General features: G+C 48.0%; 57 protein-coding genes (1 of these 57 running past the window's edge). 3 read left to right on the forward strand and 54 right to left on the reverse strand.

The window, feature by feature from the left end:
- From cdaA to EV210_RS04505, 13 genes are all read right to left on the reverse strand, one after another.
- Positions 1-421, reverse strand: partial view of a diadenylate cyclase CdaA gene (cdaA, locus tag EV210_RS04445; protein WP_132076140.1) — the 5' portion only. 398 nt of this gene lie to the left of the window's left edge; only the first 421 of its 819 coding nucleotides appear in the window; it begins with the start codon at positions 419-421; the stop codon falls past the left edge of the window.
- Positions 422-570: 149 nt separating this feature from the next.
- Complete coding sequence (locus EV210_RS04450; RefSeq protein WP_132076142.1) at positions 571-1,641, reverse strand: branched-chain amino acid aminotransferase; 1,071 nt, start codon at positions 1,639-1,641, stop codon at positions 571-573.
- A gap of 39 nt (positions 1,642-1,680) precedes the next feature.
- Entirely contained in the window at positions 1,681-3,093 is a 1,413-nt protein-coding gene (argH, locus tag EV210_RS04455) for an argininosuccinate lyase (protein ID WP_132076145.1), read from the reverse strand.
- Complete coding sequence (locus EV210_RS04460) at positions 3,093-4,307, reverse strand: argininosuccinate synthase (RefSeq protein WP_132076148.1); 1,215 nt, start codon at positions 4,305-4,307, stop codon at positions 3,093-3,095. Before EV210_RS04460 ends, argH begins: the two co-directional genes overlap by 1 nt.
- A gap of 378 nt (positions 4,308-4,685) precedes the next feature.
- Positions 4,686-5,624: an ornithine carbamoyltransferase gene (gene argF / locus EV210_RS04465; protein ID WP_132076151.1), complete on the reverse strand. Its 939-nt coding sequence runs from the start codon at positions 5,622-5,624 to the stop codon at positions 4,686-4,688.
- Between the two features lie 69 nt (positions 5,625-5,693).
- Positions 5,694-6,887 carry an acetylornithine transaminase gene (locus EV210_RS04470; protein ID WP_132076154.1) on the reverse strand — a complete coding sequence of 398 codons (1,194 nt, stop codon included), beginning with the start codon at positions 6,885-6,887 and terminating at the stop codon, positions 5,694-5,696.
- Position 6,888: 1 nt separating this feature from the next.
- Complete coding sequence (gene argB, locus EV210_RS04475) at positions 6,889-7,788, reverse strand: acetylglutamate kinase (protein WP_132076157.1); 900 nt, start codon at positions 7,786-7,788, stop codon at positions 6,889-6,891.
- 707 nt (positions 7,789-8,495) lie between these two features.
- Entirely contained in the window at positions 8,496-9,704 is a 1,209-nt protein-coding gene (gene argJ / locus EV210_RS04480; RefSeq protein ID WP_132076160.1) for a bifunctional glutamate N-acetyltransferase/amino-acid acetyltransferase ArgJ, read from the reverse strand.
- Between the two features lie 18 nt (positions 9,705-9,722).
- Positions 9,723-10,757 carry an N-acetyl-gamma-glutamyl-phosphate reductase gene (gene argC, locus EV210_RS04485; protein WP_132076163.1) on the reverse strand — a complete coding sequence of 345 codons (1,035 nt, stop codon included), beginning with the start codon at positions 10,755-10,757 and terminating at the stop codon, positions 9,723-9,725.
- A gap of 69 nt (positions 10,758-10,826) precedes the next feature.
- Positions 10,827-11,810 carry an AmmeMemoRadiSam system radical SAM enzyme gene (gene amrS / locus EV210_RS04490; protein WP_132076166.1) on the reverse strand — a complete coding sequence of 328 codons (984 nt, stop codon included), beginning with the start codon at positions 11,808-11,810 and terminating at the stop codon, positions 10,827-10,829.
- 5 nt (positions 11,811-11,815) lie between these two features.
- A complete protein-coding gene (gene amrA / locus EV210_RS04495; protein ID WP_132076169.1) occupies positions 11,816-12,316 on the reverse strand; it encodes an AmmeMemoRadiSam system protein A in 501 nt (166 codons plus the stop codon).
- A 30-nt stretch (positions 12,317-12,346) separates the two neighbouring features.
- Positions 12,347-13,180, reverse strand: coding sequence for an AmmeMemoRadiSam system protein B (gene amrB / locus EV210_RS04500; RefSeq protein ID WP_132076171.1), 834 nt, complete (start codon positions 13,178-13,180; stop codon positions 12,347-12,349).
- 32 nt (positions 13,181-13,212) lie between these two features.
- On the reverse strand, positions 13,213-13,929 hold the full coding sequence (locus tag EV210_RS04505; protein ID WP_132076173.1) for an N-acetylmuramoyl-L-alanine amidase: 717 nt from the start codon (positions 13,927-13,929) through the stop codon (positions 13,213-13,215).
- Between the two features lie 317 nt (positions 13,930-14,246).
- Between EV210_RS04505 and EV210_RS04510 the strand changes: the two genes are divergently transcribed.
- Positions 14,247-15,038: a transglycosylase domain-containing protein gene (locus EV210_RS04510; protein ID WP_132076176.1), complete on the forward strand. Its 792-nt coding sequence runs from the start codon at positions 14,247-14,249 to the stop codon at positions 15,036-15,038.
- An 84-nt stretch (positions 15,039-15,122) separates the two neighbouring features.
- On the opposite strand, the gene EV210_RS04515 is transcribed toward EV210_RS04510, so the two are convergent.
- Both EV210_RS04515 and EV210_RS04520 read right to left on the reverse strand, forming a co-directional pair.
- A complete protein-coding gene (locus EV210_RS04515) occupies positions 15,123-15,821 on the reverse strand; it encodes an LrgB family protein (protein WP_165898784.1) in 699 nt (232 codons plus the stop codon).
- Positions 15,818-16,183, reverse strand: a complete 366-nt coding sequence (locus EV210_RS04520; protein WP_132076182.1) for a CidA/LrgA family protein — start codon at positions 16,181-16,183, stop codon at positions 15,818-15,820. Before EV210_RS04520 ends, EV210_RS04515 begins: the two co-directional genes overlap by 4 nt.
- A gap of 249 nt (positions 16,184-16,432) precedes the next feature.
- Here EV210_RS04520 and EV210_RS04525 point away from each other — a divergent pair, with 249 nt between their 5' ends.
- Together EV210_RS04525 and EV210_RS22835 are read left to right on the forward strand one after the other, a co-directional pair.
- Positions 16,433-20,119 carry a beta strand repeat-containing protein gene (locus EV210_RS04525; RefSeq protein WP_165898785.1) on the forward strand — a complete coding sequence of 1,229 codons (3,687 nt, stop codon included), beginning with the start codon at positions 16,433-16,435 and terminating at the stop codon, positions 20,117-20,119.
- A gap of 395 nt (positions 20,120-20,514) precedes the next feature.
- Positions 20,515-21,393 (forward strand): hypothetical protein, encoded by an 879-nt coding sequence (locus EV210_RS22835; protein WP_207900645.1) that lies wholly within the window; start codon positions 20,515-20,517, stop codon positions 21,391-21,393.
- 422 nt (positions 21,394-21,815) lie between these two features.
- Here EV210_RS22835 and rpsI read toward each other — a convergent pair whose 3' ends face one another.
- From rpsI to EV210_RS04720, 39 genes are all read right to left on the reverse strand, one after another.
- Positions 21,816-22,208 carry a 30S ribosomal protein S9 gene (gene rpsI / locus EV210_RS04535; RefSeq protein ID WP_132076185.1) on the reverse strand — a complete coding sequence of 131 codons (393 nt, stop codon included), beginning with the start codon at positions 22,206-22,208 and terminating at the stop codon, positions 21,816-21,818.
- Positions 22,209-22,229: 21 nt separating this feature from the next.
- Positions 22,230-22,670, reverse strand: a complete 441-nt coding sequence (gene rplM, locus EV210_RS04540; protein WP_132076188.1) for a 50S ribosomal protein L13 — start codon at positions 22,668-22,670, stop codon at positions 22,230-22,232.
- 183 nt (positions 22,671-22,853) lie between these two features.
- Positions 22,854-23,636 (reverse strand): tRNA pseudouridine(38-40) synthase TruA, encoded by a 783-nt coding sequence (truA, locus tag EV210_RS04545; RefSeq protein WP_132076191.1) that lies wholly within the window; start codon positions 23,634-23,636, stop codon positions 22,854-22,856.
- Entirely contained in the window at positions 23,621-24,424 is an 804-nt protein-coding gene (locus EV210_RS04550) for an energy-coupling factor transporter transmembrane component T family protein (protein WP_132076194.1), read from the reverse strand. The genes truA and EV210_RS04550 overlap by 16 nt, the downstream gene beginning before the upstream one ends.
- The gene (locus tag EV210_RS04555) at positions 24,418-25,284 is read right to left on the reverse strand and encodes an energy-coupling factor transporter ATPase (RefSeq protein ID WP_132076197.1); all 867 of its coding nucleotides are present in this window, start codon (positions 25,282-25,284) and stop codon (positions 24,418-24,420) included. Before EV210_RS04555 ends, EV210_RS04550 begins: the two co-directional genes overlap by 7 nt.
- A complete protein-coding gene (locus EV210_RS04560; protein ID WP_132076200.1) occupies positions 25,275-26,108 on the reverse strand; it encodes an energy-coupling factor transporter ATPase in 834 nt (277 codons plus the stop codon). The genes EV210_RS04555 and EV210_RS04560 overlap by 10 nt, the downstream gene beginning before the upstream one ends.
- Positions 26,109-26,191: 83 nt before the next feature.
- Complete coding sequence (gene rplQ, locus EV210_RS04565) at positions 26,192-26,533, reverse strand: 50S ribosomal protein L17 (protein WP_132076203.1); 342 nt, start codon at positions 26,531-26,533, stop codon at positions 26,192-26,194.
- 13 nt (positions 26,534-26,546) lie between these two features.
- Complete coding sequence (locus EV210_RS04570) at positions 26,547-27,506, reverse strand: DNA-directed RNA polymerase subunit alpha (protein WP_132076205.1); 960 nt, start codon at positions 27,504-27,506, stop codon at positions 26,547-26,549.
- Between the two features lie 63 nt (positions 27,507-27,569).
- Positions 27,570-28,196 (reverse strand): 30S ribosomal protein S4, encoded by a 627-nt coding sequence (gene rpsD / locus EV210_RS04575; protein ID WP_132076208.1) that lies wholly within the window; start codon positions 28,194-28,196, stop codon positions 27,570-27,572.
- A gap of 23 nt (positions 28,197-28,219) precedes the next feature.
- Entirely contained in the window at positions 28,220-28,612 is a 393-nt protein-coding gene (gene rpsK / locus EV210_RS04580) for a 30S ribosomal protein S11 (RefSeq protein WP_132076211.1), read from the reverse strand.
- Positions 28,613-28,626: 14 nt separating this feature from the next.
- Complete coding sequence (rpsM, locus tag EV210_RS04585) at positions 28,627-28,998, reverse strand: 30S ribosomal protein S13 (protein WP_132076214.1); 372 nt, start codon at positions 28,996-28,998, stop codon at positions 28,627-28,629.
- Between the two features lie 21 nt (positions 28,999-29,019).
- Positions 29,020-29,133 carry a 50S ribosomal protein L36 gene (gene rpmJ / locus EV210_RS04590; protein ID WP_003373491.1) on the reverse strand — a complete coding sequence of 38 codons (114 nt, stop codon included), beginning with the start codon at positions 29,131-29,133 and terminating at the stop codon, positions 29,020-29,022.
- 35 nt (positions 29,134-29,168) lie between these two features.
- The gene (infA, locus tag EV210_RS04595; RefSeq protein ID WP_132076217.1) at positions 29,169-29,387 is read right to left on the reverse strand and encodes a translation initiation factor IF-1; all 219 of its coding nucleotides are present in this window, start codon (positions 29,385-29,387) and stop codon (positions 29,169-29,171) included.
- An 88-nt stretch (positions 29,388-29,475) separates the two neighbouring features.
- Positions 29,476-29,652: a hypothetical protein gene (locus tag EV210_RS22495; RefSeq protein WP_165898786.1), complete on the reverse strand. Its 177-nt coding sequence runs from the start codon at positions 29,650-29,652 to the stop codon at positions 29,476-29,478.
- An 11-nt stretch (positions 29,653-29,663) separates the two neighbouring features.
- Complete coding sequence (gene map, locus EV210_RS04600; protein ID WP_132076220.1) at positions 29,664-30,410, reverse strand: type I methionyl aminopeptidase; 747 nt, start codon at positions 30,408-30,410, stop codon at positions 29,664-29,666.
- A complete protein-coding gene (locus EV210_RS04605; protein ID WP_132076223.1) occupies positions 30,407-31,060 on the reverse strand; it encodes an adenylate kinase in 654 nt (217 codons plus the stop codon). Before EV210_RS04605 ends, map begins: the two co-directional genes overlap by 4 nt.
- A gap of 11 nt (positions 31,061-31,071) precedes the next feature.
- Positions 31,072-32,334 (reverse strand): preprotein translocase subunit SecY, encoded by a 1,263-nt coding sequence (gene secY, locus EV210_RS04610; RefSeq protein WP_132076226.1) that lies wholly within the window; start codon positions 32,332-32,334, stop codon positions 31,072-31,074.
- Positions 32,335-32,775: a 50S ribosomal protein L15 gene (rplO, locus tag EV210_RS04615; RefSeq protein WP_132076229.1), complete on the reverse strand. Its 441-nt coding sequence runs from the start codon at positions 32,773-32,775 to the stop codon at positions 32,335-32,337.
- Between the two features lie 17 nt (positions 32,776-32,792).
- Positions 32,793-32,978 (reverse strand): 50S ribosomal protein L30, encoded by a 186-nt coding sequence (rpmD, locus tag EV210_RS04620; RefSeq protein ID WP_132076232.1) that lies wholly within the window; start codon positions 32,976-32,978, stop codon positions 32,793-32,795.
- A gap of 14 nt (positions 32,979-32,992) precedes the next feature.
- Positions 32,993-33,493, reverse strand: a complete 501-nt coding sequence (rpsE, locus tag EV210_RS04625) for a 30S ribosomal protein S5 (RefSeq protein WP_132076235.1) — start codon at positions 33,491-33,493, stop codon at positions 32,993-32,995.
- Positions 33,494-33,511: 18 nt separating this feature from the next.
- The gene (rplR, locus tag EV210_RS04630; RefSeq protein ID WP_132076238.1) at positions 33,512-33,874 is read right to left on the reverse strand and encodes a 50S ribosomal protein L18; all 363 of its coding nucleotides are present in this window, start codon (positions 33,872-33,874) and stop codon (positions 33,512-33,514) included.
- A gap of 26 nt (positions 33,875-33,900) precedes the next feature.
- The gene (gene rplF / locus EV210_RS04635) at positions 33,901-34,452 is read right to left on the reverse strand and encodes a 50S ribosomal protein L6 (RefSeq protein WP_132076241.1); all 552 of its coding nucleotides are present in this window, start codon (positions 34,450-34,452) and stop codon (positions 33,901-33,903) included.
- 24 nt (positions 34,453-34,476) lie between these two features.
- A complete protein-coding gene (gene rpsH / locus EV210_RS04640; RefSeq protein ID WP_132076244.1) occupies positions 34,477-34,875 on the reverse strand; it encodes a 30S ribosomal protein S8 in 399 nt (132 codons plus the stop codon).
- 32 nt (positions 34,876-34,907) lie between these two features.
- Positions 34,908-35,093 (reverse strand): type Z 30S ribosomal protein S14, encoded by a 186-nt coding sequence (locus EV210_RS04645; protein ID WP_132076247.1) that lies wholly within the window; start codon positions 35,091-35,093, stop codon positions 34,908-34,910.
- A gap of 13 nt (positions 35,094-35,106) precedes the next feature.
- Positions 35,107-35,646 carry a 50S ribosomal protein L5 gene (rplE, locus tag EV210_RS04650; protein ID WP_132076250.1) on the reverse strand — a complete coding sequence of 180 codons (540 nt, stop codon included), beginning with the start codon at positions 35,644-35,646 and terminating at the stop codon, positions 35,107-35,109.
- Between the two features lie 24 nt (positions 35,647-35,670).
- Positions 35,671-36,009, reverse strand: coding sequence for a 50S ribosomal protein L24 (rplX, locus tag EV210_RS04655; RefSeq protein ID WP_132076253.1), 339 nt, complete (start codon positions 36,007-36,009; stop codon positions 35,671-35,673).
- 18 nt (positions 36,010-36,027) lie between these two features.
- Complete coding sequence (gene rplN, locus EV210_RS04660; RefSeq protein WP_132076256.1) at positions 36,028-36,396, reverse strand: 50S ribosomal protein L14; 369 nt, start codon at positions 36,394-36,396, stop codon at positions 36,028-36,030.
- A 39-nt stretch (positions 36,397-36,435) separates the two neighbouring features.
- Positions 36,436-36,696: a 30S ribosomal protein S17 gene (gene rpsQ / locus EV210_RS04665; RefSeq protein ID WP_132076259.1), complete on the reverse strand. Its 261-nt coding sequence runs from the start codon at positions 36,694-36,696 to the stop codon at positions 36,436-36,438.
- Positions 36,697-36,730: 34 nt separating this feature from the next.
- Positions 36,731-36,934, reverse strand: a complete 204-nt coding sequence (gene rpmC, locus EV210_RS04670; protein WP_132076262.1) for a 50S ribosomal protein L29 — start codon at positions 36,932-36,934, stop codon at positions 36,731-36,733.
- Entirely contained in the window at positions 36,924-37,382 is a 459-nt protein-coding gene (gene rplP, locus EV210_RS04675; protein WP_132076265.1) for a 50S ribosomal protein L16, read from the reverse strand. Before rplP ends, rpmC begins: the two co-directional genes overlap by 11 nt.
- Positions 37,382-38,050, reverse strand: a complete 669-nt coding sequence (gene rpsC / locus EV210_RS04680; RefSeq protein WP_132076269.1) for a 30S ribosomal protein S3 — start codon at positions 38,048-38,050, stop codon at positions 37,382-37,384. The genes rplP and rpsC overlap by 1 nt, the downstream gene beginning before the upstream one ends.
- A 21-nt stretch (positions 38,051-38,071) precedes the next feature.
- Positions 38,072-38,404 carry a 50S ribosomal protein L22 gene (gene rplV, locus EV210_RS04685; protein ID WP_132076272.1) on the reverse strand — a complete coding sequence of 111 codons (333 nt, stop codon included), beginning with the start codon at positions 38,402-38,404 and terminating at the stop codon, positions 38,072-38,074.
- Positions 38,405-38,424: 20 nt separating this feature from the next.
- Positions 38,425-38,706 carry a 30S ribosomal protein S19 gene (gene rpsS / locus EV210_RS04690; RefSeq protein WP_132076275.1) on the reverse strand — a complete coding sequence of 94 codons (282 nt, stop codon included), beginning with the start codon at positions 38,704-38,706 and terminating at the stop codon, positions 38,425-38,427.
- A gap of 26 nt (positions 38,707-38,732) precedes the next feature.
- Entirely contained in the window at positions 38,733-39,563 is an 831-nt protein-coding gene (gene rplB, locus EV210_RS04695; RefSeq protein WP_132076278.1) for a 50S ribosomal protein L2, read from the reverse strand.
- A 31-nt stretch (positions 39,564-39,594) separates the two neighbouring features.
- A complete protein-coding gene (gene rplW / locus EV210_RS04700; RefSeq protein WP_132076281.1) occupies positions 39,595-39,879 on the reverse strand; it encodes a 50S ribosomal protein L23 in 285 nt (94 codons plus the stop codon).
- The gene (rplD, locus tag EV210_RS04705) at positions 39,879-40,502 is read right to left on the reverse strand and encodes a 50S ribosomal protein L4 (protein WP_132076284.1); all 624 of its coding nucleotides are present in this window, start codon (positions 40,500-40,502) and stop codon (positions 39,879-39,881) included. The genes rplW and rplD overlap by 1 nt, the downstream gene beginning before the upstream one ends.
- Before the next feature lie 51 nt (positions 40,503-40,553).
- Positions 40,554-41,195, reverse strand: a complete 642-nt coding sequence (gene rplC, locus EV210_RS04710) for a 50S ribosomal protein L3 (protein ID WP_132076287.1) — start codon at positions 41,193-41,195, stop codon at positions 40,554-40,556.
- Between the two features lie 15 nt (positions 41,196-41,210).
- Entirely contained in the window at positions 41,211-41,522 is a 312-nt protein-coding gene (gene rpsJ, locus EV210_RS04715) for a 30S ribosomal protein S10 (RefSeq protein ID WP_132076290.1), read from the reverse strand.
- A 156-nt stretch (positions 41,523-41,678) separates the two neighbouring features.
- Positions 41,679-41,990, reverse strand: a 312-nt coding sequence (locus EV210_RS04720) for an EF-Tu C-terminal domain-related protein (protein WP_481157912.1), incomplete at its 5' end; no start/stop codon positions are given.

The raw sequence follows: 41,990 nt of genomic DNA on the forward strand, positions 1-41,990 counted from the left end.
CAATGGCCCGTTCAAAAACCAGCAGGGCCCCAATTTTATTTTTAGAAAGCGAAGTTACCGCCCGCGTTACTTCCGCCAGCAGGGACTCAGCTTCCTCTTCATTCATAAAACCTGTTTTACTAAATATCTTGCCCCGCCCTAATTGTTCTAATGCTCTTCTCAGTTCCGGCTGAAAAACTACCGGTAAAGCAACCAAAACAACCGTCATGCTTTTCTGAAGCAGCCAGTTCACTACGTTCAATCCCAGCCACTTGCTTACCAGCGTAGCAAACAATAGCACAACCAAGCCTTTCAGCAGTGCTACCGCCCGGGTATCTTTAATCAAAGCGTATGACTTATATAAGACAAAAGCTACCAAAACAACATCCAGAATATCCAGCAAAGTAACGGTAGATAAAATTCCTCTAATTTGCAATAACATGAACGGTGCACCTCATAGTCGGATTCTTCATGTTATTCTACCCATAAACAGGAAAAACCTTTAGTTTCATCGGCAGGTTGTAAAAAATAAATAAAAAAGTAAAAGCCACGGTACTTTTGCACCGTGGCTTGATAGTTACAGTCCGCCCGCTATATCGCTACGACCGGATCTATCCAATTATGCTTATCAGGTACATGCCCATACTGAATACCTGTAACCTGATCAAATAACTTTTGCGCAAATGGGCCGGTTTGATTTCCGTTGATGATAATTTTTTCGCCTTTCCAGGACAATTCGCCTACAGGCGAAATTACTGCTGCTGTGCCGGAGCCAAAAGCTTCTTCCAGCTGACCCTTTGCATTGGCAGCAAAAACTTCATCAATACTGATTTCCCGCTCGCTGACTGGTACGCCCCAATCCTTTGCCAGCTCGATAACGGTACGGCGGGTAATACCGCCTAGAATACTGCCGTTCAAGGCAGGCGTAATGAGTTCACCATTAATTTTAAAGAAAATATTCATGGTGCCTACTTCTTCTATGTACTTGCGCTCGGTAGCATCAAGCCATAACACTTGTGCGTAGCCTTCTTTTTTCGCTTCTTCCTGTGCACGCAGCGATGCAGCATAGTTGGCTGGTGTTTTAGCTTCGCCAACCCCGCCTTTAATTGCACGGACATATTTATCTTCCACCCGGATACTAACTGGATTAAATCCGGCGGCATAGTAAGCACCGACAGGAGATAGGATAATGAAAAGTTTGTAATGGTCTGAACTCTTCACCCCAACGTAAGGATCGTTGGCAACAATAAAAGGACGGATATATAAACTAGTGCCCTTTTTGGCCGGAACCCAAGCCTGGTCGATTTCCAGCAGTGTTTTCAGTCCCTTAGTGACTACAGCAACATCGATCCGCGGAATACAGAGAATGTCTGCCGAACGGTTAAAGCGATTTAAGTAGTCTTCAGTTCTAAACAACACGATTTGGCTATCCTGACGAAAAGCTTTCATTCCCTCAAAAATGGCCTGTCCATAGTGAAGCACCATTGCAGACGGTTCTAGTCCGAACTGTCCATATGGTTCAATGCGGGGGCTGTGCCAGCCTTTGCCTGTTTCGTAATCCATTACAAACATGTGGTCAGTAAAATGCCTACCAAAGCCTAATTGACTTTCGTCAGGGAGCGTACCCGGCTTAGCTACTTTGGTGATTGCTAGTTCGCTCATTCTTGTGCGGCCTCCTTTATCGGTGTAGGATTAGAAAAATTATAGTCCTACTTTCCTGTATGTGTCAAGTACACCTTGCTGCTTCGTCAGTAAGGCTTTCGCATTAGTGACTTGCCGTGCCACTTGTACAGGCGATGTGCCGCCATGGGAATTGCGGTTTTGTACGCAGGTTTCAATCTGAATGGCTTGCAGGATATCTGCCTCAAACAGGGGAGAAAACTGCCGGAACTCCTCCAGGCTTAATTCAGCCAGCCATTTGCGCTCTTCTATGCAATACCGAACCGATCGGCCCACAACTTCATGGGCCTGACGGAATGGCAGCCCTTTTTTCACTAAATAGTCAGCCATGTCGGTTGCATTGGAAAAATCCCGCTGCAGCGAATCCAGTGTCCGTTCTCCATTAACTTTCATTGCTTTAAGCATGGAAGCATACACGGATAAGCTGAATTTTATGGTGTCGATAGTGTCAAACAAACCTTCCTTGTCTTCCTGCAAATCCTTGTTATAAGCCAGCGGCAATCCTTTTGCCACGGTCAGCATCGCCATCAGGTGACCAAATACACGTCCCGTTTTGCCGCGTACCAGTTCGGAAACATCAGGATTTTTCTTTTGCGGCATAATGCTGGAGCCGGTACAATGGGCATCATCCAGTTCAATGAACCGGAATTCCGCACTGGACCAGAGGATAATTTCTTCACTAAGGCGGCTGAGATGCATCATCAGAATTGATGCGAAAGACAGAAACTCCAATATATAATCCCGGTCGCTGACAGCATCGATACTATTTTCATAAAGAGCACCAAAATTCAGCTGCTCGGCCACATAATGCGGATCAATGGGAAAAGTTGTACCAGCTAATGCGCCTGCTCCCAGCGGCATTACATCCGTTCTTTCCCACACACCCTGCAGCCGGCCAAAGTCACGGGCCAGCATCGAGAAATATGTCATTATGTGATGGGAAAATAGAATTGGCTGGGCCCGCTGCAAATGAGTATAGCCAGGCATGATTACATCACCATGTTTTTCGGCAGTCTCAACAATTGCCGCCTGCAGTTCGGTTACCAGCGCGGCAATCGCTGCTATTTCGCGGCGCAGGTACATGTGCGTATCCAGCGCCACTTGATCATTGCGGCTGCGGGCGGTATGCAGTCGTCCGCCAATAGGACCAATACGGTCGATCAGCCGTTTTTCAATGTTCATATGAATATCTTCTAAAGAAACCTCAAAAGAGAAATTACCTGCTTCAATATCAGCGAGAATCCCTTCCAGGCCGGCAACGATTTGTTCGGCATCGGAGCCGGGAATGATACCGCACTTGGCCAGCATACGGGCATGGGCAATGCTGCCCGCGATATCTTCTTTGTACATACGGCAGTCAAAAGAAATGGAGGAGGTAAACTCCTCCACTCCTTTGTCGGTGCCCTTAGTAAAACGGCCACCCCAAAGCTTCATTATTTTTTCGCCTCTTTCTGCATCAGAGCGCGAATTTTTAATGGCAGACCAAAGAGATTGATAAATCCTTCGGCATCCTTCTGATTATATACTTCATCCCGTCCGAAAGTAACAAAACCTTCATGGAACAAGGAGTATGGCGATTTCGCACCGGCGCTCATAATATTTCCTTTGTATAATTTAAGCCGTACCGTGCCCGTAACGGTCTGCTGAGTAGCATCAACAAAAGCGTCCAGAGCTTCCTTAAGAGGTGCAAACCACATTCCATCATACACTAGCTCGCCATAGCGAACAGCGATCTGTTCTTTGTAATGCATGGTCGCTCTATCCAGAGTCAAATACTCCAATTCGCGGTGTGCATAAAAGAGAATGGTGCCGCCGGGAGTTTCATAAACACCACGCGATTTCATACCAACCAACCGGTTTTCCACAATATCGGTAATCCCTACGCCGTTTTCAGCGCCCAGTTCATTCAGTTTAGTTAAAAGTTCAACTGCGCCCAGCTTCTCACCATTAATGGCAACAGGAATACCTTTTTCAAAACCGATTTCTACATACGCAGCAACATCAGGAGCTTGCTCCGGTGTTTTTGTTACCATGTATACGTCAGCTTTAGGCTCATTCCAGGGATCTTCGAGGTCTGATCCTTCATGGCTTAAATGCCAGATATTGCGGTCCATGCTGTAAGGACGTTTTTTGGTGACAGGCACAGGTACATTGTGTTTTTCTGCATAATCAATGGCATCTTCACGGGAACGGATGTCCCATAACCGCCAAGGAGCAATAACCTTAAGATGAGGGGCCAGAGCCTTGACAGTCAGTTCAAAACGAACCTGATCATTGCCTTTACCGGTAGCACCATGGGCAATTGCATCAGCGCCTTCTTTTTCAGCAATCTCCACCAGTTTTTTGGCGATTATCGGCCGGGCAAAAGAAGTACCCAGTAAGTATTTTCCTTCATAAACCGAACCGGCTTTCAACACTGGCCAAATGTAATCTTCCACAAACTCTTTGGTAACATCTTCGATATATACTTTGCTGGCGCCAGACTTAAGAGCTTTCTCACGAACGGGCTCCACTTCATCCCCTTGTCCGAGATCAGCGCACATAGCAATAACTTCACAATTACTGTAATTCTCTTTCAGCCACGGAATAATAACGGAAGTATCCAGTCCGCCCGAATAGGCAAGGACTACTTTTTTTACATCGCTCATAATCTAAACCCTCCAATAATGAATACGTCTTAACTCTATAGAAGTTCTGTAATTATCCACAGAAATGAAAAGCATGAGATTGCCACGTCGCTGCGCTCCTCGCAATGACAGGTGGTCTGTTCCTTTGTGCACCCTGAAAGGGAGCCCTGCACCGCCAGCCGCCGCCAAAAAGGGGACAGTCCCCTTTTCGTAGTTGTGCCCCCCGCAGGGGAGCTAACCTCACCAACTGCCACAGACCCGTTCCCCATCCCTCACTGCCTCTCAGCCTAGGCCGTCGAGAAGGCTCCAGCTGCTAGGCGGAGGGGGAGGTGCAACCGGAGGCGTACATGGGCGTACGGTGAGGATTGCGCCTCCCCCGACAACAACGCAGATGGTGCCTTATCGGCGGCCGCCCATCAATAAAGCCATGATGGCTTTTTGGACGTGCAGTCGATTCTCCGCCTCATCGAAAACTACCGACTGCGGCCCTTCAATCACGTCATTGGTAATTTCCTCGCCCCGGTGGGCAGGCAGACAGTGCAGCACAATCGCGCCTTTATTAGCTATAGCTAAAGTCTGGCTGTTGATCTGGAAGTCGGCAAAGACACGCCGTCTAGCCATCTGCTCCGCTTCCTGCCCCATACTGGCCCATACGTCCGTATACAGTACGTCAGCGCCTTCAGCTGCCGCCAGCGGCTGATTGGTTATGGTAATGCGACTGCCGGACTGGCCAGCGTCGGCCTGAGCCTGAGCAACCATGCGTTTATCAGGTTCGTATCCGGCCGGCGTAGCAACAGTAATATCCATACCAACCTTGGCACAGATATGCAGCAAGGCATTCGCCATATTATTGCCGTCACCGATATACGCCATTTTTAATCCTTTTAAATTGCCTTTATGTTCAACCACTGTAAATATATCAGCCAGTGCCTGGCATGGATGCAGTAAGTCTGTTAAACCGTTAATGATGGGAATACTGGCGTAATGCGCCAGTTCTTCTACTTCGGCATGTGAAAAGGTACGGATCATAACGCCGTCTACGTAACGTGACAGTACACGGGCAGTGTCGCGAACCGGCTCACCACGGCCAATTTGCAGATCATTAGCACTTAAGAAAAGAGCCATCCCGCCTAATTGCCACATGCCTACTTCAAAAGAAACACGTGTACGGGTAGACGACTTTTGAAAAATCATGCCAAGAGTTTTTCCCTTGAGTACATGATGCTCTATTCCTTGCTGCTGTTTTTGTTTTAATTCCCGCGAAAGCTCTAGAATTTCATAGACCTCGCTTGTCGAAAGGTCATGAATAGATAGTAAATCTTTACATGTTAGGCTCATACCGATCCCCCTTTGTACTTTTAGTATAAAGGGTTTTGCATAAAATTTCAATGATTATTTATATTTATACTAATTAAATTCGGCTAACACCTTTTCCAGGCTAATCATCAGTTCATCAATGTGCTTTTTATTAATCGTTAACGGCGGTACAAAGCGCAGAACATCACCGGCTGTACAATTAATAATAACCCCGTCTTCCAGGCAGCGATTGACGATTTCCCGCCCCGGCCTGCTCAGTTGGGCACCGATCATCAGGCCCTTACCACGGACATTGAGAATAAGTTGAGAATATTTATTCTGCAGCTTGCATAATTCACTCATCAAATAATTACCCATGTTAGCAGCATTAGTTCCTAGATCTTCTTCAGCGATCACTGCCAATACAGCATTGCCAGCCGCGCAAGCCAGCGGATTTCCGCCAAAGGTACTGCCATGGTCACCGGCATGAAAAGCACCGGCTACTTTAGCAGAAGTAAGAAAGGCACCAATGGGTACACCGCCGCCAAGTCCCTTGGCCACTGTTACAATATCCGGGCGTACGCCAAAGGTTTGATAAGCAAATAATTGACCTGTACGTCCCATGCCGGTCTGAATTTCATCAAAAATAAGCAGTGCGCCATATTCATCGCAAAGATCGCGTACAGCCTGCAGATAACCGTCATCAGGAATGTTCACGCCGCCTTCACCTTGAATAGGCTCCAGCATAACGGCGCAGGTTTTTTCGGAAACCATGCTTTTCAGAGCAGCCAAGTCATTGAAAGGCACACAGCGAAAGCCGCCCGGCAAAGGTTCATAACCCTGTTGATACTTTGGCTGCCCGGTAGCGGTCATCGTCGCGTAGGTCCGCCCATGAAATGAATTCTCAGCCGTAATAATTTCCACCCGGTCTGCCTGTAAGGTTTTACCGTATTTACGGGCGAGCTTGATAGCGCCTTCATTAGCTTCTGCTCCGCTGTTGGCAAAGAAGACTTTATCCATACCGGCCAATTCCGTCAGCGTTGCCGCCAGTTTTACCTGCTCCTCCGTATAATACAAATTAGAGCAATGAATCATTTTACCGGCTTGCTCGGCAACAGCCGCTACCAGTTTAGGGTGAGCATGGCCAAGCACATTAACGGCAATGCCACCTAAGAAGTCGAGGTATTTTTTCCCTTCCGTATCATAGACATAGGGTCCTTCCCCATGGGAAAGCACAATGGGATAGCGGGCAAATACCGGAACATAATGCTGTTCATCAAGCCCCATAATTTGTTGTTTATTCACGTTAACCCCTCCCGCTTTCTTTCACAACTTCCGTACCAATACCGGTTGCCGTGAACACTTCCAGCATGAGTGAGTGAGCCTGGCGACCGTCAATAATATGTGTTTTTTCTACCCCTCCGGCCAGTGCCCGGATGCAGGCTTCCACTTTCGGAATCATGCCGCCGTCAATACTGCCTTTTTTCACCATTTCCTGGGCTTCCGAATAGGGAAGAGTGGAAACAAATGTACTCTTATCATGATAATCCCGGTAAATGCCCTCTACGTCGGTAAGCAGGACAAGCTTGGCGGCACCGACGGCGGCGGCAATTTCACCGGCGACATAATCAGCATTAATATTATAAGTTTCCCCTTTTAAGCCGACCCCGGTAGGAGCAATAACGGGGATATAATTATGACTGAGCAGAATGCGGATAATATCGGCATTTATTTTGGTTACATCACCAACAAAGCCGATATCTACTTCTTTGGGCAGTCCGTTTTCATAAATGGTAGCCATTGTCTGTTTAGCCACAATGAGGTCTGAATCCTTGCCATTTAAGCCTACAGCCCGGCCGCCATACTGATTAATGAGACTGACAATTTCCGTATTAATTTTACCGGCAAGTACCATTTCGGCAATAGTAGCTGTTTCAGCATCTGTAACACGCAGCCCCGCAACAAAGTGACTTTGCTTGCCCACCTGCTTGAGCATACCGGTAATTTCAGGCCCGCCGCCATGGACGACGATCGGATTAATCCCAATGCACTTCATTAGCACAATATCTTGAATAACATTTTTCTTCAATTCATCATTAAGCATTGCATTGCCGCCGTATTTAATAACAAACGTCTTACCGGCAAACTTCTGCATGTACGGCAATGCTTCTGCTAATACCGCTGTTTTCTGGTCAATACTGATCATATCAATCCTCTCCTTACCCTTTACTACCTGAATAACACTTCTTTACATATACGAATTCCCCTGCTTGCTCAAAGAGCCAACAGGAGATTGTCTCGTCACAATATGAATAGATGAGATTGCCACGTCGCTGCGCTCCTCGCAATGACAGGGAAGCTGATCGCCCACCGCCTTACTCAGCCGTGCACCCCCGCAGGGGAGCTTTATCACGACCGATCACCACCAAGCCCGTTCTCTTGGCCTCCCCACTGAGAAGACGCCAGGAGGCTAAAGTGAGATTACCACGTCGCTGCGCTCCTCGCAATGACAGGGAAGCTGATCGCCCACCGCCTTACTCAGCCGTGCACCCCGCAGGGGAGCTTTATCACAACAAACTGCCGTTAAGCCCGTTCTTGGCCTCCCCACTGAGAAGACCACAGACGCCAGGAGGCTAAAGATGAGATTGCCACGTCGCTGCGCTTCCTCGCAATGACAGGGAAGCTGATCGTCCATCGTCCTTACTCAGCCGTGCACCCCCGCAGGGGAGCTTTATCACACCAACTGCCGCTAGGCTCGTTCCCCGTCTTCCCCTGCCGCCAAACTCAGGCCGTCGAGAAGGCTCCAGCTGCTAGGCGGAGGGGGAGGCGCAACCGGAGGCGTACATGTCGTACGGTGAGGATTGCGCCTCCCCCGACAACAACGCAGATGGGGCCTTATCGGCGGCCGCCTCTTTAAGTGTGGTATTCGCCGTTTATTTTTACATATTCATACGAAAAATCGCACGTCCATACTGTTGCCTCTTCTTGGCCCAGCCCCAAATCAACGACTACCGTAATATCTTTTTCGCTCATCACTTTTCTCAGCAGAGCTTCGTCGTATCGTGCTCCAAGCCCGGCTTCAACAATGGTGACTCCGCCGATGGCCAGCGACGTACGGGCAGGCTGAACATTCGATCCCGAATAGCCTACGGCACATAAAATTCGTCCCCAGTTAGGATCTTGACCGAAAAAAGCGGTTTTAACCAAGGGAGATTTTGCAATGCTCATTGCTGCCTTTTTCCCCTGCTCGAAGCTTAAAGCTCCCTTAACGGTGATTTCGAGAAATTTTGTTGCCCCTTCACCATCACGCACGACTTGCTGCGCAAGATAGCGGCAAACGGACTGCAGCGCTTCAGCAAACAGCAGATAATCAGGATCAGCAGCATCGTCTATCAGTGCATTGCCTGCCTGGCCATTAGCCAGTACACATACTGTATCATTCGTACTGGTATCACCATCAACAGTAATCATATTAAAAGTCAGACTGACAGCTTTATCCAATGCCTGCTTTAACAGCGGACTGCTAATATTGGCATCGGTTGTCATATATCCCAGCATGGTTGCCATATTAGGATGAATCATTCCCGCTCCTTTGGCAATGCCGGCAATCCGCACAGGCATCCCTCCGAGCTTGAATTCATAGGCAATTGTTTTGGCAAATGTGTCGGTTGTCATTATGGCCTGCATCGCGTTGTCATAGCCTTCTACCGACAACTTGCTTACTGCCTGCTGAATACCTGCGGAAACCTTCGCCATCGGCAAGGTAACGCCAATAATGCCTGTAGAGGAAACTAGTATGGTCTGAGGTGAGATACTCAGCAGTTCTGCGGTTTGCTTTACCATTTCCTGAGCATCGGCCATCCCCTGCTCACCGGTGCAGGCATTGGCGCAGCCGGAATTGACAACAATAGCCGATAGCACACCGCCTTTAATATGTTCCCGGGAAAGAATAACCGGGGCCGCAGCCATATCATTGGTCGTAAAAACAGCTGCCGCCGCCGCGGGAACAACACTGTAAATAACAGCAACATCTTCTTTGCCGCTTTGTTTTATACCGGCTTTAACACCTGCGGCTAAAAAGCCCTTGGGTGAGGTTATGCCGCCTGTGATTGGTTTCAACATTATACTTACACTCCTTATTTAAGGATATAAAGGTGGCTGAGTAAGTCCCAGTTGTTCTTCAAGGCCAAACATAACATTCATGTTCTGTACAGCCTGACCGGCAGCCCCTTTTACCAGATTGTCAATGGCCGATACAACAATTACCCGGTTAGTACGGGAGTCAATGTGCCAGCCGATATCACAAAAGTTTGAGCCCCGGGTATTTTTTGTAGCCGGATAGCCCCCTCTGCCGAGCAAGCGGATAAAATATTCTTCCTGGTAGAGACTGCTAAAAGCGTCGTCTACCTGCGCAGCAGTTACCCCGCTCTTTAGCGTACCATAGCAAGTACTCAAAATTCCTCTCGCAATCGGAATCAGATGCGGCGTAAAGTTAATCAGGATTTCCTTGCCGGCGATTTCTCCCAGCGCCTGTTCTATTTCTGGCGTATGCCGGTGGCCGGCAATGTTATACGCCTTTACGCTTTCAAATACTTCCGTAAAGTGGCTGTTTAAACCAAGGCTGCGGCCAGCCCCCGATACACCGGATTTTGCATCAATCATAATAGAGTTTTCCTCAACAAGCTGCAGCTTGATTAGCGGCGCCATTGCCAGGATGCTGGCAGTTGTATAGCAGCCCGGATTGCCGACAATCGTTGCACTCTGTACTTCTTTGCGGTATAGCTCGGTTAACCCGTATACCGCTTTAGCCTCTTTGTGCGTATGCGGCAGCTTATACCACTTTTCATATACGCTGGTATCGCGAAAGCGGTAATCGGCCCCTAAATCAATTACCTTCGCCCCTTTGGCGACGATTTTCTTGCCGGCCTCCATCGCATGCCCATGCGGCAGGGCAATAAAAACTACATCACTGGCTGCGGCAACTTCATCAAGCTGCTGCATATTTACCAGCTTATTATCATAAAACTTTTGCAGATGAGGGTATATTTCAGATATGGCTGCACCAGTCTGGCTTTCTGATGTGATAGCGACGATTTCAGCCTGGGGATGACTGGATAATAATCGCAGCAGCTCCTCTCCGGTATAACCGGTTGCGCCGATAATACTGACTTTCATATGTGGTGCCTCCTATATGTTAAATTTACTTTTATGATTAATTATACAAATCTATGGATAATAATGCAATTAAAAAATTATGATACCCGTCGATTTTCCGCAGCCGGGGCATGTCCCGCTGTCAGTTAAATAGTTGATAACAGAATAAGTGCGGTCAATCAGTAAAGTAGAGCATACCGGACAATATGTATTGGCAAACCTGCCGCCTGCATTACCTAAATATACATAGTCCAAGTACTCACCGGCAATTTGGTATGCATGTTCCAATGTTGCAAGCGGTGTTGGCGGCATAGCCAGGCGGTAATTAGGAAAATACCGGGAAACATGCAGGGGAATAGTAGAATCAACCCCATTCAGCCATTTCGCCAGTGCTTTGATTTCATCTTTTGAATCGTTAAGCCCCGGCACCAGTAACGTGGTAATTTCAACATGACAATAGAGCGAGGCCAATTCGACAGTATGCTTTACATTATTCAGCCGTCCGGCACAGACTTGCTGATAATACTCATCAGAAAAGGCCTTAACATCAATATTCATTGCATCAAGATAGGGCAGAAGCTTTCGAAGAGGCTGCTTGTTAATAAAGCCGTTGGTAACGAGTACATTTTTCAGGCCCTTTTCGTGCGCTAACCTGGCTGTATCCAAAACATATTCATACCACACGCCAGGCTCGGAATAGGTAAAGGCGAGACCGATATTACCGGAACCAGCCTCTTGCGCCATACCGACAGCCGCTTGGGGAGATAACGTCTTTGTCTCAGGCTGTTCCTGCGCGATTCGCCAATTCTGGCAGAACTGGCAGGAAAAATTGCAGCCCCAGGTGCCCAGCGATAAAATCTGCCTGCCTGGATAAAAATGATAAAGCGGTTTCTTTTCAATCGGGTCCAGTGCACAGGCAGAACAGGCTGCATAGTTTAAGACATAAAGCTTGCCGCCGCTGTTTTGCCGCGTCCTGCAAAAGCCGCTCTCTCCTTCAGCAATGCTGCAGGTTTTGGGACAAAGCAGGCAGGTGACTCCTTGTCCGGTATTTTTATAATAATGCGCTTCATGCATAGCTGCTACTCATAACGGGTAACGGTAAACCGGTATAGATCAACATTCTCAGTTTCAGGAATACCCGCTTTTTGCTTAGCAATTGCTATTTGTGTTTCTACAGACTCTATTCCGGCCAGCATAGGCAGCAGCAAGCCGCTGCGCCGACCGTTGCGCACAATTACGCCATACTTTTGTGGATCCAGTTCCGCAATCGAGTTAATTTTTTGGGGCTCGTCCAGGATATCCACAGAAATCGTAATATCTGCCAGCTCATTTAGCTCAACAGGCCAGAAACGGGGATCCTGTGTGCCTGCTCCGACGGCATTTACGATAATTTCTTGAGCAGTGCTTGACTGAGCAGGTGAAAAGGTACCGATACAGCCGCGCAGTTCACCTTGCTTTTTTAGAGATACAAAAACACCGGCAGGCTTATTTAACTCAACTGCTCCTTCTTTTGACAGGGGCAGCAAACTCCCCTTTTCCAAATAATAAGCAAGACTTTTTCTTGCCAGCTGCACAGGCATGCTTTCGGCCACCTGCTTTCACGCCCTTTCTTACTTATTGGCAGGGATAAACTGCGCTACCGCATAACCGACTCCAAAAGGCCCTTCATAGGATAATACTTCCGCAGATACGTCCAAGCCGCCTAAGATTCCCATGAGGAAAAATGCTGGCCGGAGTCCGCATTCACCTGCTTGTGCAATTAAATCTCTATCCATATTCAGTAATGCCTTTACATCAACATTCTGTAACGCTTGTACAACTTGACGGTCAAATTCGGCCCCCTGTGGACTATAGCCTGCAGGTGCATCCTCTGTTAAGCGATGTGATAAGTCACCTGAAGCAATAACGGCAACACGCTTGTCCGCCATACCGATAGCCGCTTGAACCGCCTTGCCGAAGGTATACATTTCCTCATAAGGCAGCTTACCCATGGACAAGTGGACCAGTTGTCCTTTAAATCCGGCTTTGTGAAGATAGTACAGCGGCACAACAGCACCATGATCCAGCTGCAGGCTCAGACGATTTGTTTTAGCCAGGTCATCAGTCAGTTCTACCAAATGAATGCCCAGACGTTCACATTTTTTTATGATATGACGCACTAAGAGCCCATCCGTCTCAAATCCTAAGGCCACATCAGGACAGCCGAAATCAGCCATCGATCCTCTAAGACGTGGATGAATCGTCACAACAGCTCCATCTTCGACAACCGGACCGTGCGGTGTAAGCACTACGACAGTCTGCGGATTGTATTCTTTAATGGTGTTTGCAACTTTATCAGCCGCCTCTACCGTAGCGGTAATACGATTGATTTCCTCTTGACCTACTTCCGGTATCATGATAGGCGGATGAGGCATAAAAGCACAGCCAACCAGTTTATTCAACATTGATTGCTCCTTTCGGAAGTCTCTTTTTCGTTCTATCGTCCCACATTTTGGCTAAAATGATACGCTAAGCCCTTGGCAATATACTCGGCCAGTTTTTGCTGGTAAGCATCATCCAGCAATAGCGCAGCTTCCTTGGCATCACTTAAAAAACCAGCTTCAATTAGTATACCTGGCAATGTAGGAGCATTCAACACAAGAATATCCTTATCCTGCTTAACTTGCCTCTTATTTCCTGGCGGGAAATGCTTCATGGCCTGCTGCATGACTTCAGCCAAAGCTTTACTCTGGGCAAATTTGGGCCCGTAAAAAACCTGAGCCCCCGGCCTTACCAGGCCTTTGATTGAATTAACATGAATACTGACAAACACTTCAGCGCCTGATGCATTGATCAATTCCACCCGCCGCTGTAAATCGTTCCGCTTGCCCCCCTTCCCTCTTGTATAGTAATCAATATCGGCATCACGCGTTAATACAGCAGCTGCATCGTGGGCCTGCAAAATATCCTTCAGTTTTAAAGCAATTGCCAGGTTAACCGTCTTTTCGACAACGCCATTCCCACTCGCACCATCATCTATGCCGCCATGTCCCGGATCAATACTGATTGTCTTACCCGCCAAAACCGCGAGGTTAACTGTTTCTATCGAATCAGATACCAAATACCTGAGTGTCAGCAGATTTAGCACAAACACGGCAATACTGCACATGGCAATTAACCGTAAAGAACGCTGGCGAACTGCAATTATGCGCATATTCTCTTCCTCCTGTGTTTTCCTTCTTCTAAACCATATTCCACTGCTTGCCGGCCTATGTCGGTCAACTTCTGGTAAGTATAGCCAAATCGGGACAAGTACGCTACAATATTAGAAAAGACTTAGCTTACGTCAAGTCCATAAGGGAGCAGGCGGAAGCTTATGTCGTTCTTATTTCGCCATCAGAAAGTTAACCTTTCTGATAAGATTAGAAAAGACTTAGCTTACGCCAAGTCTTTTAGGCGCAGGGGAAAAGTGAAACCTTTTGCTAAGATGAACTATGTTACGTAAATTAAATTGGTGTCTGGAGGAATTATATGCGCACAGGGCGTTTTTTGATTCTGCTGGGTATCTTATTCTTGGGAACTTTTTTATGGGCAGCCGGCAGTTCGCTTCTCCCTTCCCTAAGTCCGCAGCTGCCGGTGAAAGAATTATCTGCCAAGCTTGGACAAATACAGGAAAATGCCAAAGAGCTTCCTAGTCTGTGGGATCGCCTGTACCGCATTGTCGCCTTCAAAAGCGCAGTGGAAGCCAAATTGAACAGAAAAACCTACGTTCCCTTAAGCGACATCCCGCTGACTCTGCAACAAGCGATCATCGCTGTAGAAGATAACCGCTTTTACCGCCATATGGGCTTTGACATTGAAGGGATTATTCGAGCCGCCCTTGTTAATATGCAGTCCGGTGAATTGGTGGAAGGCGGCAGTACGATCACGCAGCAGCTGATCAAAAATTTGTTTTTAACCAACGACCGCACTATGGGGCGTAAGGTAGAAGAGCTGCTGCTATCGATTATTATGGAAATGCGTTATACCAAAGAAGAAATCATGGAAATGTACTTAAACACGATTTATTTCGGTTCTAATGCTTACGGTATTGGCCCTGCTACCTATGTATATTTCGGCAAAACACCGCCTAAACTGACCTTAGCGGAAAGCACGCTGTTAGCAGGCTTGCCAAACGCCCCTTCCCTGTACTCACCTTATGAAGATTTAAAAGCAGCTAAGGAACGACAGGCAGTTGTACTGCAAACAATGGTCCGGCATGGATTTATCGGACCAAATCAGGCTCTGGAAGCAAAATCAGTACCAATCAAATTAGCCCGCTGATCAAGTAAACGAAAATAACAAGCGCTGTTCTTGAGCCGTATGGCTCAAGAACAGCGCTTGTTTTATTGCAGCTATTTGTGTGCATCAGGAGTGTAGTATAAGTGGTGCAATCAAAGGTATAAGCGATGAGGTAACTACCGCAGATAAGGCCATGCCAATACCAGCCATTAAGCCCTGCTGCTCACCCTCCAGTAATGCCGTCGCTGTACCCTGACCGTGCGAAATAGTACCTAAGGCTAAGCCGCGGATCAGTGGGCTGGTTATTTTGAGCAGGGTCAGGATTGTCGGGCCGGCAAGAGCCCCCAATGCACCTGTCACAATGACAAAAGCAATTGCCAATCCCGGATCTCCGCCATTTACTTTAGCGACTTCGGCCGCAACCGGTGCTGTGACTGATTTAGAGCCAAGTGATACCACAATATCTTTAGGCATGCCAACAAACTGAGCGATACTCATTGCCGTCACAGCAGTCAGCGCGGAAGCAAAACATACTCCCAAAATAATTGGGGTTAAATGTTTCTTAACAATACTCAAATTTTTGTAGAGCGGTACGGCTAAACAAACGGTTGCAGGTCCCAGCAACAGCGTAATCAAATCTTTTCCCGGCTGATATAAGTCATAGGGTACATGAAACAACAGCAATATTGTCATGACGATGGCAGAACTTACTACCACCACGTTCAATAATGGATTTTGATAGCGGGAGGCTAGCGTACGGCTTACCAGATACGCTACGATAGTGACCAGAATTAGTGCCACTGTATATAACATTTGCATCTTCATTTTCCCTCCCCATTTTTCAGCTTTGTAAATCGAAAGACAATAAATGCTATACATAAACTAATTGTTAGTGAAGCAAACAATACAATTCCCTGTTTATGGAATATCTCCCAATAATTCATCAAACCTACTGTTACAGGTATAAAGAAAAAAGCCATATGCTTGAGTAAAAATCCGGTAACCTCCTGAATGTGATCCGTTTTAATCAGTCCTGTATAGAGCAGCATAAACAAGAGCAGCATGCCAACTACACTGCCGGGAATGGGCAGGCTAAAAACGGCCGCCAGTTTATCCCCAGCTAAGGACACAAACAAAATAATCAGTAATTGCCAAACAACAGCTAACGTTTTCTTTACCAGGACCATTTCTATCCCCCCTTTTTCTCTAAAGACTTTGGTTACCCTTATTCTATAACAGACTCAAGCTATAAGTAAAATATATAGCTTAGATATTTACTATGAGTTTTTCAGATAGACCAAAGACGGTTCTGCCTATCGAAAAAAACACCCAATATCCAAGATTACATAGTATATACTATGAGACTTCTAAGTGACCGTATTATCACTTAATACTAATAGCTGCTTATAAAGTGTGATAATGTGAGGAGATTGAAAATGGATACATTATCAATCCAAGTGGAAAACCATTTAGGTGGTTTCGTTACTCCAGGATCTAATGTCCGCTTCGATACGACCGTTTCGAGCAGTGGGCTCATTACTAATGATCCAGCAACCGGCGTTATTACTATTGGTAAAACCGGCAGATACCTAATCAACTGGTGGGTTGCAGCCCAATCCTCTATTGGGGCGTACGATCTTTCTTTTGCAATTGTCTCATCGCAGGGGGATAATATCAATGCCGTATCATCAATCAAGACCGGACAAATTATTGGCTTTGCCATCCTTGAGGTTAGCAGCCTTCCCATGACAATCAGCTTAGTAAGCCAAATACCTAATAATTTATGGTATTCTACAGCAGCTAATGTGAAGGCTACTTTATTAGTAACTGAAGTACCGGTAGAGACTGGAGTAACAGGTAATACAGGTGCCACTGGTTCTACAGGGGCTACCGGTATTGCCGGGGCCACTGGTTCTACTGGGGCTACCGGTATTGCCGGGGCCACTGGCTCGACGGGGGCTGCCGGTATTGCCGGGGCCACTGGCTCTACGGGGGCTACCGGTATTGCCGGGGCCACTGGTTCTACTGGGGCTACCGGTATTGCCGGGGCCACTGGCTCTACGGGGGCTGCCGGTATTGCCGGGGCCACTGGCTCTACGGGGGCTACCGGTATTGCCGGGGCCACTGGCTCTACTGGGGCTGCCGGTATTGCCGGGGCCACTGGCTCTACTGGGGCTGCCGGTGATGCCGGTGCTACTGGCTCTACAGGTACTACCGGCGATACCGGTGCTACTGGCTCGACGGGGGCTGCCGGTGATGCCGGGGCCACTGGCTCTACAGGGGCTACCGGTATTGCCGGGGCCACTGGCTTTACTGGGGCTGCCGGTGATGCCGGGGCCACTGGCTCTACAGGGGCTACCGGTATTGCCGGGGCCACTGGCTCTACTGGGGCTGCCGGTGATGCCGGTGCCACTGGCTCGACGGGGGCTACCGGTGATGCCGGGGCCACTGGCTCTACTGGGGCTTCCGGTGATGCCGGTGCCACTGGTTCTACTGGGGCTGCCGGTGACGCCGGGGCCACTGGCTCTACAGGGGCTACCGGGCCTGCAGGAGGAGTTACTGGTAATACAGGTGCCACGGGTTTGACGGGTGAAACTGGCGCTATCGGGCTGACAGGCGCAACTGGGATTACGGGTGCTGTGGGCCAAACTGGCCCGGCAGGCGGCGCAACAGGCAATACTGGTCCTACTGGTGCTGCGGGGTTCACCGGTAATACTGGGGCTACTGGGGCTACTGGTTCCACCGGTCCCATTGGTACGACTGGAATAACTGGAATGACTGGGCCTACCGGTGCTATTGGCGCTGCGGGCTTCACTGGTGCTACTGGGCCTACCGGTGCTACCGGTTCCACTGGTCCCACAGGAGCTACCGGAGCAACTGGGCCTACCAGCGCTACCGGTGTCACAGGCGTAACAGGTCCTACTGGTGTAACGGGCTCAGCAGGCAACACAGGTGCCACTGGCAGAACAGGACCTACCGGCTCAACTGGTATTACCGGTGCTACTGGCTCAACTGGGACTACCGGCGATGCTGGCGCTACTGGGGCAACAGGTGCTACAGGACCTGCCGGAGGCTCCACTGGCAATACAGGTGCTACCGGTGCAACCGGAGCTACCGGTGCCCCCGGTCTGACGGGCGCTGCCGGACTTACAGGCGCAGCAGGACTTACAGGCGCCACTGGTATAACAGGCGCCGCCGGTGGTGCGACAGGCAATACGGGTCCTACTGGACCTACGGGAAATGCGGGCGCCGCAGGTGCCACTGGGGCCACTGGCACTACTGGGCCTACTGGTACTACCGGCAATACTGGGGCCACTGGCGCTACTGGGCCTACTGGTACTACCGGCGATGCTGGTGCCACTGGCGCTACTGGGCTTACTGGTACTACCGGCGATGCTGGTGCCACTGGCGCTACTGGGCTTACTGGTACTACCGGCGATGCTGGTGCAACTGGCGCTACTGGGCTTACTGGTACTACCGGCGATGCTGGTGCAACTGGCGCTACTGGGCCTACTGGTACTACCGGCGATGCTGGTGCAACTGGCGCTACTGGGCCTACTGGTACTACCGGCGATGCTGGTCCCACTGGCGCTACTGGGCTTACTGGTACTACCGGCGATGCTGGTGCAACTGGCGCTACTGGCATTACAGGCGATATGGGAGCTACAGGAGCCACGGGTGCTACTGGTCCTGCAGGTGGCGATAGTGGCGATACTGGCGCTACCGGATTAACAGGCGCTATTGGCCTAACTGGAGCTAATGGGCTCACAGGTGCTACAGGCGTAACCGGTCCACCTGGTGGTGATACAGGCAATACCGGTCCTACGGGCGCCACTGGTGATGCGGGCGCTATCGGTGCCACCGGCATTGATGGTGCGACTGGACCTACCGGGGCCTCTGGCGATGATGGTACAACTGGACCTACTGGCTCCACTGGTGATGATGGTGCGACTGGACCTACGGGTGCCACCGGCGATGATGGGGCCACTGGACCTACGGGTGCCACCGGCGATGATGGGGCGACTGGACCTACGGGTGCCACCGGCGATGATGGGGCCACTGGACCTACCGGAGCCACTGGCGATGATGGGGCGACTGGACCTACGGGTGCCACCGGCGATGATGGGGCGACTGGACCTACCGGGGCCACTGGCGATGATGGGGCGACTGGACCTGCGGGTGCCACCGGCGATGATGGGGCCACTGGACCTACGGGTGCCACCGGCGATGATGGGGCTACTGGGCCTACCGGATCCACCGGCGATGATGGGGCTACTGGGCCTACCGGTGCTACCGGCGCCACGGGGACAGCTGGCGTCGCTGGACCAACCGGGCCTACCGGCGCTACCGGCGCCACGGGAACGGCTGGCGTCGCTGGACCAACCGGGCCTACTGGTGCTACTGGCGGCACAGGAACGGCTGGCCTCGCTGGACCTACCGGGGCTACCGGCGCTACCGGCGCCACGGGGACTGCTGGCCTCGCTGGACCTACCGGGGCTACCGGCGCCACTGGCAATACAGGAGCTACCGGCAGAACTGGTGCTACGGGAGCAACCGGAGCAACCGGGGCTACAGGAAGTACTGGTGAAGAAGGCACTGTCGGCAGAACTGGGGCTACTGGGGCTACTGGGGCTACTGGACCTACCGGCAACACAGGTGCCACGGGCAGGACTGGTGCTACTGGGCCTACGGGTGCTACGGGAGCTACTGGAGCAACCGGGGCTACCGGCGCGACTGGTTCAGGCTTCTCTGCTTTCGCTTATGTATATAACACTACTGGTGGGACTATCACTTCAGGCGCAAATGTGACTTTCAGCAACAATGGCCCTTTAGTCGGAGTAACACATACCGTTAACACCGCGCCGATTGTCGTTGGCTCAAGTGGTATCTATAATATAACTTTTACTGTTTACAATACGAATAATTCCGCTACTGATATTGCATTAGCAATCAACAATGTAAATCAAGCACTTTTTAAAAGTAGTGGCTCCCAAGTATTAAGTGGTGAATATACACTATCACTCAATGCTGGTGATAGCATTACGATCCGCAATATTGACGCTAGTAATTATACGCTTGAGCCAGCAGGCTATATCTCCGCCTTTGTGTCTATCATAAAATAGAATCAAAAAACAGTAAGTTATATAACTTACTGTTTTTTGATTGATATAGTAATGTAAGATCCTAAATTGCTCTTTAATTTTCCCTTTATTTTAAAAGAAAGAACCCTTGCAAAGAGTGGATTTGCAAGGGTTCTTCTTGTTCTGTAAATATTAACGTTTCGAGAATTTAGCCCCTAGAAATAAAAAAAACCCGCTAAAGCGGGCTGAAAGAGAATATGTTAACTGGAGGACACCTTTATCTTATAATATGCCAAGTTACACTATTTGTGTGTGAGACTAAAAGAATGTACTTTAAATAAAAAATCATTGCTGTGAATTTTCATTTTAACTATTGTTCCAAATCAATCCTTATTTACATATTATATAACAGAAATATTATAAGAGGTGAATATCTTATGGAATTGCACCGTTTTCATCCGAATAATCATTGCTGCACATGTAAATGCAGTAATTGTGTTCCCATTGTAATCTGTAACCCTTGTAAAACCAATACCTGTCCTACTGGGGCCACTGGCGCTACTGGGGCTACCGGGGCTACCGGGGCTACCGGGACTACTGGCATAGGCACTACCGGCGCTACTGGGGCCACTGGCGCTACCGGTGCTACCGGTGTTACTGGCGCTACCGGCGCTACTGGCGCTACTGGCGCTACCGGTGCTACCGGTGTTACTGGCGCTACCGGTGTTACTGGCGCTACCGGCGCTACTGGGGCTACTGGCGCTACCGGTGTTACTGGCGCTACCGGTGTTACTGGCGCTACCGGCGCTACCGGCGCTACTGGGGCTACTGGGGCTACCGGCGCTACCGGCGCTACTGGCGCTACTGGGGCTACTGGGGCTACCGGCGCTACGGGCTTAGGCGCTACCGGCCCGACTGGCCCAGGCGGCAGCACTATTTATCTGGGCACTGATCAATCAGTTGGTAACCTTGACTTTTTAGGTTTAGGTACGTCCTCCGCTGACTTTGCTCGTAATACGCTAGTAATACCACAGGCCACAACGCTTACCGGCTTGGCCTTTAGTATCCGCGACAGTTCATTAGATGTCGGAGATACTGCCTCTGCAGAAATTTATATCAGCACAGATTGTGGAGTAACCCCTACGGCCACAGGCATTATAGCCACAGTAGTCGGACCTAATCCGCCAAATTGCACTGCATTTACTCCTGCCAGTCTTTCTCTCGTGCTAGGTAATTTAATAACAGTACGAGTTACAACAGATGGTGGAGCATTTGCAGAGGGTGTGGCTGCTACAATCTTATTCTCTGTCCCCTAATATAGAAATCAAGTGTATATTGCAATCCCTTTCAGGTAAGTTGACTCTCACGACCGGAACATGCAATAGCTATTGCATGTTCCAGTCGTTCTTATTTATCATCTAGGCTTTTGACACAATAAAACCATTGATTAACAAAAAAATTTTACTAAATATATAATAAAGGATTTGTAATTTACTGGACTCATATCATCAGGGTAAAGTGAAGTTTATGGATATTGAGGCTGAGATTATGAATATGTTTCTGAAGGCCCTTAATTGATTAATAACTATGTATAGAGAAAATACTGCGGCCATACCGATAAAAAAATTAGTTCCCTATTAGATCATTATGGCTCAACTTAAAATTAGTTAAGAATGTTTACCTATAAGAAAGAACCCTTGCAAAGAGTGGATTTGCAAGGGTTCTTGTTCTGTAAATATTAACGTTTCGAGAACTGGGAAGCTTTACGGGCTTTCTTAAGACCGTATTTGCGGCGTTCCTTTTCGCGAGGATCGCGAGTAAGGAATCCTGCTTTTTTCAGGGAAAGACGCAGTTCAGCGTCAACGCGGAGCAGGGCGCGGGCAATACCGTGACGGATAGCGCCTGCCTGACCGGAAGGACCGCCTCCTTCAACTTTGGCCAGAACGTCGTATTGACCGATTGTGCTGGTAAGATTAAGGGGCTGCTTGACGATCAATTCGAGAGTCTTACGACCGAAATATTCACCAAGAGCGCGGTCATTAACGGTGATATTGCCTTCACCCGGAACCAGACGAACTCTGGCAACCGATGTTTTTCTGCGGCCTGTGCCGTAGTATTGAACTAATGCCATGATATGTTCCTCCTTCCGGTATTAGCGAATGTTAAGTTCTAATGTTTCAGGTTGTTGAGCTTCATGTGGATGGGTAGCGTTGCTGTACACTTTTAATTTGCGGTACATTTGACGTCCCAGTGTATTTTTCGGCAACATGCCTTTCACTGCCAGTTCGATTACCCGTTCTGGTCTTTCAGCCAGCATTTTGCCAGCAGCAGTGAAAGTAGTACCACCCGGATATCCGGAATGACGGAAATACGTTTTTTGCACCAGCTTTTTGCCGGTAAGAACGACTTTCGCCGCATTGACCACAATTACATGGTCACCAGTATCCATATGGGGGGTATAGGTAGGTTTATGTTTACCGCGAAGAATTTTTGCTACTTCAGCGGCCAGGCGTCCCAAAGTTTTGCCTTCAGCGTCAACAACATACCATTTGTGCTCGATGTTGCTTGGATTGGCCATAAATGTAGTTTTCATGCTGGTATCCCTCCTCGTTACAGCTTGCTTACGAAAAAGATTTTTAGCCTTACTTGCCGGGGCTAATGGAAGCACGACAAAATCTCATAAAAACATTGTAATAAATGGGCTTGTCAATGTCAAGGATTAGATCAGTTAAATCGAAAATTTTCCTTGTTTAGCGGCTAAAATACTGCTTTCAGATTAACACATGCCCGGGTGTGTCGAATCATAGAAAACTTCTTGCAAATATAAGCCTTGCGCAGGCGCGGTCATTCCAGCTTTCGATCGGTCTTTACCTGCCAGTAAAGCGCCCATATCACTGTTTTTTCTCCGTCCCCGGCCAATATCTACCAGTGTGCCTACAAGATTGCGCACCATGTGATACAAGAATCCATTTCCCCAAACGCGAAACTCAATAATATCGCCCGCTTGCTGTACCTCTGCCCGGAAAATAGTCCGCACCGGACTAACTACCTGTGTAGTATTGGCACCGCGAAAAGCAGAAAAGTCGTGCGTTCCAACAATGGCCTGTGCAGCCTCCTGCATTGCCGATACCTGCAAGGGCGAAATAATGTGCCATGCGTAATTGCGAAGAAAGGGATTAGCCGTAGGAGACTGGTGAATGCGATAGACATACAGCTTGCCTACAGCACTGATACGGGCATGAAAAGACAACTCCACCTCTTGTGCAGCAAGAATAACAATATCCCGCGGCAGCAGTCCTCTGCTGGCTAGAGCAATCCGTTCGACCGGTATAGCACCAGAAGTAAGAAAATTAACGACTTGACCGTAGGCGTGCACTCCTGTATCAGTACGTGCAGAACCGTTTACGGTAACCGGATGCAAAAAAATTTTACTTAACTTCTCTTCCAGAATTTGCTGGACCGTAATGGCATTGATTTGCCGTTGAAAGCCATGATAGGCAGTTCCGTCATACGCAATTGTCAGCTTGATATTCCGGTTGCCGCTTACAGCCTTTGCCACCGCATCACCCCAAGAACAACCAATAATAACAAAATTGCCGCCAAACCGATAATATCCCGCGATGTAAGCCGCAATTCCTTCATTCGGGTACGGTTTTCACCACCCCGGTAACAGCGGGCTTCCATTGCAGTAGCCAGCTCATCTGCCCGGCGAAAAGCGCTGATAAACAGTGGCACCAGGAGTGGTACCATATTTTTTGCCCTTTTCAGCAAATTTCCGGAAGCAAACTCGGCTCCCCGGGCCATTTGGGCTTTCATGATACGGTCCGTTTCTTCCAGCAGAGTTGGGATGAAGCGCAGCGCAATTGTCATCATCATCGCCAGCTCATGAGCCGGCAGTCCAAAGCGCCGGAAAGGATTCAGCAGGCGCTCAATACCATCTGTTAATACAATCGGGGACGTTGTAAAGGTTAATAAGGATGATATGACAATTAAAAATACCAGCCTCGTGGTCATCAAGATCCCCTGACGTATTCCTTCCCAAGTCACCGTAAGAAAAGACAGAGCATAGATCACTTCACCAGGAGTAGTAAAAATATGAATTGCCAAGGTAAAAATAATAATGATCCAGAGTGGCTTTAAAGAGCGCAGAATCAGCTTAAGCGGAATCCTGGACACAAAGATGGCAAAGACAATAAACGCTGTTATTATCCCATAAGCAGCATAGCTTTCCGCAAGGAATATACCGCTGATAAACAGCAATGTCCCCAGTATCTTAGTGCGGGGATCAAGAAGGTGAATAAACGACTTACCAGGGAAATACTGCCCCAGCGTGATGTCCGTCAGCACCGCTCTCCCCCCTTTACAACCTGCACAATGTTTGCTACAGCCGTTTCAATCGTTAAAGCGCTGTCATCGATTGCCAACCCTTGCGCATGGAGGCGTTTCATCAGCCTGGTCACCGGCGGAACATCGACTCCGGCAGCAGCTAATTCCTGCTGCCCGTGCCTAAAGATCTGCGCTGGTGTATCATCTAATTTTACCTTTCCGCCATTCATTACAATAAGCCTGGTAGCCATACGGGCAATATCTTCCATATTATGCGATACGAGTACAACTGTTACACCGGTCGTTTGATGCAGGCGAATAATTTGACCGAAGATTTCATCGCGTCCTCTAGGATCCAGTCCCGCTGAAGGCTCATCAAGAACCAGATAATCCGGCTGCAGCGCAATAACACCGGCAATTGCTACCCGGCGCATTTGTCCGCCGCTTAAGCGAAAGGGAGAGCGTTTAACAAACAGATCATATGGCAGTCCTACAAACTCCATGCCTAATCTGACACGCCGCTCTATTTCCTGCTCATCAAGGCCTAAATTACGTGGGCCGAAAGCAATATCCTCACCGATTGTTTCTTCAAACAACTGATGTTCCGGATATTGAAATACCATCCCCACTTTCCGGCGGGCAGCTTTCGCTTCAGGACCGCTTGCATGCAAGTCAATGCCATCAACCCGAACTTCCCCGGCTGAAGGTTTTAATAACCCGTTCAAGTGCTGAACTAAAGTCGATTTGCCTGAACCTGTATGCCCGATAATACCGACAAATTCACCTTTGGTGATTTCAAGAGTAACACTGTCAAGCGCCTTGCGCTCGTAAGGTGTTCCCTGCATATATGTGTAGGTAATATGATTCAATGCTATGGACATAAGGCCACCGCCAATTCGTCATCGGTGATAATTGTTTCTGGTAACTGCAGCCCCTGCTCACGCAGTTTAAGGGCTACATCGGCAGCAACCGGTACATCCAATCCCAATTCCTTCAACTTCTCCACGTGAATAAAAATTTCTTCAGGACGTCCTTGCATGAGGATTTGTCCCTGTCCCATCACGACAACGCGGTCAGCCGTTACGGCTTCTTCCATGAAGTGAGTGATATATATGACTGTCATTTTTTCTTGCTTGTTTAGTTGATGTACAGTCGTCAGCACTTCTTCGCGGCCATGTGGGTCCAGCATGGCTGTCGGTTCGTCAAGTACCAGGCAGGCAGGTCGCATCGCGAGTACACCGGCGATCGCAATTCGCTGTTTTTGTCCTCCTGACAACAAATGAGGAGCATGATGGCGATAATCTTCCATACCAACTAAAGCCAGTGCTTCATTAACCCTCTCAACAATTTGTGCAGGAGGGACTCCTAAGTTCTCCGGGCCAAAAGCTACATCTTCTTCGACAATTGCAGCAACGATCTGATTGTCGGGATTTTGAAATACCATACCCACTGACTGACGGACAGCCCATAAATTCTCTTCTTGGGCCGTATCCAGCTCATTGACGATGCATTTCCCATCGGATGGCAAAAGTAAGGCGTTCAAATGCTTAGCCAGTGTTGATTTGCCCGAGCCGTTGGTTCCAATAACAGCAACAAACTCGCCGCGCTGCACCGTCATGCTGACATGATCGAGCGCATGAACCAGCTTACCTTCATAGTCAGTATAGGTATGGCACAAATTATCCAGTTTAATGATATCTCCCATAATTATACCCCGAATTTTTGTTTGCCTACTTCCCTGCTGGTCAATCAAAACAGGGCGACCTCTGTGGTCGCCCGTGCTAAGTGTTACACTAATTCAAGTATAGCCATCGGCGCGGCATCGCCACGGCGAGGTCCGAGCTTCATAACGCGCGTGTAACCGCCTTGACGGTCAGCGTATTTTGGCGCAATAGTGTCAAATAGTTTTTTCACAACTTCTTCATCCATGAGGTATGATAAAACCTGCCGGCGGGCATGCAAGTCGCCGCGCTTGGCCAATGTAATCATTTTTTCGGCTAGGCCGCTGATCTCCTTGGCTTTTGCCTCTGTGGTCTCAATACGCTCGTGTTGAAAGAAGGAAGTCAGAATGCTGCGAAACAATGCTTTACGGGCTGAACTGTCCCGTCCCAACTTTCTGTATAAAGCCATATTCTTCCCTCCCCTATTCCTCGTTTTCAGACAGTGCTAACGTGAGTTCGCCTAACTTTTTCTTTACTTCTTCCAAAGATTTGCGACCCAGGTTGCGCACTTTCATCATATCTTCTTCTGATTTTTGGACCAGCTCCGCTACTGTATTAATGCCGGCCCGTTTTAAGCAGTTATAAGATCGTACCGACAAATCCAAATCTTCAATGGTCATTTCCATTGTTTTGGAGCCGCCCTCTTCAGGAGCCTCGGTAAAAGTGCCTTCTCCCATATCTTCTTCGGGGGGGCTTCCTGCGATATTCTGAAACAGTTTCAGATGGGCAACCATGATACCTGCTGCTTTTGATACAGCTTCTTCCGGTCTCATACTGCCATCAGTCCACACTTCCAGCGTCAGCTTATCGTAATCTGTGACGTTACCAACGCGAGTGTCTGTAACATTGTAGTTAACTCTTAGGATAGGTGAAAAGATGGAGTCAATTGGAATAACCCCAATTACATGGTCGGCCTTTTTGTTTTTGTCAGCCGGCACATAGCCCCGGCCGCGTTCAACGGTTATCTCCATTTTCAGGGATGCCATCGTATCCAAAGTAGCCAGATGCAATTCGGGATTCATAATTTCTACATCCGGGTCGGCGATAATGTCGCCTGCGGTAATTTCACCCTCTCCCTGAGCTTCTACCCGCAAGACTTTTGGCTCCTCGCTGTACATTTTAAGGCACAGCTTCTTTAAGTTTAAAATAATGTCGGTAACGTCCTCCCGAACTCCGGGAATAGTAGAAAACTCATGAAGAACGCCTTCAATTTTAATCGATGTAACAGCAGCACCGGTGAGTGAGGATAAAAGCACTCTGCGCAGGCTGTTGCCGAGCGTAATGCCATATCCCCGGTCTAGCGGTTCCCAAATAAATTTTCCATAGCGACCATCTTCATTAATTTCTGCTATTTCGATTTTCGGTTTTTCGATTTCGATCATCCGGAAAAAACCCTCCTCTTTGCGCAACAAATCACTTACGCTATTTCCACGGTCGAGGGTGAATTATCGTGAGTACAATTCAACGATAAGATGTTCTTGGACAGGAATATCGATCTCTTCCCGTGTGGGGTAGCGCAATACTTTACCAGTTGTATCGTTAACGGACAGTTCCAACCATGCCGGTACTGTTTTAGCACCGAGGTTTTCAATCACTTGCTTGAGCAGCGGTGATTCTTTGCTCGTTTCACGAATTTGAATTACTTCATCGGCTTTTACTAAATAGGACGGAATATTAACCCGGCGTCCATTAACAGTAAAATGACCGTGACGAACCAGTTGTCTGGCCTGAGTACGGCTTTCAGCCATACCTAAACGATAGACAACGTTGTCCAGTCTTCTTTCCAGCATAACCAGTAAGTTTTCACCGGTAATACCTTTCATGCGGTCAGCTTTTTCGAAGTAAGAATGGAATTGGCCTTCCAGTATTCCATAAATACGGCGAGCTTTTTGTTTTTCACGGAGTTGAAGACCATACTCAGATACTTTTTTCCGGCCTTGTCCGTGCTGACCAGGTGCATAACCACGGCGGGTAAATGCACATTTATCGGAATAACATTTATCACCTTTAAGGTACAATTTAGCACCTTCGCGGCGGCATAATCTGCAAACTGCTTCTGTATATCTTGCCATTCTCTTTTAACACCTCCCGAATATTAGACTCTTCTCCGCTTGGGCGGACGGCAGCCATTATGAGGAATAGGGGTAACGTCTTTAATTAGATTTACCTCTAAGCCTGCAGCCTGCAAAGAACGAATTGCAGCCTCACGGCCGGATCCCGGTCCTTTAACAAATACTTCAACTTGCTTTAAGCCATGCTCCATTGCAGCTTTGGCAGCTTGTTCAGCAGCCATTTGGGCAGCAAAGGGAGTGCTTTTACGGGAACCTTTAAAGCCGAGACCGCCGGCACTGGCCCAGGAAAGGGCATTGCCTTTAACATCGGTAATGGTGATGATAGTATTATTGAAAGTGGAGCGGATATGAGCTACACCGAACTCTATATTTTTACGCTCTTTTCTTTTGGTTCTAACAACTTTCTTAGCGACCAAGTTTTATCCCTCCCTTACTTTTTCTTTTTAGCGCCAACAGTTCTCTTCGGACCTTTACGGGTACGGGCATTGGTCTTAGTCCGCTGGCCGCGTACAGGAAGTCCCATACGATGCCGTTTACCCCGGTAGGAACCAATTTCAATCAGACGCTTAATATGAAGGGATTCTTCACGACGAAGGTCACCTTCAACTTTATAATTTTTATCAATTGTTTCACGAAGCTTGGAGATTTCTTCCTCAGTCAGGTTTCTCACCCGAGTATCGGGATTGATTCCGGTTGTGGCAATAATCTCTTTGGCTAGTGTCAAACCGATACCGAAGATGTATGTCAATGCAACTTCAATTCGTTTGTCGCGTGGTAAGTCTACACCGGCTATACGTGCCATCTATCATCCACCCCCTAACGTTTAACCTTGTTTTTGTTTATGTTTTGGATTCTCGCAAATTACCATTACACGGCCTTTGCGTTTAATAACTTTGCACTTTTCACAAATAGGTTTGACTGACGGTCTGACTTTCATAATAAACCTCCTTTATGGTGTCCGCCTGTCCGATTTTATTTGAACCGGTAGGTGATACGGCCACGTTTCAGGTCGTATGGCGTAAGTTCTATTGTTACTTTGTCACCAGGCAAAATGCGGATAAAATTCATTCGAATTTTGCCGGAGACATGTGCCAGCACGACATGCCCGTTTTCCAGTTTAACCTGGAACATGGCATTTGGTAAGGCTTCTAAAACCGTACCTTCAACCTCAATTGCGTCTTGTTTGGCCATCAGATCTCCTCCTCGTCCGCGTCTTACTTAACAATCCGGTGTACATATCTTCAGGATAGCTTTTGTACAACGTCCTGTGCAATAGACCTCATAAGTTTGACATGCCGGACATTTTTTTCTTAGGCTTAGCTGCTGTCCGGATCTGTCCCTTGGCAGCTAAGATGAACGGCGGTTTGCCATGGTCAACTATTGAAGTTTGACCAATGTCCCGTCCCGCCTGGGATATAACGAATTGGCCCAACGGCACAATCCCGGGTGGCACCATGCCTGTTCCCCCTAGAGTTTTGTCAAAATCTCCGGACCATCGGGCGTAATCACAATGGTATGTTCGAAGTGAGCTGACCGCTTGCCGTCAGAAGTAATCACTGTCCAACCGTCGTCAAGCGTTTTAACTTCATGAGTTCCCATGTTGATCATCGGTTCTATTGCCAATGTCATTCCAGATTTTAAACGGGGTCCGCGGCCGGGCGGTCCGTAATTCGGCACTTGAGGATCTTCATGCATATTTCTGCCAATGCCATGCCCAACGTAATCCCGTACCACGCCATAACCAAAACTTTCAGCATGTTTTTGAACAGCGTGTGAAATATCACTTAGGCGGTTACCAACGACGGCCTGTTCAATTCCCTTATACAACGATTGCTCGGTCACATCCAGCAATTGCTGTACCTCGGCATCGACTTCGCCGATCGGTATGGTTATAGCGGCATCGCCATAATATCCATTTATTACCGCGCCAATGTCAATACTTACAGTATCTCCATTTTTTAACTTTTTTAATCCCGGTATACCGTGAACCACTTCTTCATTCACCGAAGAGCAGATATGTCCGGGAAAGCCGTGGTACCCCTTGAATGCAGGGGTAGCCCCACAGCTCTTTATATATTCTTCGGCGATTCGATCCAACTCCATAGTTGTTACATCCGGTTTGGCCGCCTTTTTGACCTCAACCAGCGTTTCTGCCACTATCCGGCCGGCATCACGCAAATAGTTGATTTCCCGTTCAGACTTGAGAATTATCATGCCTGATCGCCCCGTATACTCCGGACGATATCATCAAACACCTTCTCAATATCCTGCCTACCATCAATTTCAGTATAAAGACCTTTATCTTGGTAGTACTCAATCAGCGGTTTGGTTTGCTCGCCGTAAACCGTCAACCGTTTGCTGACGGTTTCTTCCTTGTCATCCTCACGCTGGTACAGATCACCGCTGCATTTATCGCATACATTGATGATCTCAGGCGGATTAAAGGCTACGTGATAGGTCGATCCGCAAGCTTTGCAAATGCGGCGACCTGTCATGCGGCGTGCCAGTTCATCGGCAGGTACTGTGATGTTGATAACGCGGTCAAGCTTGATAGCAAGTTCAAAGAGTGTACGGTCTAAAGCGTCGGCTTGCATCGTGGTGCGGGGAAACCCGTCAAGGATAAATCCATTCTGGCAATCAGCCTTAGCTAATCTTTCCTTGACGATGCCGATGGTAACGCTGTCTGGTACCAATTGACCCGCATCCATGTATTCTTTGGCTTGCTTGCCCAGCGCCGTTCCTTCTTTTACCGCAGCCCGGAACATATCGCCTGTTGAAATTTGGGGAATCCCAAATTTGGCAACCAATTTTTCAGCCTGAGTGCCTTTACCGGCTCCCGGTGGGCCCATCAAGAGAATATACATGTGCGTCCCTCCTACTTCATGAAGCCTTGATAATGCCGCATTAAGACAAGAGCTTCGATTTGCTTCATAGTATCAAGAGCAACCCCTACGACAATCAAGAGGGCGGTACCGCCAAAATATACCCCTTGGATATTGGTTATGCCAGCGACAACATTCGGCAAGATTGCGATAAATGCCAGAAAGAGCGATCCGGCCAGGGTAATTCTGGTCATAACGCGATCTAGATAATCGGCAGTCGGTTTACCCGGGCGCAATCCAGGGATAAAACCACCGTATTTTTTCATGTTCTCTGCCATATCCGATATATTCATAGTAACCGCAGTATAGAAGTACGTAAAGAAAACAATCAACAGAGCATACAATGTTGTCTGAAGAGGCGTTCCCCACGCAAACCATCCTGCCACCGTTTTTACCCAGGACACATCAATAAACTGGGCAATAGTTACCGGGAACATCAGCACGGATGACGCAAAGATTATTGGAATAACACCCGCTTGGTTAACTTTTAGCGGAATATGGGTAGAATGTCCGCCATACATTTTGCGGCCTACAACACGTTTTGCGTATTGTACGGGAATCTTACGCTGCCCTTGAGAAACAGCTATAACCAATACAATCATAGCTACAGCAATTATGGCAAAAATCAGCGCTTGGAATATGTTAATGGTACCTACTGTAAGATATTGATATATTACGGCAAGACCATTAGGTAACTGGGAAACAATACCGGCAAAGATAATGAGAGAAATACCGTTACCAATACCTTTCTCGGTGATTTGCTCACCTATCCACATTAACAAGCAGGTACCCGCAGTTAATGATAAAGCAATCACAAAAACCGTTCCGTACCCGGAATCAATTAGTGCGTTATTCGCTCTGAGACCAAAGGCCATACCGATTGCTTGGATAAAACCTAACAACACGGTACCGTAACGGGTAATTTGAGTGATTTTCTTTCGCCCTTCTTCGCCTTCTTTTGCCCATTGTTCAAACTTCGGCACCACTACAGTGAGAAGCTGCATAATGATCGAAGCATTGATATAAGGCGTAATACTCATTGCAAAGACTGAGAATTTACTTAAGGCACCACCTGAGAAAAGATCCAGGAAGCCAAACAGATTACCAGTTGTGAATAACTGTTCGATTACGTGCGAATCTACACCGGGAACGGGTATGTGCGTACCCATTCGAAAAACGAGAAACATCGTCAGTGTAAAAACGATTTTTTGCCTGAGCTCAGTTATCTTGAGTATATTGGACAGGGCTGACAGCACCTAGATCACCTCGACTTTTCCACCAGCGGCTAAAATCTTTTCTTCAGCCGATTTGGAAAATCCATTGGCTTTAACGGTAAGTTTCTTTTCGATCTGACCGTTGCCAAGAACGCGCACGCCATCACGTACATTTTTCAGAATACCATATTCGATGAGCGCAACTGGATCAACTACAGCGCCATCATCAAAACGATTGAGTTGTTCAACATTAACTTCGGCATATTCTTTGCCAAAGATATTCGTAAATCCGCGTTTCGGGAGACGACGGTATAAAGGCATTTGACCGCCTTCAAAACCCGGCCGTACACCACCGCCAGCACGAGCGTTTTGACCTTTATGACCTTTACCGGCAGTTTTACCAAGACCAGAACCCAGTCCGCGACCTACGCGAACACGTTTTGTCTTAGAGCCCGGTGCGGGAGTCAATTCGTGGAGTTTCATCTACAGCACCTCCTTGTCTAGTCTTGTACTTCTTCTACACGAACAAGATGTTCTACTTTGTGAATCATGCCTTTGAGAGCAGCAGTTTCCTCTTGAATTACGGAACTGTTGACTTTTCCCAGGCCGAGAGCCTTAACGGTAGCCCGCTGGTCTTCAGGACGGCCAATCAGGCTTCTATACAGAGTAATTTTAAGTTTCGCCATGATCTGTTCCCTCCTTAGCCCAGAAGCTCTTGCACGGTTTTGCCACGAAGTTCGGCTACTCGTTCAGCCCGCTTCAGTTGTTGCAGTCCAGCGAGTGTCGCATGAACAACGTTGTTGGCATTGGCCGATCCAAGAGATTTGGTTAGAATATCGTGCACCCCTGCCAGTTCGAGCACCGCACGAACTGGGCCCCCGGCGATAACACCGGTACCTTCTGAGGCTGGTTTTAACAGTACTCTGCCTGCACCAAACTCACCGGTTACCTGATGAGGAATGGTTGTGCCGGTCAGAGGCACTTTGATTAAATTCTTTTTAGCATCTTCGATGCCTTTACGGATTGCTTCAGGTACTTCACCGGCTTTACCTAATCCTGCGCCAACGTGGCCATTGCCGTCACCGACAACCACCAATGCGCTGAAGGAAAAACGGCGACCGCCTTTTACTACCTTGGCAACACGGTTAATGAATACCACTTTTTCTTTAAGGTCAAGACCTGTGTAGTCAATTCTGGCCATTACTGTTCCTCCTTCTGATTAGAATTCCAGCCCTGCTTCACGTGCAGCTTGGGCGAGTGCTGCCACTCTACCATGATAAATATAGCCGCCACGATCGAAGACTACCTTTTCAACACCATTAGCTTTAGCGCGTTCGGCAATCAGTTTGCCAACGGCCTTGGATGCTTCAATGTTACCACCATATTCAACTTGCGCTTCTTTGTCCAGCGAGCTTGCTGAAGCAAGAGTGCGACCAGTTTGATCGTTAATAATTTGGGCATAAATATTGCTTAGGCTGCGATATACGTTCAAGCGGGGTCTTTCTGCCGTACCGAATACGTTTTTGCGAACCCGGATGTGACGCTTTTTGCGCGCAACGTTTTTGCTTTCTTTACGAAGCAAGGTGTTCACTCCTTTCGCTTATGATTTTATTTCTTGCCTTTACCGCCGGATTTACCGACCTTGCGGCGGACGATTTCGCCTTCGTATTTAATACCTTTGCCTTTGTAAGGCTCAGGCTCTCTGTAAGAGCGAATATTAGCAGCAAGAGCGCCAACTGCCTCTTTATCAATACCGGACACAATAATTTTATTAGGAGCCGGAACATCAATATTGATGCCTTGTGGCGGTTGTACTTCTACCGGATGGGAAAAACCTAAAGTCAGGTTCAGTTTTGTACCTGATTTGGAAGCTCTATAGCCAACGCCGGCAATTTCCAACGTTTTGGAAAAGCCTTGGGTTACACCGGTTACCATATTGGCAAGAAGTGTACGGGTCAGGCCATGCAGAGCTTTGTGTTGTTTTTCTTCAGAAGGACGTTTTACGTTCAAAGTATCGTTTTCCTTCTCAATGATCATATCCTTATGCAGGACACGAGTCAGCTCGCCTTTAGGGCCTTTTACCGTTACAGCATTGTTTGCTTCGATGGTTACGGTAACGCCTTGCGGAACAGCGATAGGCATTCTACCTATTCTAGACATAATTGCACCTCCTAGTTGCCAGTCTTACCAGACGTATGCGAGTACTTCGCCGCCCAGACCTTCTTTGCGAGCTTGTTTATCGCTCATAATTCCTTTAGAAGTAGAAACCACTGCAATACCCAGACCACCAAGTACACGGGGCAGCTCATCTGTTTTAGCGTAAACGCGCAGACCCGGTTTGGATATCCGTTTAATACCGGTGATTACTTTTTCGCGGTTTGGACCGTATTTAAGGGAAACCTTCAAAGTACCTTGTTTACCGTCCTGAATCATTTCAAAATCTTTGACAAAGCCTTCCTCTTTGAGGATGCGGACGACGGCCTCCTTGATTTTTGAAGCCGGGATCTCTACTTTATCATGATACACCGAATTGGCGTTACGAATCCGAGTCAACAGATCAGCAATCGGATCGGTCATTACCATAGATCAAAACCTCCTTCCTGTTAATGCTGCTACTACCAACTGGCTTTGGTAACCCCGGGAATGGCACCTTTATAGCTCAGTTCGCGAAAGCAAATACGGCACATTTCAAATTTACGCATATAACCGTGCGGACGTCCGCAGATTTTGCATCGGTTGTGATGGCGAACTTTAAATTTCGGTTCGAGCTTCCACTTTTCAATTAATGCCTTTTTGGCCACGGGTTTCCCTCCTTTACGCGCTGAATGGCATCCCCATCAGTCTTAATAGTTCGCGAGCCTCTTCATCGGTTTTCGCAGTAGTGACAACTACGATATCCATACCGCGGACTTTATCTATTTTGTCATATTCCATTTCCGGGAATATGAGCTGTTCTTTTACACCTAACGTGTAGTTGCCACGGCCATCAAAAGCTTTCGGACTAATCCCACGGAAGTCACGCACGCGGGGCAGAGCAACGTTGATCAGCTTATCAAGAAACTGATACATACGCTCACCGCGCAGGGTAACCTTAGCTCCTATAGGCATGCCTTGACGAATTTTAAAAGCAGCAATCGATTTTTTGGCACGAGTGACAAGCGGCTTCTGACCGGAAATTGCAGTCATATCGCCAACAGCAGCATCCAATACTTTCGGATTGCCGACTGCTTCGCCTACACCCATGTTAATAACGACTTTTTCCACTTTCGGGATTTCCATGACGTTTTTATAGCCGAACTTCTCCATCATGGCTTTTGCTACTTCAGCAGTGTATTTTTCTTTCAATCGGGACATGGTTTAGTTACCTCCTTTCGCGCGTTATTTATCCTTATCGATTATACCGTTGCACTTTTTGCAAGCCCGAACAAAAGCTCCGCTGGCTACAGCAGTTTTCTTAACGCGGGTCGCTTTGCCGCACTCAGGGCAAACAACCATAACGTTAGAAGCGTGCAGAGCAGCTTCTTTTACAATGATGCCGCCTTGAGGCATTTTCTGGCTGGGTTTTGTGTGGCGCTTTACTTTGTTAACGCCTTCTACAACGATCTTATCTTTTTTCGGCAATGCTTCTATAATTTTACCAGTTTTGCCTTTATCCTTACCGGATAACACAACAACGGTGTCGCCTTTTTTTACGTGCAGTTTATTGGACACGGACATCTCCGGCCACCTCCTTTACTAGAGTACTTCCGGTGCCAGCGAGATGATTTTCATGAAATCTTTATCCCGCAGTTCTCTTGCTACCGGTCCGAATATACGGGTACCTTTCGGGCTCTTGTCTTCCTTAATGATAACTGCGGCGTTTTCATCAAAACGGATGTGTGAACCATCGCCACGACGCAGGCCTTTGCTGGAACGAACAATTACAGCTTTGACGACGTCGCCTTTTTTAACTACACCGCCGGGAGACGCATCTTTTACCGAAGCCACAATTATATCACCGATGTTGCCATATTTGCGGAAAGAGCCGCCCAGTACACGAATGCACATAATTTGTTTCGCGCCGGTGTTATCGGCAACATTCAGAATGGTCTGTTGTTGGATCATCGCTATCCCTCCTTATTGAGTGATCGACGTAGGGCGTAATTACTGCGCTTTTTCCAGAATCTCGACAAGCCTCCAACGTTTTTCCTTGGAGAGTGGACGAGTTTCCATTATTTTCACGGTATCGCCTATCTGGCACTCGTTATTTTCGTCATGTGCTTTGAATTTCGTAGTCTGTTTCATGGCTTTGTTATAAAGACCATGCTGCACCATACGCTCAACAGCAACAACGATTGTTTTTTCCATTTTATTGCTAACCACTTTACCGATACGGGTTTTACGTTCATTTCTTTCTTGGGTCACGTATTACAGCCTCCTTCCCGATTGCGTGGACTTACTACGCTTGCCTGGTTTTCAGTTCGGTTTCGCGCTGAATGGTTTTAATGCGGGCAATCGTTTTTTTCACTTCGTTGATCCGCATAGGGTTTTCCAGTTGACCGGTGGCGAGTTGGAAACGGAGGTTAAACAGTTCCTCTTTCAGTCCAACCAGCTTCTGGTCGAGTTCTGCAGCGTTCAGGTCGCGGATGTCTTTAACCTTCATTTACTTCACCACCCACTTCTGCCTCAACTTGCTTTTCTGTCTCTTCGCGCTTCACAAATTTACATTTGATAGGCAATTTGTGAGCAGCAAGACGCATAGCTTCTTTGGCAATTTCTTCGGCAACGCCATCCATTTCAAACATGACGCGACCTGGTTTAACAACGGCTACCCAATATTCTGGTGAACCTTTACCGCTACCCATGCGGGTTTCAGCAGGTTTTGCAGTGATGGGTTTATCCGGGAATATTTTAATCCAAACTTTACCGCCACGTTTGATATAACGGGTCATAGCAATACGGGCAGCTTCTATTTGCCGGTTGGTGATCCAAGCCGGTTCTAAAGCAACAAGGCCAAACTCGCCATGGCTCACGGTATTGCCTTTATTGGCTTTACCTTTCATGCGTCCACGGAACTGTTTACGATGTTTTACACGTTTTGGAATCAGCATTAGTTCTCGCTCCCTTCCTGAGCGGCAGCGGGCTTTTTGGCTTCAGGCAAAACTTCGCCTTTATAAATCCATACTTTTACGCCAATACGGCCGTAAGTGGTATGTGCTTCAGCCGTGCCGTAGTCGATATCAGCACGAAGAGTGTGCAGAGGAATGCTGCCTTCACGGGTACTTTCCGTACGGGCAATTTCAGCGCCGCCAAGACGACCGCCAACCATTACCTTAATACCTTTAGCTCCCATACGCATAGTGCGTTGAATGGATTGTTTCATTGCACGGCGGAAAGCGATGCGTTTTTCCAGTTGGGCAGCGATACTTTCAGCTACCAATGTAGCATCCATCTCAGCTTGTCTAATTTCAGCAATGTTAACATCGATCACTTTGCCGGTTAATTTCTTAAGCGCGACTTTTAATTGTTCGATGCCAGCACCACCGCGGCCAATTACCATGCCGGGTTTAGCAGTGTGAATAATTAGTTTCACCCGGTTAGCGGCACGCTCTATTTCAATACGGGATACGCCCGCAGTATAGAGTTTTGCTTTTACAAACTCACGAATTTTAACATCTTCATGCAGGAATTTTGCATAATCCTTATCTGCATACCATTTGGCATCCCAAGTCTTTACAATGCCAATTCGGAGACCATGGGGATTAACTTTTTGACCCACTAAATTTCCCTCCTTTTCTGATTATCTTTCTTTTACCACTACTGTAACGTGGCTGGAGCGTTTTAAAATTTTAAAGGCTTGGCCCCGTGAACGCGGATGAATGCGTTTCAAGGTTGGGCCTTGATCAACAAACACTTGTGAGACAATCAGATTATCTACATTTAAATCATAATTGTGCTCAGCGTTAGCGACAGCCGACTGGAGCACTTTTTCCACAACCTCGGAAGCAACCTTCGGGGTATGCTTCAAGATGGCAAATGCTTCACCCACTTGCTTGCCGCGAATGAGGTCAACAACGATGCGGACCTTGCGCGGAGCAATGCGGATATGTCTGGCAACTGCTCTGGCTTCCATGGTGTAACCCCCTCTCGAATCTATCGTAGCGATGTAGATTTTTCGGAACCACTGTGCCCTTTATAGGTACGGGTCGGTGCAAATTCGCCCATTTTGTGACCAACCATGTCTTCCGTAATATATACCGGCACATGCTTGCGTCCGTCATGTACAGCGATGGTATGGCCGACGAAGCTGGGCAGGATGGTGGATGCCCGTGACCATGTCTTTACGACTTTCTTGTCATTGGCAACATTCATCGCTTTAATCTTTTTCAGCAGGCTTTCATGGACATAAGGTCCTTTTTTAATTGATCTGGACACCGGATTAGCCTCCTTTCCTTATCCCGTTATTTCGTCCGTCTTTTGACGATCAGGCTATCAGATGCTTTTTTCGAATCACGAGTTTTAGCACCTCTAGCATGCTTGCCCCAAGGTGTAACAGGGTGTTTCCGTCCGATAGGCGAACGTCCTTCACCACCACCATGTGGATGATCGACCGGATTCATGGCAACGCCGCGGTTAGCAGGACGGATGCCCAGCCAGCGGGAACGGCCGGCTTTACCAATTGTGATATTTTCATGTTCTAAGTTACCTACCTGGCCAATAGTGGCTTTGCAGTTAACATGAACTTTTCTTAATTCTCCTGACGGCAAGCGCAAGAGTGCATGACTGCCTTCTTTAGCCATCAATTGTGCAGATGCACCGGCGGAACGGACCATTTGGCCGCCTTTGCCGATTTTCATTTCAATGTTGTGAATTTGAGTACCAACAGGGATATTCTTCAGTGGTAAAGCATTACCGACTTTAATATCCGCTTCAGGACCACTCATAATAGTGTCGCCCACTTTTAGACCGTTAGGTGCCAAAATGTAGCGTTTTTCACCATCAACATAGAACAGCAGTGCAATACGAGACGAACGGTTCGGATCGTATTCAATGCTGGCAACTTTAGCGGGAATGCCATCTTTGTTACGCTTGAAATCGATTACTCGATACAGGCGTTTATGTCCGCCGCCTTGGTGTCTAACCGTCATCCGGCCTTGATTGTTACGTCCGCCATGTTTGGACAGACGCTCAACCAGGGAACGTTCAGGCTGGTCGGTTGTAATCTCGTCAAAACTGGCAACAGTCATGAACCGTCTGCCAGCCGAGTATGGTTTAAATGTTTTAACTGCCATGGGTGCTCCTCCTTTTCGTTAAGTTCAGCGATTAAACGCCTTCAAAGAACTCAATGCGTTCGCCCGGAGCCAGCTTAACGATAGCTTTTTTATAATCCGAACGTTTTCCTTGAGTTTTGCCCATCCGTTTGGTTTTACCCAAAACGCGGACAGTATTGACAGCTTCCACTTTCACTTTAAACACGTGTTCAACAGCTTGACGAACTTCTACTTTGTTAACTGTTAACGGCACGAGAAAAGTGTAACGGTTTTCAGCCATAAGAGCTGTAGATTTTTCCGTAATAATCGGACGGATCAGTACGTCACGTACATCCATTAGGCGAGCACCTCCTCGATCTTGGCGACGGCGCCTTTAGTGACGAAGATTTTATCATGATACAGAAGATCATATACATTCAAACCAGTAGATGCAATGGCTTTTACACCAGGAATATTGCGAGCTGATTTTTCAACAACTTCATCACCTTCGGTGATAATCAGGGCTTTTTCAGCAGCTGCATTGAAACCTGTCAGCATTTTCACCATATCTTTGGTTTTTGGTTGTTCGAACTGAATTTGATCAACGACCAGCAGTTCACCCAGGCTCAGCTTATCGCTAAGCGCCGATTTGATTGCCAAACGGCGAGCTTTACGAGGCATGCTGAAGGCATAACTTCTCGGTTGTGGACCAAATACCACACCACCGCCTACCCAGATTGGAGAGCGGGTGCTGCCAGCGCGGGCACGGCCGGTTCCTTTTTGTTTCCAAGGTTTTCTGCCGCCGCCGCGAACCAGGCCTCTGGTCTTGGTGGCATGAGTGCCTTGACGTTGACTAGCCAATTGCATAACTACAGCTTGATGCATAAGTGCTGAGTTGACTTCTACGCCAAAAACATCATCATTTAATTCTATCTCACCGGTTTGTGCGCCGGTGATATCATACACTGCTACTTTCGGCATTTGCGTATCCTCCTTTCCTCTGGGACGACCGCGGTCGTCCCGGCACGGTCTCTATTTCTTTGGTTTAACGGTATTTTTGATATATACCAGACTTCCCTTAGCACCGGGAATCGCACCTTTTACTAAAAGCAAGTTGCGGTCTTTATCCACTCTGGCAACAGTAAGGCGTTGTACAGTCACTTTGTGACCACCCATCTGGCCAGGCAGTTTTTTGCCTTTAAAGACTTTACCGCCGCCACCGCTCATCCGGGGACCCATTGAACCCGGTTCACGATGCGATTTCGAACCGTGAGCCATTGGCCCGCGAGCGAAATTGTGACGCTTGATAGCACCGGCAAAACCTTTGCCTTTACCGGTACCGGTTACATCAACCAGTTCACCTTCGCTGAATATATCGGAGCCAAGTGTTTGCCCCACAGTATATTCAGATACGCTGGGCAGGCGCATTTCGCGAATGAACTTAACTGGCTTAACGCCAGCTTTGGCAAAATGACCTTTTAGCGGTTGGGTAACTTTTTTATCTTTAACGGCGCCATAGCCCAATTGCACCGCATTGTAGCCATCGCTTTCAACTGTTTTCACTTGCACTACCACACTTGGGCTGGTTTCTACCACCGTTACGGGGATCACCTTGCCTGCAGCAGTGAAGATTTGAGTCATACCTAATTTTTTACCTAAAATTGCTTTCGTCATTATTGCCACCTCCTCTTACAGCTTGATTTCGATGTCCACGCCAGCGGGAAGGTCGAGACGCATCAGCGCGTCGACGGTTTTGGATGTCGGCTCCAGGATATCAATAAGGCGCTTGTGTGTGCGCATTTCAAATTGTTCCCGCGAATCCTTGTTGACGTGGGGTGAACGAAGAATCGTAAAGATGTTTTTCTCAGTAGGAAGTGGAATAGGCCCTGACACCAGTGCACCAGTTCTTTTGGCAGTGTCGACGATTTTTACAGCGCTTTGATCCAATGCTTTGTGATCATATGCTTTGAGACGAATTCTAATTTTTTGTTGTTTAGCCATGTTTTTCTTTCCTCCTTATCGCCCAGTTTCTAGAACGGACATGCTCCGCAGAAATCTCCCCGCTAAAGATGCGGGCAACCTTCCACATCATCGCCTTGGGGTACCTGTGAAACCAATTGCCTTGGGGCAGCTTACGCCGCCCCTCAGCATTTTTTCTTACTTAATTACAGAAGTTACAACACCAGCGCCAACAGTACGGCCGCCTTCACGGATAGCGAAACGCAGACCTTCTTCGATAGCGATCGGAGTAATCAGTGCGATCGTCATCTGGATGTTGTCTCCAGGCATGCACATTTCTACGCCTTCAGGTAAGTTAACGACGCCAGTTACGTCCGTTGTACGGAAGTAGAACTGAGGACGATAGCCGTTGAAAAACGGAGTATGACGGCCGCCTTCTTCTTTGGACAGTACATATACTTCGGCTTTGTAGTCAGTGTGAGGTTTGATTGAACCCGGTTTGGCCAATAC

The sequence above is a fragment of the Anaerospora hongkongensis genome (genome assembly GCF_004339805.1).
Taxonomy (GTDB): Bacteria; Bacillota; Negativicutes; order Sporomusales; family DSM-15969; genus Anaerospora; species Anaerospora hongkongensis.

Bases quoted from the DNA above. Each gene is read 5' to 3' on its own strand.
- rplM (WP_132076188.1), bottom strand. From the start codon at position 22,670: ATGAAAACTACATTTATGGCCAATCCAAGCAACATCGAGCACAAATGG.
- EV210_RS04505 (WP_132076173.1), bottom strand. From the start codon at position 13,929: ATGCGCATAATTGCAGTTCGCCAGCGTTCTTTACGGTTAATTGCCATG.
- EV210_RS04520 (WP_132076182.1), bottom strand. From the start codon at position 16,183: ATGGTCCTGGTAAAGAAAACGTTAGCTGTTGTTTGGCAATTACTGATT.
- rplO (WP_132076229.1), bottom strand. From the start codon at position 32,775: ATGAAACTCCACGAATTGACTCCCGCACCGGGCTCTAAGACAAAACGT.
- EV210_RS04510 (WP_132076176.1), top strand. From the start codon at position 14,247: ATGCGCACAGGGCGTTTTTTGATTCTGCTGGGTATCTTATTCTTGGGA.
- EV210_RS04460 (WP_132076148.1), bottom strand. From the start codon at position 4,307: ATGAGCGATGTAAAAAAAGTAGTCCTTGCCTATTCGGGCGGACTGGAT.
- rpmJ (WP_003373491.1), bottom strand. From the start codon at position 29,133: ATGAAAGTCAGACCGTCAGTCAAACCTATTTGTGAAAAGTGCAAAGTT.
- rpmD (WP_132076232.1), bottom strand. From the start codon at position 32,978: ATGGCGAAACTTAAAATTACTCTGTATAGAAGCCTGATTGGCCGTCCT.
- argJ (WP_132076160.1), bottom strand. From the start codon at position 9,704: ATGTTGAAACCAATCACAGGCGGCATAACCTCACCCAAGGGCTTTTTA.
- rplC (WP_132076287.1), bottom strand. From the start codon at position 41,195: ATGACGAAAGCAATTTTAGGTAAAAAATTAGGTATGACTCAAATCTTC.
- argF (WP_132076151.1), bottom strand. From the start codon at position 5,624: ATGAGCCTAACATGTAAAGATTTACTATCTATTCATGACCTTTCGACA.
- EV210_RS04605 (WP_132076223.1), bottom strand. From the start codon at position 31,060: ATGTATATTCTCTTGATGGGCCCACCGGGAGCCGGTAAAGGCACTCAG.
- amrA (WP_132076169.1), bottom strand. From the start codon at position 12,316: ATGCCTGTGCAGCTGGCAAGAAAAAGTCTTGCTTATTATTTGGAAAAG.
- amrB (WP_132076171.1), bottom strand. From the start codon at position 13,180: ATGTTGAATAAACTGGTTGGCTGTGCTTTTATGCCTCATCCGCCTATC.
- rplB (WP_132076278.1), bottom strand. From the start codon at position 39,563: ATGGCAGTTAAAACATTTAAACCATACTCGGCTGGCAGACGGTTCATG.
- argH (WP_132076145.1), bottom strand. From the start codon at position 3,093: ATGAAGCTTTGGGGTGGCCGTTTTACTAAGGGCACCGACAAAGGAGTG.
- EV210_RS04515 (WP_165898784.1), bottom strand. From the start codon at position 15,821: ATGAAGATGCAAATGTTATATACAGTGGCACTAATTCTGGTCACTATC.
- EV210_RS04555 (WP_132076197.1), bottom strand. From the start codon at position 25,284: ATGTCCATAGCATTGAATCATATTACCTACACATATATGCAGGGAACA.
- rplD (WP_132076284.1), bottom strand. From the start codon at position 40,502: ATGCCGAAAGTAGCAGTGTATGATATCACCGGCGCACAAACCGGTGAG.
- rplE (WP_132076250.1), bottom strand. From the start codon at position 35,646: ATGTCCCGATTGAAAGAAAAATACACTGCTGAAGTAGCAAAAGCCATG.
- EV210_RS04560 (WP_132076200.1), bottom strand. From the start codon at position 26,108: ATGGGAGATATCATTAAACTGGATAATTTGTGCCATACCTATACTGAC.
- EV210_RS22835 (WP_207900645.1), top strand. From the start codon at position 20,515: ATGGAATTGCACCGTTTTCATCCGAATAATCATTGCTGCACATGTAAA.
- amrS (WP_132076166.1), bottom strand. From the start codon at position 11,810: ATGCATGAAGCGCATTATTATAAAAATACCGGACAAGGAGTCACCTGC.
- rplV (WP_132076272.1), bottom strand. From the start codon at position 38,404: ATGGAAGCCAGAGCAGTTGCCAGACATATCCGCATTGCTCCGCGCAAG.
- rpsM (WP_132076214.1), bottom strand. From the start codon at position 28,998: ATGGCACGTATAGCCGGTGTAGACTTACCACGCGACAAACGAATTGAA.
- argB (WP_132076157.1), bottom strand. From the start codon at position 7,788: ATGATCAGTATTGACCAGAAAACAGCGGTATTAGCAGAAGCATTGCCG.
- rplF (WP_132076241.1), bottom strand. From the start codon at position 34,452: ATGTCTAGAATAGGTAGAATGCCTATCGCTGTTCCGCAAGGCGTTACC.
- rpmC (WP_132076262.1), bottom strand. From the start codon at position 36,934: ATGAAGGTTAAAGACATCCGCGACCTGAACGCTGCAGAACTCGACCAG.
- argC (WP_132076163.1), bottom strand. From the start codon at position 10,757: ATGAAAGTCAGTATTATCGGCGCAACCGGTTATACCGGAGAGGAGCTG.
- rplW (WP_132076281.1), bottom strand. From the start codon at position 39,879: ATGGATGTACGTGACGTACTGATCCGTCCGATTATTACGGAAAAATCT.
- rplN (WP_132076256.1), bottom strand. From the start codon at position 36,396: ATGATCCAACAACAGACCATTCTGAATGTTGCCGATAACACCGGCGCG.
- rpsI (WP_132076185.1), bottom strand. From the start codon at position 22,208: ATGGCATTAGTTCAATACTACGGCACAGGCCGCAGAAAAACATCGGTT.
- EV210_RS04570 (WP_132076205.1), bottom strand. From the start codon at position 27,506: ATGATCGAAATCGAAAAACCGAAAATCGAAATAGCAGAAATTAATGAA.
- rplX (WP_132076253.1), bottom strand. From the start codon at position 36,009: ATGTCCGTGTCCAATAAACTGCACGTAAAAAAAGGCGACACCGTTGTT.
- EV210_RS04450 (WP_132076142.1), bottom strand. From the start codon at position 1,641: ATGAGCGAACTAGCAATCACCAAAGTAGCTAAGCCGGGTACGCTCCCT.
- EV210_RS04525 (WP_165898785.1), top strand. From the start codon at position 16,433: ATGGATACATTATCAATCCAAGTGGAAAACCATTTAGGTGGTTTCGTT.
- EV210_RS22495 (WP_165898786.1), bottom strand. From the start codon at position 29,652: ATGGTGCCACCCGGGATTGTGCCGTTGGGCCAATTCGTTATATCCCAG.
- infA (WP_132076217.1), bottom strand. From the start codon at position 29,387: ATGGCCAAACAAGACGCAATTGAGGTTGAAGGTACGGTTTTAGAAGCC.
- rpsD (WP_132076208.1), bottom strand. From the start codon at position 28,196: ATGGCAAGATATACAGAAGCAGTTTGCAGATTATGCCGCCGCGAAGGT.
- rplQ (WP_132076203.1), bottom strand. From the start codon at position 26,533: ATGGCTTTATACAGAAAGTTGGGACGGGACAGTTCAGCCCGTAAAGCA.
- rpsJ (WP_132076290.1), bottom strand. From the start codon at position 41,522: ATGGCTAAACAACAAAAAATTAGAATTCGTCTCAAAGCATATGATCAC.
- map (WP_132076220.1), bottom strand. From the start codon at position 30,410: ATGATAATTCTCAAGTCTGAACGGGAAATCAACTATTTGCGTGATGCC.
- rpsE (WP_132076235.1), bottom strand. From the start codon at position 33,493: ATGGCCAGAATTGACTACACAGGTCTTGACCTTAAAGAAAAAGTGGTA.
- rplP (WP_132076265.1), bottom strand. From the start codon at position 37,382: ATGCTGATTCCAAAACGTGTAAAACATCGTAAACAGTTCCGTGGACGC.
- rpsH (WP_132076244.1), bottom strand. From the start codon at position 34,875: ATGGTAATGACCGATCCGATTGCTGATCTGTTGACTCGGATTCGTAAC.